Annotated in this window: 59 protein-coding genes and 1 pseudogene (1 of these 60 only partly in view); 33 read left to right on the forward strand and 27 right to left on the reverse strand. The window is 63.6% G+C overall.

What is annotated here, in order from left to right; translation table 11 throughout:
- The 5 genes from mtaB to X728_RS150390 all read left to right on the forward strand — a co-directional run.
- Positions 1–132: the 3' end of a tRNA (N(6)-L-threonylcarbamoyladenosine(37)-C(2))-methylthiotransferase MtaB gene (mtaB, locus tag X728_RS150410; protein WP_031195600.1), read on the forward strand. Its footprint begins 1,197 nt before the window's first position; only the last 132 of its 1,329 coding nucleotides appear in the window; the start codon falls outside the window, past its left edge; the stop codon is at positions 130–132.
- Positions 133–135: 3 nt separating this feature from the next.
- Positions 136–2,127, forward strand: a complete 1,992-nt coding sequence (ftsY, locus tag X728_RS150405; protein WP_023831871.1) for a signal recognition particle-docking protein FtsY — start codon at positions 136–138, stop codon at positions 2,125–2,127.
- Positions 2,128–2,188: 61 nt separating this feature from the next.
- A complete protein-coding gene (locus tag X728_RS150400) occupies positions 2,189–2,860 on the forward strand; it encodes a septation protein A (protein WP_023687683.1) in 672 nt (223 codons plus the stop codon).
- A gap of 67 nt (positions 2,861–2,927) precedes the next feature.
- Positions 2,928–3,548, forward strand: coding sequence for a pyridoxamine 5'-phosphate oxidase family protein (locus X728_RS150395; RefSeq protein WP_023831872.1), 621 nt, complete (start codon positions 2,928–2,930; stop codon positions 3,546–3,548).
- A gap of 36 nt (positions 3,549–3,584) precedes the next feature.
- Complete coding sequence (locus X728_RS150390; RefSeq protein WP_023821954.1) at positions 3,585–4,133, forward strand: NADPH-dependent FMN reductase; 549 nt, start codon at positions 3,585–3,587, stop codon at positions 4,131–4,133.
- Positions 4,134–4,217: 84 nt separating this feature from the next.
- On the opposite strand, the gene X728_RS1000000172270 is transcribed toward X728_RS150390, so the two are convergent.
- Together X728_RS1000000172270 and X728_RS150380 are read right to left on the reverse strand one after the other, a co-directional pair.
- A complete protein-coding gene (locus X728_RS1000000172270; RefSeq protein ID WP_023683852.1) occupies positions 4,218–4,424 on the reverse strand; it encodes a 4-oxalocrotonate tautomerase family protein in 207 nt (68 codons plus the stop codon).
- A 160-nt stretch (positions 4,425–4,584) separates the two neighbouring features.
- A complete protein-coding gene (locus tag X728_RS150380; protein WP_023671738.1) occupies positions 4,585–5,505 on the reverse strand; it encodes an SMP-30/gluconolactonase/LRE family protein in 921 nt (306 codons plus the stop codon).
- A gap of 286 nt (positions 5,506–5,791) precedes the next feature.
- On the opposite strand from X728_RS150380, the gene X728_RS1000000171035 reads away from it, so the two are divergent.
- A complete protein-coding gene (locus X728_RS1000000171035; RefSeq protein ID WP_023671737.1) occupies positions 5,792–5,959 on the forward strand; it encodes a hypothetical protein in 168 nt (55 codons plus the stop codon).
- A 184-nt stretch (positions 5,960–6,143) separates the two neighbouring features.
- On the opposite strand, the gene X728_RS150375 is transcribed toward X728_RS1000000171035, so the two are convergent.
- The 4 genes and pseudogenes from X728_RS150375 to ccmA all read right to left on the reverse strand — a co-directional run bounded on the left by X728_RS150375 (position 6,144) and on the right by ccmA (position 8,615).
- Positions 6,144–6,725 carry a DsbE family thiol:disulfide interchange protein gene (locus tag X728_RS150375; RefSeq protein ID WP_023726030.1) on the reverse strand — a complete coding sequence of 194 codons (582 nt, stop codon included), beginning with the start codon at positions 6,723–6,725 and terminating at the stop codon, positions 6,144–6,146.
- A complete protein-coding gene (gene ccmD / locus X728_RS150370; RefSeq protein WP_023831873.1) occupies positions 6,722–6,913 on the reverse strand; it encodes a heme exporter protein CcmD in 192 nt (63 codons plus the stop codon). The genes X728_RS150375 and ccmD overlap by 4 nt, the downstream gene beginning before the upstream one ends.
- Positions 6,914–7,035: 122 nt before the next feature.
- Positions 7,036–7,777 (reverse strand): annotated as a pseudogene (gene ccmB / locus X728_RS01000000166815) (heme exporter protein CcmB).
- Positions 7,778–8,006: 229 nt separating this feature from the next.
- Positions 8,007–8,615, reverse strand: a complete 609-nt coding sequence (ccmA, locus tag X728_RS150365; protein ID WP_023683847.1) for a heme ABC exporter ATP-binding protein CcmA — start codon at positions 8,613–8,615, stop codon at positions 8,007–8,009.
- 285 nt (positions 8,616–8,900) lie between these two features.
- Between ccmA and acnA the strand changes: the two genes are divergently transcribed.
- The 3 genes from acnA to X728_RS150350 all read left to right on the forward strand — a co-directional run bounded on the left by acnA (position 8,901) and on the right by X728_RS150350 (position 13,691).
- Positions 8,901–11,591 carry an aconitate hydratase AcnA gene (acnA, locus tag X728_RS150360; RefSeq protein ID WP_023687676.1) on the forward strand — a complete coding sequence of 897 codons (2,691 nt, stop codon included), beginning with the start codon at positions 8,901–8,903 and terminating at the stop codon, positions 11,589–11,591.
- A 350-nt stretch (positions 11,592–11,941) separates the two neighbouring features.
- The gene (locus X728_RS150355; RefSeq protein ID WP_023831874.1) at positions 11,942–12,721 is read left to right on the forward strand and encodes a thioredoxin family protein; all 780 of its coding nucleotides are present in this window, start codon (positions 11,942–11,944) and stop codon (positions 12,719–12,721) included.
- 583 nt (positions 12,722–13,304) lie between these two features.
- Positions 13,305–13,691: a DUF2794 domain-containing protein gene (locus tag X728_RS150350; RefSeq protein WP_023683844.1), complete on the forward strand. Its 387-nt coding sequence runs from the start codon at positions 13,305–13,307 to the stop codon at positions 13,689–13,691.
- 116 nt (positions 13,692–13,807) lie between these two features.
- Here the strand turns inward: X728_RS150350 and X728_RS150345 are convergent, their stop codons facing one another.
- The 4 genes from X728_RS150345 to X728_RS150330 form a co-directional block, all read right to left on the reverse strand.
- Positions 13,808–14,389, reverse strand: a complete 582-nt coding sequence (locus X728_RS150345) for a GNAT family N-acetyltransferase (RefSeq protein WP_023831875.1) — start codon at positions 14,387–14,389, stop codon at positions 13,808–13,810.
- Between the two features lie 117 nt (positions 14,390–14,506).
- Positions 14,507–15,247: a Bax inhibitor-1/YccA family protein gene (locus tag X728_RS150340; protein ID WP_023671726.1), complete on the reverse strand. Its 741-nt coding sequence runs from the start codon at positions 15,245–15,247 to the stop codon at positions 14,507–14,509.
- Between the two features lie 238 nt (positions 15,248–15,485).
- Positions 15,486–18,035, reverse strand: a complete 2,550-nt coding sequence (locus X728_RS150335) for an ABC transporter permease (RefSeq protein ID WP_023831876.1) — start codon at positions 18,033–18,035, stop codon at positions 15,486–15,488.
- Positions 18,035–18,736, reverse strand: a complete 702-nt coding sequence (locus tag X728_RS150330; protein ID WP_023831877.1) for an ABC transporter ATP-binding protein — start codon at positions 18,734–18,736, stop codon at positions 18,035–18,037. The genes X728_RS150335 and X728_RS150330 overlap by 1 nt, the downstream gene beginning before the upstream one ends.
- Positions 18,737–18,840: 104 nt before the next feature.
- Here X728_RS150330 and X728_RS150325 point away from each other — a divergent pair, with 104 nt between their 5' ends.
- Positions 18,841–19,485, forward strand: a complete 645-nt coding sequence (locus X728_RS150325) for an arylesterase (protein ID WP_023671723.1) — start codon at positions 18,841–18,843, stop codon at positions 19,483–19,485.
- A gap of 274 nt (positions 19,486–19,759) precedes the next feature.
- Positions 19,760–20,356, forward strand: coding sequence for an RNA 2',3'-cyclic phosphodiesterase (gene thpR, locus X728_RS150320; protein ID WP_023831878.1), 597 nt, complete (start codon positions 19,760–19,762; stop codon positions 20,354–20,356).
- Here thpR and X728_RS1000000169035 read toward each other — a convergent pair.
- A complete protein-coding gene (locus X728_RS1000000169035) occupies positions 20,260–20,787 on the reverse strand; it encodes a low molecular weight protein-tyrosine-phosphatase (RefSeq protein WP_023671721.1) in 528 nt (175 codons plus the stop codon). The two genes, thpR and X728_RS1000000169035, sit on opposite strands and share 97 nt — an antisense overlap.
- A gap of 104 nt (positions 20,788–20,891) precedes the next feature.
- Between X728_RS1000000169035 and X728_RS150315 the strand changes: the two genes are divergently transcribed.
- The 5 genes from X728_RS150315 to X728_RS150295 all read left to right on the forward strand — a co-directional run bounded on the left by X728_RS150315 (position 20,892) and on the right by X728_RS150295 (position 24,295).
- Positions 20,892–21,188, forward strand: coding sequence for a 4a-hydroxytetrahydrobiopterin dehydratase (locus tag X728_RS150315; protein WP_023706758.1), 297 nt, complete (start codon positions 20,892–20,894; stop codon positions 21,186–21,188).
- A 119-nt stretch (positions 21,189–21,307) separates the two neighbouring features.
- On the forward strand, positions 21,308–21,670 hold the full coding sequence (locus X728_RS150310) for a YkvA family protein (protein WP_023687669.1): 363 nt from the start codon (positions 21,308–21,310) through the stop codon (positions 21,668–21,670).
- Positions 21,671–21,984: 314 nt separating this feature from the next.
- Positions 21,985–22,488, forward strand: a complete 504-nt coding sequence (locus X728_RS150305) for an invasion associated locus B family protein (protein ID WP_023671718.1) — start codon at positions 21,985–21,987, stop codon at positions 22,486–22,488.
- Positions 22,489–22,598: 110 nt separating this feature from the next.
- Positions 22,599–23,831 carry a 23S rRNA (adenine(2503)-C(2))-methyltransferase RlmN gene (rlmN, locus tag X728_RS150300; protein WP_023831880.1) on the forward strand — a complete coding sequence of 411 codons (1,233 nt, stop codon included), beginning with the start codon at positions 22,599–22,601 and terminating at the stop codon, positions 23,829–23,831.
- A complete protein-coding gene (locus tag X728_RS150295; RefSeq protein ID WP_023831881.1) occupies positions 23,828–24,295 on the forward strand; it encodes a hypothetical protein in 468 nt (155 codons plus the stop codon). Before rlmN ends, X728_RS150295 begins: the two co-directional genes overlap by 4 nt.
- Here X728_RS150295 and X728_RS150290 read toward each other — a convergent pair.
- Complete coding sequence (locus X728_RS150290; protein ID WP_023831882.1) at positions 24,267–24,908, reverse strand: LysE family translocator; 642 nt, start codon at positions 24,906–24,908, stop codon at positions 24,267–24,269. The genes X728_RS150295 and X728_RS150290 overlap by 29 nt on opposite strands.
- A gap of 189 nt (positions 24,909–25,097) precedes the next feature.
- On the opposite strand from X728_RS150290, the gene X728_RS150285 reads away from it, so the two are divergent.
- From X728_RS150285 to X728_RS150275, 3 genes are all read left to right on the forward strand, one after another.
- Complete coding sequence (locus tag X728_RS150285; protein WP_023831883.1) at positions 25,098–26,330, forward strand: argininosuccinate synthase; 1,233 nt, start codon at positions 25,098–25,100, stop codon at positions 26,328–26,330.
- 139 nt (positions 26,331–26,469) lie between these two features.
- Entirely contained in the window at positions 26,470–26,892 is a 423-nt protein-coding gene (locus X728_RS150280) for a hypothetical protein (protein ID WP_023834707.1), read from the forward strand.
- Between the two features lie 215 nt (positions 26,893–27,107).
- Positions 27,108–27,386: a hypothetical protein gene (locus X728_RS150275; RefSeq protein ID WP_023671712.1), complete on the forward strand. Its 279-nt coding sequence runs from the start codon at positions 27,108–27,110 to the stop codon at positions 27,384–27,386.
- A gap of 100 nt (positions 27,387–27,486) precedes the next feature.
- On the opposite strand, the gene X728_RS150270 is transcribed toward X728_RS150275, so the two are convergent.
- Complete coding sequence (locus tag X728_RS150270) at positions 27,487–28,284, reverse strand: lytic transglycosylase domain-containing protein (protein WP_023694544.1); 798 nt, start codon at positions 28,282–28,284, stop codon at positions 27,487–27,489.
- 293 nt (positions 28,285–28,577) lie between these two features.
- On the opposite strand from X728_RS150270, the gene X728_RS150265 reads away from it, so the two are divergent.
- The 7 genes from X728_RS150265 to X728_RS150240 all read left to right on the forward strand — a co-directional run bounded on the left by X728_RS150265 (position 28,578) and on the right by X728_RS150240 (position 35,252).
- Complete coding sequence (locus X728_RS150265; RefSeq protein ID WP_023671710.1) at positions 28,578–29,675, forward strand: putative zinc-binding metallopeptidase; 1,098 nt, start codon at positions 28,578–28,580, stop codon at positions 29,673–29,675.
- Positions 29,676–29,781: 106 nt separating this feature from the next.
- Positions 29,782–30,336, forward strand: coding sequence for a DUF1236 domain-containing protein (locus X728_RS01000000166820; protein ID WP_050589916.1), 555 nt, complete (start codon positions 29,782–29,784; stop codon positions 30,334–30,336).
- Between the two features lie 147 nt (positions 30,337–30,483).
- Entirely contained in the window at positions 30,484–31,509 is a 1,026-nt protein-coding gene (locus tag X728_RS150260; RefSeq protein WP_023831884.1) for a type II CAAX endopeptidase family protein, read from the forward strand.
- A 382-nt stretch (positions 31,510–31,891) separates the two neighbouring features.
- Complete coding sequence (gene ffh, locus X728_RS150255; RefSeq protein ID WP_023831885.1) at positions 31,892–33,478, forward strand: signal recognition particle protein; 1,587 nt, start codon at positions 31,892–31,894, stop codon at positions 33,476–33,478.
- 7 nt (positions 33,479–33,485) lie between these two features.
- Positions 33,486–33,812, forward strand: coding sequence for a chorismate mutase (locus X728_RS150250; protein ID WP_023671706.1), 327 nt, complete (start codon positions 33,486–33,488; stop codon positions 33,810–33,812).
- Positions 33,813–33,917: 105 nt separating this feature from the next.
- The gene (gene rpsP / locus X728_RS150245) at positions 33,918–34,319 is read left to right on the forward strand and encodes a 30S ribosomal protein S16 (protein WP_023671705.1); all 402 of its coding nucleotides are present in this window, start codon (positions 33,918–33,920) and stop codon (positions 34,317–34,319) included.
- 87 nt (positions 34,320–34,406) lie between these two features.
- Positions 34,407–35,252: an acyl-CoA thioester hydrolase/BAAT C-terminal domain-containing protein gene (locus tag X728_RS150240; RefSeq protein WP_023831886.1), complete on the forward strand. Its 846-nt coding sequence runs from the start codon at positions 34,407–34,409 to the stop codon at positions 35,250–35,252.
- Positions 35,253–35,339: 87 nt separating this feature from the next.
- Here the strand turns inward: X728_RS150240 and X728_RS150235 are convergent, their stop codons facing one another.
- The 3 genes from X728_RS150235 to X728_RS150225 form a co-directional block, all read right to left on the reverse strand.
- Positions 35,340–35,603: a YMGG-like glycine zipper-containing protein gene (locus tag X728_RS150235; protein ID WP_023687657.1), complete on the reverse strand. Its 264-nt coding sequence runs from the start codon at positions 35,601–35,603 to the stop codon at positions 35,340–35,342.
- A 153-nt stretch (positions 35,604–35,756) separates the two neighbouring features.
- Positions 35,757–36,284: an SRPBCC family protein gene (locus tag X728_RS150230; RefSeq protein WP_023831887.1), complete on the reverse strand. Its 528-nt coding sequence runs from the start codon at positions 36,282–36,284 to the stop codon at positions 35,757–35,759.
- A 14-nt stretch (positions 36,285–36,298) separates the two neighbouring features.
- Positions 36,299–36,709, reverse strand: coding sequence for a DoxX family protein (locus X728_RS150225; protein ID WP_023687655.1), 411 nt, complete (start codon positions 36,707–36,709; stop codon positions 36,299–36,301).
- A 357-nt stretch (positions 36,710–37,066) separates the two neighbouring features.
- On the opposite strand from X728_RS150225, the gene X728_RS150220 reads away from it, so the two are divergent.
- Positions 37,067–37,474: an ACT domain-containing protein gene (locus tag X728_RS150220; protein WP_023671700.1), complete on the forward strand. Its 408-nt coding sequence runs from the start codon at positions 37,067–37,069 to the stop codon at positions 37,472–37,474.
- 3 nt (positions 37,475–37,477) lie between these two features.
- Here X728_RS150220 and X728_RS150215 read toward each other — a convergent pair whose 3' ends face one another.
- Positions 37,478–37,930, reverse strand: a complete 453-nt coding sequence (locus X728_RS150215) for a GNAT family N-acetyltransferase (RefSeq protein WP_023671699.1) — start codon at positions 37,928–37,930, stop codon at positions 37,478–37,480.
- A 225-nt stretch (positions 37,931–38,155) separates the two neighbouring features.
- Complete coding sequence (locus X728_RS150210) at positions 38,156–39,190, reverse strand: aspartate-semialdehyde dehydrogenase (protein ID WP_023671698.1); 1,035 nt, start codon at positions 39,188–39,190, stop codon at positions 38,156–38,158.
- A gap of 423 nt (positions 39,191–39,613) precedes the next feature.
- Between X728_RS150210 and X728_RS150205 the strand changes: the two genes are divergently transcribed.
- From X728_RS150205 to X728_RS150190, 4 genes are all read left to right on the forward strand, one after another.
- Positions 39,614–41,455, forward strand: a complete 1,842-nt coding sequence (locus X728_RS150205) for a DEAD/DEAH box helicase (protein WP_023831888.1) — start codon at positions 39,614–39,616, stop codon at positions 41,453–41,455.
- Positions 41,456–41,779: 324 nt separating this feature from the next.
- Positions 41,780–42,502, forward strand: a complete 723-nt coding sequence (locus X728_RS150200; protein WP_023683826.1) for a DUF805 domain-containing protein — start codon at positions 41,780–41,782, stop codon at positions 42,500–42,502.
- Between the two features lie 191 nt (positions 42,503–42,693).
- A complete protein-coding gene (locus X728_RS150195; RefSeq protein WP_023671694.1) occupies positions 42,694–43,122 on the forward strand; it encodes a polyketide cyclase in 429 nt (142 codons plus the stop codon).
- A gap of 70 nt (positions 43,123–43,192) precedes the next feature.
- Positions 43,193–43,570 (forward strand): MarR family winged helix-turn-helix transcriptional regulator, encoded by a 378-nt coding sequence (locus X728_RS150190; protein ID WP_023671693.1) that lies wholly within the window; start codon positions 43,193–43,195, stop codon positions 43,568–43,570.
- Positions 43,571–43,578: 8 nt separating this feature from the next.
- Here the strand turns inward: X728_RS150190 and leuB are convergent, their stop codons facing one another.
- The 5 genes from leuB to leuD all read right to left on the reverse strand — a co-directional run bounded on the left by leuB (position 43,579) and on the right by leuD (position 47,477).
- The gene (leuB, locus tag X728_RS150185) at positions 43,579–44,682 is read right to left on the reverse strand and encodes a 3-isopropylmalate dehydrogenase (RefSeq protein ID WP_023831889.1); all 1,104 of its coding nucleotides are present in this window, start codon (positions 44,680–44,682) and stop codon (positions 43,579–43,581) included.
- A 149-nt stretch (positions 44,683–44,831) separates the two neighbouring features.
- A complete protein-coding gene (locus X728_RS150180) occupies positions 44,832–45,182 on the reverse strand; it encodes a VOC family protein (RefSeq protein WP_023702581.1) in 351 nt (116 codons plus the stop codon).
- A gap of 12 nt (positions 45,183–45,194) precedes the next feature.
- On the reverse strand, positions 45,195–45,578 hold the full coding sequence (locus X728_RS150175) for a RidA family protein (protein WP_023702580.1): 384 nt from the start codon (positions 45,576–45,578) through the stop codon (positions 45,195–45,197).
- A gap of 305 nt (positions 45,579–45,883) precedes the next feature.
- Positions 45,884–46,807, reverse strand: coding sequence for a hypothetical protein (locus X728_RS150170; RefSeq protein ID WP_023715741.1), 924 nt, complete (start codon positions 46,805–46,807; stop codon positions 45,884–45,886).
- Positions 46,808–46,871: 64 nt separating this feature from the next.
- Complete coding sequence (leuD, locus tag X728_RS150165; protein ID WP_023715740.1) at positions 46,872–47,477, reverse strand: 3-isopropylmalate dehydratase small subunit; 606 nt, start codon at positions 47,475–47,477, stop codon at positions 46,872–46,874.
- Positions 47,478–47,639: 162 nt separating this feature from the next.
- On the opposite strand from leuD, the gene X728_RS150160 reads away from it, so the two are divergent.
- Positions 47,640–48,065 (forward strand): GNAT family N-acetyltransferase, encoded by a 426-nt coding sequence (locus tag X728_RS150160; RefSeq protein WP_023831890.1) that lies wholly within the window; start codon positions 47,640–47,642, stop codon positions 48,063–48,065.
- A gap of 143 nt (positions 48,066–48,208) precedes the next feature.
- Complete coding sequence (locus X728_RS150155; protein WP_023831891.1) at positions 48,209–48,940, forward strand: DUF72 domain-containing protein; 732 nt, start codon at positions 48,209–48,211, stop codon at positions 48,938–48,940.
- Between the two features lie 204 nt (positions 48,941–49,144).
- Here the strand turns inward: X728_RS150155 and X728_RS150150 are convergent, their stop codons facing one another.
- From X728_RS150150 to X728_RS150135, 4 genes are read right to left on the reverse strand one after another with little or no spacing between them, the layout of a single operon-like run.
- Positions 49,145–50,311: an FAD-binding oxidoreductase gene (locus tag X728_RS150150; protein WP_023831892.1), complete on the reverse strand. Its 1,167-nt coding sequence runs from the start codon at positions 50,309–50,311 to the stop codon at positions 49,145–49,147.
- Between the two features lie 30 nt (positions 50,312–50,341).
- Positions 50,342–51,937 (reverse strand): HAMP domain-containing sensor histidine kinase, encoded by a 1,596-nt coding sequence (locus X728_RS150145; RefSeq protein WP_023756207.1) that lies wholly within the window; start codon positions 51,935–51,937, stop codon positions 50,342–50,344.
- Positions 51,925–52,620 carry a response regulator transcription factor gene (locus X728_RS150140; RefSeq protein ID WP_023756206.1) on the reverse strand — a complete coding sequence of 232 codons (696 nt, stop codon included), beginning with the start codon at positions 52,618–52,620 and terminating at the stop codon, positions 51,925–51,927. Before X728_RS150140 ends, X728_RS150145 begins: the two co-directional genes overlap by 13 nt.
- A gap of 4 nt (positions 52,621–52,624) precedes the next feature.
- Positions 52,625–54,151 carry a DUF4173 domain-containing protein gene (locus tag X728_RS150135; RefSeq protein WP_023831893.1) on the reverse strand — a complete coding sequence of 509 codons (1,527 nt, stop codon included), beginning with the start codon at positions 54,149–54,151 and terminating at the stop codon, positions 52,625–52,627.
- Positions 54,152–54,216: the final 65 nt, after the last annotated feature.

Consider the following 54,216-nt stretch of genomic DNA (forward strand, 5'->3'; position numbering starts at 1 on the left):
ACCGAAGGGTTCACGCTTGCCGGGCTCGGCACAGGCGCGCCGGGCGAGATCGTCGAGGCAGACATCACCGGCCATGACGGCGTGCGCCTGATAGCGGCCCCGCTCACTGCCCGCGCCGCCTGCGACGATTGAAGCATGGCCGGTTTTTTCAAGAACATATTTTCGTTCGGCAAGAAGGAAGTCGTCGAGGAGCGCATCGACGAAACCGCTCCCCTGCCGCCGATCAAATGGGATGCGCTTGAGGCGCTGAAGCCGGCGGCCGAGCAGGTCGTTCCGGAGTTCTTGAAGCGCGAGGAGCCCGAGCCGCCGACGCCCCACCCTCCCCTCGATGGGGAGGGTCGCCACGAAGTGGCGGGGAGGGGTGAGAGCGCCGACGCCGACGCCACTCACCCCCACCCCCAAGCTTCGCTTGGGGCCTCCCCCATCGAGGGGGAGGTAAAGCCTGCGCCGCAGTCGGCGCCAGAAGAACCGAAGCCCGAACCCACGCCGACCATCCCGCCCGCGCCGGAACCGGTCGTCCCATCCGAGCCGGAACCGTTGCCGGAGCCCGCGCCGGTAGAAGAACCGCAGCCTGAGCCGGAGATACCCGAGCCGCCTGCACCGGAAGAAGTTCCTGCGCCGCCAGCCGTTCCGGAGCCGGCTCCCGAGCCGCAGCCCCAAGAAGTGCCGCCGGCGCCGGCCGAGCCGGAGATCGAACCATCGCGTCCGGAACCGCAGCTGGAGCCCGCTCCCGTCGAAGTGCCGACGCCTGCCGAGACTCCCGCAGAACCGGCCGCCCCGATCGAAGTGCCGCAACCGTCCGCGCCTCCCGCACAGCCTACCTCAGAGGTCAGCGCCGCCCCTCATCCGCCTGCCGGCACCTTCTCCCCGTATAGCCACGGGGAGAAGGACGAGGCGACCCACCCTCCCCTCGATGGGGAGGGTCGACGCGAAGCGGCGCGGTGGGGTGACAGCGCTGACGCCAGCGCAAATCACCCCCACCCCCAAGCTTCGCTTGGGACCTCCCCCATCGAGGGGGAGGTAAAGCGCACTCCGGTCGAAGCCACACCCGCGCCGGTCGAAGTCCGGGCTGCCACGGCGGGGGTTGCGCCCATGCCTGAACCGGGTTTTCCGCCGACACCACAGCCGACACCGTCAGTCGGCAAAGTCACCGTCACCAAAAAGGTCGAGCAGAAAGCCGAGCCGCAAAAGGCGCCCGAACCGGCGCCGCGACGCTCCTGGTTCCAGCGCATGCGCGACGGGCTTGCCCGCTCCTCGAAAGAACTCACCGGCAACATCGCCGGCGTCTTCACCAAGCGCAAGCTCGACGAGGAGACGCTGCAGGATCTGGAGGACGTGCTGATCCGTGCCGATCTGGGCATGGAAACAGCCTTGCGCGTCACCGATGCCCTCGCTGCCAGCCGCTACGGCAAGGATGTCTCCGACGCGGATGTCCGCACCATCATGGCGGCCGAGGTGGAGAAGGTGCTGGCCCATGTCGCCATGCCGCTGGAGCTCGACCTGTCGCACAAGCCGCATGTCATTCTGGTGGTCGGCGTCAACGGCACCGGCAAGACCACGACCATCGGCAAGCTCGCCGCCAAACTGACCGATGGTGGCCTGTCGGTGATGCTGGCCGCCGGCGATACCTTTCGCGCTGCAGCCATCGAGCAGCTGAAGATCTGGGGCGAGAGGACGAAGTCTCCGGTCATCGCCTCGAAGATCGGCGCGGATGCCGCCGGCCTTGCCTACGACGCTTTCGAACGCGCCAAGGAGGCCGGCTCCGACGTACTGATCATCGACACCGCCGGCCGGCTGCAAAACAAGACCGAACTGATGGCGGAGCTGGAAAAGATCGTGCGCGTGCTGGGCAAGCTCGATCCGGAAGCGCCGCATACCGTGCTGCAGACGGTCGACGCCACCACCGGCCAGAATGCGCTCAATCAGGTCGAGATCTTCCGCAATGTCGCCGGCGTCAACGGCCTGGTGATGACCAAGCTGGACGGCACGGCGCGCGGCGGTATTCTGGTCGCGATCGCGGCAAAGCACAAACTGCCGGTCTATTTCATCGGCGTCGGCGAACAGGTCGACGACCTCGAACCATTCTCGGCCGGCGAATTCGCCAGGGCGATCGCCGGCGTAGCGTAACAGGCAATGATCCCGAAGAGCTGACGGCTTTTTGGACAAGATCATGCGTCAGAAGGAAGTCATGAACCCACCCATCCTCGAACGCGACCCGTCCGACCCGCGAAAGAAGAAAGAAAGCGTCAATCCGCTGCTCAAGCTGGTGCTGGAACTCGGGCCGCTGATGGTGTTCTTCTTCGCCAATGCACGCGGCGCCTGGCTGGTGCAGAAATTTCCTGTCCTGGCCGAATTCGGCGGGCCGATCTTCGTCGCCACCGGCCTGTTCATGGCGGCGACCGCGATCGCGCTGATCGCCTCCTGGCTGCTGCTGCGCACCTTGCCGATCATGCCGATGGTCTCGGGCGTCGTCGTCTTCATCTTCGGCGCGCTGACGCTCTATCTGCAGGACGACGTGTTCATCAAGATGAAGCCGACCATCGTCAACACCCTGTTCGGCGGCGTGCTGCTCGGCGGTCTGTATTTCGGCCGATCGCTGCTCGGCTATGTCTTCGATTCGGCCTTTCGCCTCGATGCCGAAGGCTGGCGCAAGCTGACTTTCCGCTGGGGCCTGTTCTTCCTGTTCCTGGCTCTTGCCAATGAAGTGGTGTGGCGGAATTTTTCCACCGACTTCTGGGTTACCTTCAAGGTCTGGGGCATCATGCCGATCACCCTGTTGTTCACCTTCAGCCAGATGCCGCTGATCCTGCACCATTCGATCGAGGATAAGGCCGAGAAGGTGGAAGAAGCCGGCAAGTAGAGCAATTCCAGGAAAAGTGTGAAGCGGTTTTCCGTCCGGAATTGCGTCCGAATAAACGGAGACGGCCATGGAATTCGTCACCACGCGCGACGAACTGAGGACGATCTACAAGACCCCGCGGCCGACCGACGCCTCAATGCGCAAGGAACTCCGGGCGCTCGACGGCCACTGCCGCTCCTTCATCGGCAAGAGCCCCTTCGTGCTGATTGGTTCTTCCGACGGCGCCGGAAATTCCGACGTGACGCCGAAAGGCGACAGGCCGGGCTTCGCCCTTGTCCTAGACGACACGACCATCGCCATTCCCGACCGGCCCGGCAACAACCGGCTGGACACGCTGGAAAACATCCTGCTCAACCCTTCGGTCGGGCTGCTTTTTCTCATCCCCGGCATGAACGAGACGCTGCGCATCAATGGCGACGCCCGCATAACCGTCGATGCCGGTTTGCGCGAGCGCCTCACCGTCGACGGCAAGCAACCGCAAAGCGTCGTCGTGGTGAGCGTCAAGGCCGCTTACATGCACTGCGCCAAGGCCTTCATGCGCTCCGAATTGTGGAAGCCGGACAGCTGGCACGACCGCGCGACATTGCCGACGCTCGGTCAGATCCTGTCCGATCAGATGGCGCATGCCGAAACTGCCGACGATTTCGACCGCTCGCTGGACGAAGCCTACAGCAAGACCCTGTGGTAGATTTCGGGTACGATTCGCCATTGCGGTCCTTTGCCCGTGATCGAACTCCTCGCCATCTCCGGCAGCCTGCGCGCCGCCTCGACCAATTCGGCGCTGCTGGCGGCGCTGTCCGCGAACGCGCCTTCGGATTGCCGCGTAACTGTCTATGACGGGCTCGGCCTGCTGCCGATCTTCAACCCGGATGACGAAGGCGAGCGCACACCGGCCGAGGCCATGCGGCTGATCGAGGCCGTCACCAGCGCCGACGGCATCATCGTCTCCTGCCCCGAATATGCCCATGGCGTGCCCGGCGGCATGAAAAACGCGCTCGACTGGCTGGTCTCGCGCGACGCCGCAGTCGGCAAGCCCGCCATGCTGGCCCACGCCTCCGCGCGCTCGCTCTACGCCCGCGCAGCGCTTGCGGAGATCATGCGGACGATGTCGTTTGCGCTTTGTGAGGACGCGGTTCTGGAGATTGCCTTGCTCGGCAAGAAACCGCCGGAGATGGAAGCGATCCTGGGAGAGAACGAGAACCTGCGGGCCATGCGCGAAGCGGTGCAGGTTTTCGCGAGTTTTATACGCGCAGACGTTGCCTCGTCATCCTAGGGCGGAGCAAGGAGCGAAGCGACGCGGCGCAGACCCTAGGATGACGAACGAAAGGGTGCGGCCGCACCCCAACGTGCCGCTGTGCTACCCCTTCCGCAACGTCTCGACATCGGTCACACCGACATACCAGTCGCGCGCGTTGACCTCTTCGAACACCACCCAGACGTCGTCATTGCTAAGCCCGGTGGCGTCCATGATGGCCGCCGTGACCTTTTTGGCAATGTCGGCCTTCTTGCCAGCGGGATCAGCGGCGATCACTTCCTTGACGATGCGGATGTTGACGAATGGCATGATGTCCTCCCTTGAATTGTGTCTGATACCGCCGCGCCGCGGCTCCGAAATCCGCTCCGGCGAACCGCTTGGCGGTGGTTCCGGCGGCCGCAGCGCAACAGGCGCCGCCGGCAGGCGCAGAAACGCCATCAAGGCCGCCAGAGAAGCGTTTGCAGCAGCCTCAATACGTCTTCGCCCCGTTCACCATCAGCCGCACCATGTAGAGCGACGTGGTGCCGGCGATGTAGAGGCAGTTCAGCTTGTTGCCGCCGAACACGCAATTGGCGGTCACTTCCGGCACCTTGACCTTGCCGATCAGCGTGCCGTCGGGATCGTAGCAATGGATGCCGTCGGCGGCACTGGTCCAGATGCGGCCGGCCTCGTCGAGCCGGAAGCCGTCGAATAGGCCGGCCGTGCAGTCAGCGAACACCTTCCCGCCCGAGACCTTCTTGCCGTGCTTGCCGACGTTGAAGACCCGCATATGCGCGGGGTTCTGCGCGCCATGGGTGCGGCCGGTGTCGACGACATAGAGCTGGCTTTCATCCAGTGAAAAGGCAAGCCCGTTCGGCCGGACCATGTCGGTGATGACGGCCTCGACCTCGCCCGTATCCGGATCGACCCGGTAGACATTGCAAGCGCCGATCTCGCTTTCGGCCTTGTCGCCCTCATAGTCGGTGTCGATGCCGTAGCTCGGATCGGTGAACCAGATCGAGCCGTCGGATTTCACGACCGCGTCATTGGGCGAATTCAGCCGCTTGCCTTTCCATTCGGCCGCGATGGTGGTGACGGAACCGTCATGCTCGGTGCGGCTGACGCGGCGGCCGGAATGCTCGCACGTCACCAGTCGGCCCTGGCGGTCGACGGTGTTGCCGTTGGAATTGCCGGAGGGCTGACGGAAGACGCTGACATTGCCGTCGGTCTCGTCATAGCGCAGCATGCGGTTGTTGGGGATGTCGGACCAGACGACATAGCGGCCGGCGGCGAACCAGGCCGGCCCTTCCGCCCACTGACATCCGGTAAACAGCTTTTCCACCTGGGCGTTGCCGTTGAACAGCCGCGCGAAACGTGGATCGAGAATTTCGTAATAGTCTGCGGTCGCCATGCATTTCCTCCGGGCATCACGTGACCCGCGGATCAAGCCAGCCTGCGGGCGCGATGGCAAGGTGGCGCAGGCGCAATTGTAAGACAAAAGGTGCCCGGCCGGCATGGCCCGCCAGCCTGCCCGGCCGTTTATGGTGCTGTTAGCGCTGTATTAACCTGCTATGCGCCCTGCGCAATGGTGCATTGCAACATCTTCTTTTTGCATCGCACCATTCCTATGTCATGTTGCGAACGACCAAGGGAGGAACAAATTCACCGCTGATATGCGGTACGAAAGGACCCTTGCTATGGCTTTTGACAACCTCTTCTCCCGCGCGCGCACCTCGATGGCCAAGCGCCGCCACTACAACCGCCTCGTCGCGGAAATCGAAAACCTGACGAGCCGCGATCTGGCCGACCTGCGCGCCGACCGCTCGGAAATGCTCTACCAGGTCCACAGGCAGATCTACGGCTGAGCATTTCAGACGTCAGCAGGGCACCGCCCCTCACCCGGATTGCCAAACCGAATTGCATGAGCAATTCGGGCAATCCGACCTCTCCCCTCGGGGAGAGGAGCTAGCCTGTAACGATGCTTCCCTCTTCTCCCTCACGGGGAGGAGGGGGCGCGTAGCGGCCCGATGAGGGGGCATGGCGCCAACGTCAGCCCGGTGCCGCGAGCGCCTTTTCAATCTGCGGCAACAGAACATCCCTCGCCGACTCCCCTGTCAGCGGCCCGACATGCTTGTAGGCAATCTTGCCGTCCTTGCCGATGACGAAGGTTTCCGGCACGCCGTAGACGCCCCAGTCGATGGCCGTGCGGCCGGCCTCGTCGACACCTATCGCCTGGAACGGATTGCCGAGATCACCAAGGAACCGGCGCGCGTTTTGCGCTTGGTCCTTGTAGTTTAGCGCGGCCATGACGAAGCGCTTGTCCTGCGACAGCGCCAGGAGCACCGGATGCTCTTCCCGGCACGGCGCGCACCACGATGCAAAGACGTTGACCAGCGTTACCTTGCCGGCGAAGGCTTTTGAATCCAGCCCGGGCAGGTTTGATCCTTCCAGCGCCGGCAGGTTGGTCTGCGGCGCCGGCAGGCCGATCAGCGCCGACGGCACTGCCGCCTCGTCGCGTCCCGACAAAAGCTGCGACAGGAACAATCCGGCGAGGCCGAGAAAAACCAGCAGCGGCAACAGCACGATCAGGCGGCGGCGCGGCGACGCCGGCGTTTCGCTTTCCGTGCTCATGGCTTGCTGGCCCCAGTGCTGGCCCCAGTACCGGCTTTGTCCGAGCGACGCCGCACGCCGGCCGCTTCAAGTTCCGCCAGTTCGCGCTTGCGGGTCCGCTGGTCGAGCAGGATCCAGCCGATCAGCCCGGCCAGCACGATCACCGTGATGCCATAGGCGGCCGCGACATAGAGTGCGTGTGCACTCATGCGCTTCGCTCCCCTTCCACCGTCACTTCGTCGTGCTCGATCATGGCCTTCCCATAGCTTTGCGGCTTTCTTAGCTTTGCGGCTGGGGCTTCGCAATTGATCGTCGCGCCGCAGCGGTCATATCAATCCGTTCCATGCCGCAGCGCCAGTGCTGCCGCCACCGGACCCAGCACGGCAAGAAACAGCGTCAGCGCGGCAAGAATGAGGAAGGGCTGCAGGAACGGATCAGGATCGGCCACCGCGCCGTAGCTCGCCGACACCCCGAAGATCAGCACCGGGATCGTCAGCGGCAGCACCAGCACCGAGATCAGCAGCCCGCCACGCGGCAGCGCCACCGCCACCGCCGCCCCGACCGCGCCGATGAAAGTGATCGCCGGCGTGCCGGCCAGCAGCGTGAGCGCGGTGGCGCCGATGCTGAGCNGCCCCGACCGCGCCGATGAAAGTGATCGCCGGCGTGCCGGCCAGCAGCGTGAGCGCGGTGGCGCCGATGCTGAGCGGCTCCATGTTCATGAACAGGCTCAGCAGAGGTGCCGCAACAACCAGCGGCAGAACGCTGCCCGCCCAATGCGCCAGGCACTTCACCAGCACCGTCAACGCCAGCATGTGGCGGTCATTGCCCAGCACCAGAAGATCGAGCGACCCGTCTTCGCGATCGGCCTGAAACAGCCGGTCGAGGCCGAGCAGGCAGGCGAGCAGAGCGCCGATCCAAAGGATCGCCGGACCGATGCGGGCGAGCAGCTTCAGGTCCGGTCCGACACCGAAGGGGATGGTGGCGATGACGGCGAGGAAGAAGATGACGCCGGTGAGCGCTCCGCCGCCGGCGCGGATTGAGAGACGGACGTCGCGCAGGAAGAGGGCTAGCATTGCCAAGCCGCGCCTGCGGTTTGATCGCCATCTTGCCGAAGGTGGCGTTCCTTCACACCCCCCTCTGTCCTCCCGGACATCTCCCCCGCAAGGGGGGAGATTGGCAGCTCCACTGCTGACGCCTCTTTTTCAATGCCGGTGATTGGCGAAAGCCGGCATGACATCTGATCTCCCCCCCTGCGGGGGAGATGCCCGGCAGGGCAGAGGGGGGTGGGCGGGAATGCCGGCATCACCCTGTTGCTCCCATCCTCAATGCCTGTGCTCCATCCAATCCCAGCGGCAGGTGCGTCGCCGCGACAATAATCCCGCCCTCCGCGCAATGCCTCGTCATCAGCCCCGCAAACCGCGCATCCGAAGCCTTGTCCAGCCCGGCCGTCGGCTCATCCAGCAGCCACAGCGGCTTATGACTGACCAGCAATTTCGCAATTGCCGCGCGCCGCCTTTGCCCGGTCGACAGATAGCCGAAAGGCAGGTGGCCGATGCCGCCGAGACCAACCGTCTCCAGCGCCTCTTCGACACCCGACTGCCCATCGCCGTTGAAATCGCGCCAGAAGCGCAGATTCTCCGCCACGCTGAGCGCCGTCTTCATTGCATTGAGGTGGCCGAGATAGTGGACCGCCGAAGCGATCGTCGGAAACGTCTCGCCGCCGCCCTCGATGCGCACGTCGCCTTGCGCCTTCGGCAGCAGCCCGGCGATGACCCTGAGCAGCGTCGATTTGCCCGAACCGTTCGGCCCGGTGACGACCAGCACCTGGCCCTTGTCGAGCGCAAAACCGATGCCGGAAAAGACCGTCTCGCCGCCGCGTTCGCCGCCCAGATTTTCGGCAATCAGCCGCATGCCTGCCCGTCCCGAAAACTTTACCGCGCGATAGCTGCCGCATCGCACAAATTTGCTCCGCAACTGTCTAGAACTATTCCAGAAAATTCTCTATATGCGGGACATCCGTGCCAGCGGTCGGCACGGGAACAGAATTTGCGCCGAACCAGCGCACGCGCCGCCTTGAACGGCTCGGGTTGGCTGGGAACGGACAGCGGAAATGGCCGTACCCGCACCTTTGCGCGTGATTGCATGCCCATCGGCGTCCGTTCCCTTTCAGGCTGAACAGACAAGGACGGACCGCACGTGTCAAAATCCCTCGACAGTTTCAATTGCCGCCGCACCCTCACCGTGGGTGGCGCGGACTATGTCTATTACAATCTGGTCGAGGCCGAGAGGAACGGCCTCACCGGCATTGCCCATCTGCCTTATTCGATGAAGGTGCTGCTGGAAAACCTTTTGCGCAATGAAGACGGCCGCTCCGTCACCAAGGACTCTATCCAGGCTGTGGCTGGCTGGCTGACGGACAAGGGCACCGCCGGCGTCGAGATCGCCTATCGCCCGGCGCGTGTCCTGATGCAGGATTTCACCGGCGTCCCGGCGGTGGTCGACCTTGCCGCCATGCGCGACGGCCTCAAGGCGCTCGGCGGGGATCCGCAGAAGATCAATCCGCTGGTGCCGGTCGACCTCGTCATCGACCACTCCGTCATCGTCGACGAATTCGGCACGCCACTGGCCTTTGCCAGGAATGTCGAGCTCGAATATGAGCGCAACGAAGAGCGCTATAAATTCCTGAAATGGGGCCAGCAGGCGTTCCGCAATTTTCGCGTCGTGCCGCCCGGCACCGGCATCTGCCATCAGGTCAACCTCGAATATCTCGGTCAGGTCGTCTGGACCAACACGGAAGACGGCGAAACGACCGCCTATCCCGACACTTGCGTCGGCACCGATTCGCACACCACCATGATCAATGGCCTTGGCGTGCTCGGCTGGGGCGTCGGCGGTATCGAGGCCGAGGCGGCGATGCTCGGCCAGCCGGTTTCCATGCTGTTGCCCGAAGTCATCGGCTTCCGCCTTACCGGCAAACTCAGGGAAGGCATCACCGCCACTGACCTGGTGCTGACCGTCACCCAGATGCTGCGCAAGAAGGGCGTCGTCGGCAAGTTCGTCGAGTTCTTCGGCCCGGGCCTGTCCAACATGACGCTGGCCGACCGCGCCACCATCGGCAACATGGCGCCCGAATATGGCGCCACCTGCGGCTTCTTCCCGGTCGACGGCGAGACCATCCGCTACCTCACAATGTCGGGCCGCGAGGAAAGCCGCATCGCCCTGGTCGAGGCCTATTCCAAGGCGCAAGGCATGTGGCGTGACGCCGGCTCGGCCGACCCTGTCTTCACTGACCTGCTCGAACTCGAGCTCGACAGCGTCGTGCCGTCGATGGCAGGTCCCAAGCGCCCCGAAGGCCGCGTTCCGCTCGAAGGCATTCCGGCCGGCTTCGCAAAGGCGATGGAAACCGAGTACAAGAAGGCTGCCGAAATCCACAAGCGCTATGCCGTCGAAGGCACCGACCATGATCTCGGTCATGGCGATGTCGTCATTGCCGCCATCACGTCCTGCACCAACACCTCCAACCCGAGCGTGCTGATCGGCGCCGGCCTCTTGGCGCGCAACGCCAACCGGCTCGGCCTCAAGCAGAAGCCGTGGGTGAAGACCTCGCTGGCGCCGGGCAGCCAGGTGGTCGCCGAATATCTGGAAAAGTCCGGCCTGCAGAAGGAGCTCGACCAGATCGGCTTCAACCTGGTTGGTTTCGGCTGCACCACCTGCATCGGCAATTCGGGCCCGTTGCCAGCGCCGATCTCCAAGACCATCAACGATAAGGGCCTGATCGCCGCCGCGGTGCTCTCCGGCAACCGCAATTTCGAAGGCCGCGTTTCGCCTGACGTGCAGGCGAACTATCTGGCGTCGCCGCCGCTGGTGGTAGCCCATGCTTTGGCCGGCACCGTCACCAAGGACCTGACCACCGAGCCACTCGGCGAAGGCCGTGACGGCAAGCCGGTCTATCTCAGGGATATCTGGCCGAGTTCGGCCGAGATCCAGGAGTTCATCGAGAAGAACGTCACACGTGAGCTGTTCGCCCGCAAATATGCCGACGTCTTCAAGGGCGACGAATACTGGCAGAACGTCAAGGCGCCGGAAGGCCAGACCTATGCCTGGGACGACAACTCGACCTATGTGCAGAACCCGCCCTATTTCGCCGGCATGACCTCCGGTTTCGGCAAGATCGGCGACATCAAGGGCGCGCGCGTGCTCGGCCTGTTCGGCGACAAGATCACCACCGATCACATCTCACCGGCGGGTTCGATCAAGGCCGCTTCCCCGGCCGGCAAATACCTCACCGACCATGGCGTCGGCGTTGCCGACTTCAACCAGTACGGCACAAGGCGCGGCAACCATGAGGTGATGATGCGCGGCACCTTCGCCAACATCCGCATCCGCAACCATATGCTGGGCGAGAACGGCCGCGAGGGCGGCTACACCATCCACTACCCGTCGAAGGAAGAGGAATCGATCTACGACGCGGCGATGAGGTACAAAAAGGAAGGCGTGCCGCTGGTCATCTTCGCCGGCGTCGAATACGGCAACGGCTCCTCCCGCGACTGGGCAGCTAAAGGAACGAATCTCCTCGGTGTCCGTGCCGTCATCGCCCAGTCCTTCGAGCGCATCCATCGCTCCAACCTGGTCGGCATGGGCGTCATCCCCTTCGTCTTCGAGGAAGGCACCTCATGGGCCTCGCTCAACCTCAAGGGTGACGAGCTGGTCGAGATCGACGGCATAAGCACCATCAAGCCACGCCAGACGATGATCGCCAAGGTGACCTATGGCGACGGCACCGTGAAGAACGTGCCGATCATCTGCCGCATCGATACGCTGGACGAACTCGACTACTTCAAGAATGGCGGCATTTTGCAATACGTGCTGCGCGATCTGGCCGCGTAGCGGCCAGGGCTTAGGCAGTAGGGATTGGGCGGTAGCGGGGAAGGACATCCCCCACTCCCTACTCCCTACTCCCTACTCCCAGTCTTTCCAAAGCATTGCCCGACCCGATCGAAGCCCCGCCCTGTACGACAGGAGTAAAAACCGGCTGGGCTCAGCAAGATCTGCCCCACGCTCCTGATGCCATGCTCCCGATCGAACCGGGCGGTGAAGTGCTCCCCCTGTGATGGCCATACCCATGGTTGCGGCAGCAAAAATTTCACCGCAACGTGACTTCCCGTTGACTGTCGCTTCTGCCACAAATCTGGGCAACCAGAACAAGGCCGGCGTCACCGGCGGGAATCGGAACGATCATGGCACCTCGACACCCTCTGCGGCTTGCGGCTTTTGCGCTGGCCTTCTCGGCGCTTGCCGGGACCGGGTTCGCCGAGGAATCGGGAACGACCCAGACCGACAAACCGCAGATTGACAGGCCCTTGGGCGTGGTCGAGCTGTTCACCAGCCAGGGCTGCAATTCCTGCCCGCCGGCGGACGCGTTCTTTGCCGAGCTGGCGGCCAAGGACAACGTCGTCGCGCTCGCCTACCACGTCAATTACTGGGACTATCTCGGCTGGCAGGACACGCTGAGCAGCAAGGACAATACTGACCGGCAATATGACTATATGCGCGCCTTCGGCACCCGCTCCGTCTACACGCCGCAAGCCGTCATCAATGGTCGCAGCGATGTCAACGGCGCCAGCCGCAAGGAGGTCGACGGCGCGCTTGCCCGCATGGAGAAATCCGGTGAAGGCATGCGGGTCAGCGTCAAGGTCAGCCGCACCAGCGATCGCGTCATGATCGATGCCGGCGACGCCGGTAGCGGCCCCAGCGACGCCCATGTCGTCATCGTCTATTTCGAACCACCGCAGACGGTGACCATCGCCAAGGGCGAGAACACCGGCCGCAGCATGACCTACTGGAACGCCGTCACCGGCATCCAGACCGCCGGCATGTGGCACGGCAAGGCGCAGCGCTACGAATTGCCGATGACGGAGATCGCCAAGAAAGGCGGCTGCGCCGTGCTGCTGCAGTCGGTCGGCAAGGACGGCCTGCCGGGCCCTATTCTGGGCGCTGCGTTTATTCACAAGCCTTAAGAGGCCCCCTCATCCGGCCGCTCTCGGCCACCTTCTCCCCGAGGGGAGAAGGGGCTGAATCAGCGCTGGCGCGAACTCCTCTCCGCTCGGGGGAGGTCGGATTGGCCCGAATTGCTGTTGCAATTCGGCTGGCAATCCGGGTGAGGGGATGCGCCCGCAAACTGGGCACCGCAGCCTCCGGCAAATTCTTCAAGCAGCCAAAAACAAAAAAACCGACGTCAGCTTGCTTCTGACGTCGGTCATTTAGGTTTTGGGATCGTCGCACCCGGTCTCTCCCTGAGGAAAGTCCGAGGTTGGTTCGATCCGACGCAGACCCGTGGGCGGGGGGCTTGGGGTTTACGAGCCGGTGCCGGACCGAACCGTCTCAGGCAACGCCGGTAAATTCGTCGGACATTGGGGCATGAGCGCGGATAAAAAAAGGCGGAAATGTGGCGAGGCATCACCAATTCAAACACCGCGTTTTATAAAAGTGACTGGACGTTGCGAAAACAGCGCAGTCCCGGGATGGTTAGCCGGGCCTTGCAATTCCACGGCGAACACGCCAACTTCTGCAAGCGAGATTCATTTTCAAAGGGATCGCGGGATGACCGATCGCAGCGGTGGGACGGAGGATGGGGACGCATCCGCAATATTGATCCCGCTGCACGAGGCGCGACGCGAACGCCTCGACCAGCCGGTCCGTTTCGACCGGCGTGAACTCGACGAGATCCTGAGGCTGTACGGACGCATGGTCGCCGCCAACGAATGGCGCGACTATGCCATCGATCATCTGTCTGATCGGGCTGTGTTTTCAGTCTTCCGCCGGGCCAGCGAAGTGCCGCTGTTCCAGATCGTCAAGGATCCGAAACTGGCGCGCCGGCAAGGCGCCTTCGCCGTCATCGCCGCCGGCGGCCGAATCCTCAAGCGCGGCCAGGAACTCGGTCGCGTGCTCAACGTCTTCGATGCTAAGCTGAAGATTGTCCAGGCCTAATTGAGAATTGGGGAATTGAAGAACTGAAGAATTGAAAAAAGAGGATGTAACGGTCGAAATACCGCCGGGTTTGTTCTCAGCTATTCAAATCCTCAATTCTTCAGTTCTTCAACTCCTCAATTCCCCCTCCTCAGGCTCTCACGAAACTTCCGCTCCGGCAGCGAATGCGGATCGGGCGGAACCGTTACGCCGCCATTCAGCGACAGCTGCATGAACACCGTGTCAAGCCAGCGCCCATGCTTGTAGCCGGAGCCTTCCAGGCGACCGGAATGGCGAAAGCCGAGCTTTTCATGCAGCCGCACCGAGGCGCTGTCTGCATGGCCGTCGCCGATCACCGCGACGATCTGGCGAAAGCCCGCCATACGGCAGGCTTCAATCAGCGCCTGCATCAGCAGCAGCCCGACGCCCTGGCCCTTCGCATCAGGCGCGACATAGACGGAATCCTCTACGATGAAGCGGTAGGCCGGGCGCGGCCGGAACGCGCCGGCATAGGCGTAGCCGAGCAGCGCGCCACCTCGTTCCGCCACCAGATAGGGAAAGCCCCCCACCGTCAGGCTGTCGAAGCGCGTACCCATCTCAGTGCGGCTGGGCGGCTCCAGCTCATAGCTCGCGGTGCCATGCGTCACGGCATCGCCGTAGATCTCGGTAATTCGGCCGAGGTCGCCTTCCAAGGCCGCGCGGATGGAAATAGTGCTCATGATTTATGCAGACGATTCATCTGCCTCCATGACAGCAAAGGCCGGCACAAAAGAAAAGGGCGGCCGTTGGCCGCCCTCTTGATATCAGCTGGTCCAGTTGCCTGATGGGAAGACCGCCTAGCGGCGATCGCCCATGAACTGCAGCAGGAACATGAACAGGTTGATGAAGTCGAGATATAGCCTCAACGCGCCCATGATCGCCTTGCGGCCGGCAACGTCGGCCTGATCGCCTTCGTAGTACATTTCCTTGATGGTCTGCGTGTCATAGGCGGTGAGCCCGGCGAAGATCAGCACGCCGATCGCCGAGATGGCGAAGCCGAGCGCCGACGACTGCAGGAAAATGTTGATCAGCATGGCGATCACCAGGCCGACCACGCCCATGACCAGGAACGAGCCGAAGGCCGAAAGGTCGCGCTTGGTCGTGTAGCCGTAGAGCGACAGCGCGCCGAAGGCGGCCGCCGTGGCGAAGAACGTCTGGGTGATCGACGCGCCGGTGTAGACCAGGAAGATGGTCGACAGCGACAGGCCGACCAGGCCCGAATAGACCCAGAAGGTGGTTTGCGCCGCGGCCACGCTCATCGACTGGATCCTGAACGACAGGAAGAAGACGGCGGCGAGTGGAGCCAGGATGACCACCCAGCGGAAGGCGCTGGCATAGATCAGCGTGCCGAAAGCGGTCAGCTGTCCGTCGCCGGTGACGGCGAGCTGGAAAGCGCCCCAGGCGGCGACGCCGGTGATGAGGAGGCCAAGCCCCATCAAATTGTAGACCTTGAGCATGTAAGTGCGCAGGCCTTGGTCAATGTCGGCGCGCGCGCCCGGCACGGCCGAAGTCTGGTAGTTGCGAATGGGCTCAGCCATTGGAATCCTCTGTTGCTTCTGCCCCGTACGGTGTCAGGCCCTTTCGGACCTGGGCGCCGCTGGCGGGGCTCCAGCATGCCTGTGGCGAAATATGATGGTTCTTGACGTCAAGAACAAGACCGTAACAGGCTGCAAGCTTGGTGAATCGCAGGAAGCCGGTTTTCTTGGGCTTCCATGACTGCACATTACCAAGATTTAATCGGAAACGGCAGATTCGGCCAACCTTGCCGCTTGGGGCCTAGAGGTTGCGCAGCACCGGCGCCGCCCTGTGGCCGAGCACCCGCCAGGTGCCGGCAAGGCCGATGCCGACCGTGATCACCAGCGCAAACACCAAGGTCGCCACTGCCACCTCCGGCATGAAATGCGACGGCAGTGTCATGATGCGGGCAACGATGTACCAGGCGGAGACGCCGCCGGCAGCCAACGCGAACACCGCGGTGGCCAGGCCGATCAGCATGTATTCCAGCGAAAACGCCGCGATAAGCGTGCGCCTCGTGGCGCCCAGCGTCTTCAGCACCACGGCATCGTGGATGCGGGCGCGATTTCCCGCGGCGAGCGCGCCGGCAAGCACCAGCACCGAAGCGATCAAGGCAACGCCGGCCGCGGCCCGGATCGCCGTGCCGAGCTGGCCGACCAGCCGGTTGACGACATCGAGCGCGTCCTTGACCCGAACTGTCGTCACCGCCGGGAAGGCGCGGGTGACGGCGTTCAGCAGGCGGGCATCCTCTGCTGCCGTGGCATCCTTTTCGGTCAGCGTCGCCAGCCAGCCATGCGGGGCGCCGGCAAAAGTGTTGGGCGAGAACACCATGACGAAGTTGATGCCCATCGTCTCCCATTGCACCTCGCGGAAATTGGCGATCCTGGCCGTCACATTGCGTCCGAGCACATTGACGGTGACGGTATCGCCAAGCTTCAGGCCGAGCGCCTTGCCTTCATCGTTGGAGAACGAAACCAGCGGTTCGCCGCTGTAATTCTCCGGCCACCAGCTGCCCTCGGTCAGTGTCGCATTGGCCGGCTGTTTGGCGTCGTAGGTCAGGCCGCGATCGCCGCGCAGCACCCAGGCGCCTTCCGATGGCACATTGGCCTTGTCGACACTAACGCCGTTCAGCGCCATCACCCGGCCGCGCAGCATCGGCACCTTGACCAGCGTTCCCTTCGGCGCCTCTTTGCCGATCAATGTCGAGAAGGCATCGACCTCGCTATTCTGGATGTCGACGAAGAAGAAATTCGGCGCCCGTTCCGGCAGACTGCCGGAGATCTGCTGCCTGAGATTGCCGTCGATCAGCGCCAGCGTCACCAAAAGCGTCAGGCCGAGGCCCAGCGACAGCACGACGGACGGCGTCAGCGCGCCGGGCCGGTGGATGTTGCCGATGGCGAGCCGAAGCGCGACCGAGCGCGCATGCGGGCTTTTGCGCGCCACCCACTGCACCACCGCACCGACCAGGCGCAACACCAGAAAAGCAAAGACCGTCGCGCCGACGAAGATCGTGGCGATGCGCCGGTCGCCGGAAAACAGGATGGCCAAAGCCGCCAAAGCGAGCGCGATGCCGACCGCCGTGGCAAGATAGGGCAGGCGTGGAAAGCCGCGGCCCTCAAAACCCATTTCGCGAAACAGCGCGGTCGCCGGCACATCGCGGGCGCGGCCGAGCGGCAACAGCGCGAAGGCAAGCGTCACCAGCAGCCCGAACAGCGCGGCAAGAGCCAGCGCAACGGGATAGAAGCCGCCTTTAGCCGGCACCGGAATGACCGACTGGAGCGCAGCGCTGGCAGCAAACGGCATGGCGGCGCCGAGGATGAGGCCAAGCGCGATGCCGAGGCCGGCGATCATCAGGATCTGCACGAGATAGACGGTGAAGACGAAGCCGCCCGAGGCGCCAAGGCTCTTGAAGGTGGCGATGACGCCGCGCTTGCCGTCGAGATAGGCGCGCACCGCATTGGCAACGCCGACGCCGCCGACGACCAGCGCCGTCAGCCCGACCAGCGTCAGAAATTGCGAGAAGCGCTCGATGTTGGAGGACAGCGCCGGCGCGGCGTTCGAGCGGGTGCGGATCGACCAGCCGGCTTCGGGGAAATCGCTCGCCGCCCGATCCTGGATGGCCTTGAGATCGGCCTCGCTGGCGCCGGCCGGCAGCCGAACCTTGTAGGCATTCTCGACCAGGCTGCCTGGCTGGATCAGCCCAGAGGCGGCAAGCCCCGCGGTCGAGACCATCAGCCGCGGCGCGAAGCCGAAACCGTCCGACACCGCATCCGGTTCGCTCACCAGCCTGGCCCGCAATTCGAATGTCGCGCTGCCGACCTTCAGCCGGTCACCGATCTCCACATTCAGCCGGTCGAACAACAGGTCGGGCGCGGCGGCGCCAAAGACGCCTGATTTCTCGCCGAACAAATCCTTTCTGCCAAGCTGCGGCGCGGTCTCGATCGCGCCATAGAGCGGATAGGCGTCGTCGACGGCCTTGGCCTCGACCAGCGCCTGGTCGGAGCCTTCTTCCAGCCGCGCCATCGAGCGCATATTGGCGCTGTGCGACACAGTGCCGAGGCGGTCGAGGAAGGTGCTTTCGGCTGGCGTCGCATCGCGCTGGTTGAGCTGGAAGCGCAAGTCGCCGCCAAGCAGCGTCTGGCCCTGGTCTGCAACGCCTGCGGTGATCGCCTGCGCCACCGAATTGACCCCGCCGATTGCAGCGACGCCGAGCGCAATGCAGGCAAGGAAGATCAGGAAACCCGACAACCCGCCGCGCATCTCGCGCAGCGAGAAGCGGAACGCGAGCTTCAGCGTCTGCGACAGTGGCATCAGGCCGGCACCTTGACCTGCGCTACCGGCGCATCCTCGATGCGGCCCGAGCGCATCGAGACCTGGCGCGAGCAGCGCGCCGCAAGGGCCGGATCGTGCGTGACCAGCAACAAGGTCATGCCGCGCTCGGCCGCCTTGGCGAACAAAAGGTCGGCAACCTGCCGCCCCGTCGCCTGGTCGAGATTGCCGGTCGGCTCGTCGGCGATGAGAATGCGCGGCGACGGCGCCAGCGCGCGGGCGATCGCCACGCGCTGCTGTTCGCCGCCGGACAGCTCGCCCGGATAGTGGGTGACGCGGTCGCTCAAGCCCACCGCTGCCAGCTCGCGCGCGGCGACGCCGAACGGATCGGCATGGCCGGCCAGTTCCAGCGGCACCGCGACATTTTCGAGCGCCGTCATGTTGGGAATGAGATGGAACGACTGGAAGACGATGCCGATGTTTCGGCCCCGAAACGATGCGATCTGGTCCTCGCTTTTGCCGTTCAGCAATTCGCCGGCGATCCGCACCGTCCCCGAATCGACCTGCTCCAGCCCGGCAAGCACCATCAGCAAGGTCGACTTGCCGGAACCCGAAGGGCCGACAATGCCGGTCGCCTCGCCGCGCGTCACGTCAAGGCTGACGCCTTTCAGCACATGCACCGACGAAGCCCCTTGGCCCAGGGTCAGGGATATGTCTTTCAGCGCGATGACGGCTTCTGTCACAATTAAAGCGTCCTATATCAGGATGAAGGCTCTGCTTGCCGGAAGCCGACGCCGGAAGAATTCCTCGGGTATATGGGGCCTGCCACATGTCTTTCAAACGCAAGATATCTTTCAAACGCTTGAATGCCGCAGGGCTCGTCCTTTTCGTCACCCTTTGCGGCGCCATTTCGTCCGTGCGCGCCGAGACGTTCACCATCGTCGGCTTCGGCGACAGCCTGATGGCCGGTTTCGGCCTCGGGCCTGGCGATGGCTTTACCGACAAATTGCAAGCTGCGCTGCGCGCCAAAGGCCATGACGTCACCGTAGCCAACGCCGGCGTTTCAGGCGACACCTCGAGCGGCGGCTTGGCGCGGCTTGACTGGTCGGTGCCGGATGGGACAAGGCTGGTTATCCTCGAACTCGGCGCCAACGACATGCTGCGCGGCGTCTCGCCCAGCATCACGGAAAAGAACCTGGACGACATGCTGGCGAAGCTGAAAGCGCGCAAGATCGCGGTGCTTTTGGCCGGCATGCGCGCCGCTCCCAATCTCGGCGCCGACTACCAGAACGCCTTCGATGCGATCTATCCAAAGCTGGCCGCGAAATACGATGTGCCGCTCTATCCGTTTTTTCTCGATGGCGTCGCCGGGCAGTCCGGCCTGCAGTTGGAGGATGGCCTGCATCCCAATCCGAAGGGCGTCGCAGCGATGGTCGAGCGCATCATGCCCGCCGTGGAGAAGGCGATTGCGGCAGTTGAGGGTGGCGGTTGAACGCCGGCCTGACGAGAATAACGCGGCGTTCGCCTCGCGCGAACTTTGAAACAAAAGACCGGGCTGCCGATGACCCGAGTCATCCATGCTGCGCTCGAAGAGCATATGCAGCATCTGGGTAATGCAAGCGCCGAGGCGGCACGGCAATAGTGCTCATTCATCGCTTGGAGGCGCCTGTTCGTAAAAATGCCTGCAACCAACAAACCACTTGCCCCGTTTGACTATCGATGATTCGCTAGGGGGCACAGTTCGATTCGAGGAAGGGAGGCTCACCATGCCGCGTCTTTTCACCGCCCTCGAAATACCCCGTGACGCCGCTCTTTCGCTGTCCCTGCTCAGGGGCGGCCTGCCCGGAGCCCGCTGGATCGATGTCGAAAACTACCATCTGACGCTGCGCTTCATCGGCGACGTCGAAGGCCATATCGCCGACGAAATCGCCAACGCACTCGACCGGGTGCACCGCCCATCCTTCTCGCTCACCCTGTCCGGAGTTGGCGCTTTCGGCCAGAAGAAGCCGCACGCCGTCTGGGCCGGCGTCTTCGCCTCGCCCGACCTTTCGGCGCTGCAAGGCGAAATCGACCGCATCTGCCAGCGGCTCGGCCTGCCCGCCGACCCGCGCAAGTTCACCCCGCATGTTACGCTGGCACGCTTGCGCAATTCGAGCCCGCTCGACGTCGCCCAGTACCTGTCGGCGCGCGGCAATTTTGCGACGCTACCGTTTCGCGTCGGCCGCTTCGTGCTGATGTCGTCGCGCGATTCGGTCGGCGGCGGTCCCTACATTGTCGAGGAGGCGTGGCCGCTCTCCGGCGTCGACGCCCGCGCCACCAATCTCGTCGCCAGCGCCTCCGACGCTTCGCGGATCATGCGGTAGACCGAAGCGAACGCTTCGGCCCCGTCATAATAGGGATCCGGCACGTCGCGGGTTTTGCCCTGCGCAAACTCTGCCAAGAGATGAATACGTTCGCGCGCACCGGCCGGCGCCAACGCCTTGAGGTCGCGGACATTCTGCCGATCCATGCCGAGGATCAGGTCGAAGCGCGAAAAATCCCCCGGCCTGACCTTGCGTGCCCGCTGCCCTGATATGTCGATGCCGTGGCGGGCCGCAATCGCGATCGAGCGCGGGTCGGGCGCTTCGCCGAGGTTCCAGCCGCCGGTCGCCGCAGAGTCCAGCACGATATCGTCCAGCACCATGTCGCGGCCGCGCTCCGCCAGCACGGCGCGAAACACGCCTTCGGCCAGGGGTGAACGGCAGATGTTGCCGAGGCAGACGAAGAGTATGGAATTTATCGGCTTTACGCTCATTCGATATGCGCCGTTCGTGCATTTGGAAGCCCAAAACGCAAAGGACTTTTGGGCGACTTGCATTATGGTGAGGGTCGATATCTTTGATAGCATGGGAAATCATCATGAAGAGAGAGAAACTCAGCAAGGACGCCATCGCCGCCGCACTGGCCGAACTGCCTGGCTGGTCGCAGGCAGCCGATGGCGCCTCCATCAAGCGCAGCTTTGTCTTCAAGAATTTTTCCGAAGCCTTCGCCTTCATGACCCGCGTCGCGCTGGCCGCCGAGAAGATGGACCATCATCCCGACTGGTCGAACGTCTACAAGACTGTCGACGTGACGCTCAACACCCATGATGCCGGCGGTGTCACCGCGCTCGACATCGCGCTGGCCAAGAAGATGAATGGGTATGCAGGCGGCTGAACGCTGGGGCGGCAACGCCAAATCGGCGCCATCCTCTTGCAGTGGACCGGGACTTTCACCACATTTTCCGTGGCGGCCGCGCGAAACGCGTAGCGCGACGGCCGGCAAGGAGAGGATTGATGGCGCAGCAGCCCGGTTTTGATTTCTTCGGCTTCGGCAGCAAGCTCGGCGACGAGAGTGAAGTGCGCGCCAAATTCTGGCGCACGGCCAAGAAGGCCGCCCGGCAGATTCCGTTCATGGAAGAGGTCGTCGCCGGCTATTATTGCGCGCTCGACAGGAAGACGCCTTTGCGTGCCAAGGGCATATTGCTGGCAGCGCTTGGCTATTTCGTGCTGCCGGTCGATGTCATACCCGATTTCGTCTTCGGCCTCGGCTTCACCGACGACATTGCCGTGCTGACCGCCGCGATCTCAGCGGTAAGCGCCCATATCACCCCTGCGCACCGCAAGGCCGCCAAGGAGGCGATCGCCGACAAGAGCTGAATCGGCGTCGCGTTGGCAACTGGGTTCAGAAGAAATCCTCCGCTCAAACAGGACGATAGCGGCTTGGCTTCGGGTTCCGCTGCGGCCGTTCGAAAAGTCAAACTCTTGCCGCTTTCGTGGCCTCCAAGTCGCCGCAGGGACATTGCGAAAGCCGTTTTTTCAAGAAGCGGCGCGGAAATGGCGGTGGTTTCCATGGGTGAATGTCCTTTTCCAAGGGAAATTCACCGTTTGGTAACCCAGATTAAATCAAAATGAAGCGACGGGCAGGACGCCAAGCCGGCCTGCCCCGCACCATTTGGAATACGGGAAAAGCGATGCGCGGATTGATTGCACTAGTCTCGAGCCTGGTCCTGGTGGCCTTTGCCGCGCCGGCGCTGGCGCAGCAGGCGACCAAGATCGGCCAGCACAATGCCTGGGGCACCTACAGCTACCAGGCGCAGGGCGGCAAGGTCTGCTATGTGCTCACCGTGCCGACCGACAAGCAGCCGCCGACGCTCGATCACGGCGACATGTTCTTCTTCGTCAGCCAGCGGCCGGGCCAGCAAGTGTCCTACGAGCCGCAATTCATCGCCGGCTACACATTCCAGGAAGGCTCCAAGGCCACCGTCACCATCGACAAGAAGACGTTCTCGATGTTCACCCGCGGCAAGTCGGCCTGGGTCGAGAACGCCGCCGAAGAGCCGGTGCTGATCGCCGCCATGAAAACCGGCACCGACATGAAGGTCTCGGCGAAGTCTGGCCGCGGCAATCCGACGACCTATGTGTTTTCGCTGAAAGGCATCTCGGCCGCGCTGACGTCGATCGCCAAGTGCAAGTAGGCTAGCGCGGTTCCCGCCGCATGACTCTCGCCGCAACCTGTGCTATGCGCCGCGCTTCTTTTCGGCACGATGGATGAAATCGGCCGCAATTCGCTTATATTGGCGCTGATATGACCCTTTCCTTCGATCTCACCACTGAGGGCGCACGCGATGCGTTGCGCGCCCGCGCCACGCCCGAGAAGCCGTCGCTGATCGGCCTGACGCGGGCCGAGCTCGGTGACGCCCTCATCAGTGCCGGCATCGTGCCCGAGCGCCAGGCGAAAATGCGCGCCCAACAGCTCTGGCACTGGATGTATGTGCGCGGCGTCTCCGACTTTGCCGGCATGTTCAACATCTCCAAAGATCTGCGCGCCGAACTGGACAAGCATTTCACCATCGCCAGGCCCGAAATCGTCGAGGAGCAGATTTCCTCCGACGGCACGCGCAAGTGGCTGTTCCGCTTTCCGCCGCGCGGCGCCGGCCGTCCCGTCGAGATCGAGACCGTCTACATCCCCGAAGAAGGCCGCGGCACGCTATGCATCTCATCGCAGGTCGGCTGCACGCTGACCTGCTCGTTCTGCCACACCGGCACACAGAAGCTGGTGCGCAATTTGACGGCGGAAGAGATCCTGGCGCAATTGCTCACCGCCCGCGACCGGCTCGGCGATTTCCCCGACCGCGACACACCCGACGGCGCCATCGTCCCTGCCGAGGGCAGAAAAGTCTCCAACGTCGTCATGATGGGCATGGGCGAGCCGCTCTACAATTTCGAGGCGGTGAAGAAGGCGCTGCTGATTGCCTCCGACGGCGACGGACTGTCGCTGTCGAAGCGCCGCATTACGCTCTCGACCTCCGGCGTGGTGCCCGAGATCTTCCGCACCGGCGAGGAGATCGGGGTCATGCTGGCGATCTCGCTGCACGCCACCAATGACGATTTGCGCGACCTGCTTGTGCCGATCAACAAGAAGTATCCGCTGAAGGAACTGATCGAGGCCTGCCGCGCCTATCCCGGCCTGTCCAACGCCAAGCGCATCACCTTCGAATATGTGATGCTGAAGGACGTCAACGATTCCATCGAGGACGCCAAGGGGCTGATCAAGCTGCTCAAAGGCATTCCAGCCAAGATCAATCTGATCCCGTTCAACCCGTGGCCGGGCACCAACTATCAGTGCTCGGACTGGGAGACGATCGAGAAGTTTGCCGACTACATCAACAATGCCGGCTATGCCTCGCCGATCCGCACGCCGCGCGGCCGCGACATCCTGGCCGCCTGCGGGCAGCTCAAATCCGACTCCGAACGCATGCGCAAGGTCGACCGCCTGGCGCTGGAAGCCATGATGATTGCGGGGCATGGCGAGGCGTGAGCCGCCTCTTCGCCTATATCCTCCGTTTCGCTGTCATCCTGTTCGGCTATGTCGTCGCCTCATTGGCGGCGAGCGCCTTTCTCAACGTGCTGTTCCTGGCTTCCGTCGGTTATATGCCGGACGATGCGCACCCAGCGGCGGCCGCGGCGCTGTATTTTTCGATCCCGTTCGTGGCGCTGTTTGTCGCCTATTTCGCTTTCATACCGGCGGTGGTCGCAATCCTGATCTCCGAGGTCCTCAGCCGCCGCGACTGGCTGTTCTATGCACTCGCGGGCGGCTTCGTGGCCGCGGCCTTCCTCGGCTTCGTCCATCAGAACGTGGATTTCGACGTCACCGAACCGCGCGCCATCGCCGCGGTGATCGGCTGCGGCATGGTCGGCGGCATCTTCTACTGGCTAAGCGCCGGCCGCTGGGCCGGAAGCTGGTGGCAGGCCGCTACTTCGCCTGAGCGGTCAGGATCTTGAGCGCGAAGGCCGAAAACACACCGGCAAAGAGATAGTCGACGACCCGCGTTACGCGCGGGCTGGCCTTCATCGCCGCCGAAAACCTTTCCGCGGCAAACACCATCGGCGCTGTCATCGGGATCGACAGCACGATGAACATGAGGCCGAGGAAGAACAGTTTTCCCGGCGCGTTCGGATCGTGAGCGGAGACGAACTGCGGCAGAAACGTCATGAAGAACAGGATGATCTTCGGGTTGAGCAGATTGACGCCAAGCCCGGCGGCCCAGCTGCGGAACAGCGAAATTTGCGGCCCGTTCTTCTTCTGCGGTGAAAACGCCGAGCCCTTGGTGATCGCCTGCCAGGCCAGGAACACCAGATAGGCGGCGCCGAAAATTTTCAGCACGAGGAAGGCCATTGGCGAGGCGACGATCAGCGCCGAGATGCCGACCGCCACCAAAGTTGTGTGGATCAGCGTTCCGAACAGAGCACCCGCCAGCGAGGCAAAGCCGGCGGCGCGGCCCTGGCTCAGTGTCCGCGAGACGAACAGCGTCATATCCGGCCCCGGCGTGATCGCCAGGATCATGGTGGCGATGGCGAACTGGATCAGCGTGGTGGTGTCGGGAATGAAGGACATCGGTGGGCCCTGGCGAATGATCGTCGGTCTATAACGCAGCCTCCCCGCTCACGCCAGCAACTGACTGGCGTGGCATCTGGTCCAGCGGCTGCGGCGGCCGGCGCCCGTTCATCCCTTGCGCTGGCCGGAAATGCCGTGATACCTCGCCCGCGAAACTCATCGCGCGGAACCGCCAAAATGTCCTCAGCAATGCCCAAGACAAAAGACGTCAAGAAGGTCGTGCTCGCCTATTCCGGCGGTCTCGACACCTCCATCATCCTGAAATGGCTGCAGACCGAGCTCGGCGCCGAAGTCGTCACCTTCACCGCCGATCTCGGCCAGGGCGGCGAGCTGGAGCCGGCGCGCAAGAAGGCCGAGATGATGGGCATCAAGGATATCCGCGTCGTCGATGTGCGCGAGGAATTCGTCGCCGACTTCGTCTTCCCGATGTTTCGCGCCAATGCCGTCTATGAAGGCACCTACCTGCTCGGCACCTCGATCGCCCGGCCGCTGATCTCCAAACACCTGGTCGAGATCGCCAGGGAGACCGGGGCCGATGCCATTGCGCACGGCGCCACCGGCAAGGGCAACGACCAGGTGCGTTTCGAGCTGTCGGCCTATGCGCTGAATCCCGACATCAAGGTCATCGCGCCGTGGCGCGACTGGTCGTTCAAGTCGCGCACCGACCTGATCAACTTCGCCGAGCAGCACCAGATCCCGGTGGCCAAGGACAAGCGGGGGGAGGCGCCGTTCTCGGTCGACGCCAACCTTCTGCACTCCTCTTCCGAGGGCAAGGTGCTGGAAGACCCGTGGAGCGAGCCGCCGGAATTCGTCCATCAGCGCACCGTCTCGCCGATGGAGGCGCCGGACAAGGTCACCGAGATCGAGATCGAATTTTTGAAGGGCGATCCGATTGCACTGAACGGCAAGAAGCTGTCGCCGGCCGCCATTCTGACGGCGCTTAACGATCTTGGCCGCGACAATGGCATCGGCCGGCTCGATCTGGTCGAGAACCGCTTCGTCGGCATGAAATCGCGCGGCGTCTACGAGACCCCCGGCGGCACCATCCTGATCGTCGCCCACCGCGCCATCGAATCGATCACGCTCGACCGCGGCGCCGGCCACCTCAAGGACGAGTTCATGCCGCGCTACGCCGAGCTGATCTACAACGGCTTCTGGTTCTCGCCCGAGCGGCTGATGCTCCAGGCGATGATCGACAAGAGCCAGGAAGACGTCGAAGGCACGGTGCGCCTGAAACTCTACAAGGGCAATGTCATGGTCACCGGCCGCAAATCCAAGAAGACGCTCTATTCCGACGCGCTGGTCACCTTCGAGGATGACCGCGGCGCCTACGACCAGAAGGACGCCGCCGGCTTCATCCGCCTCAATGCGCTGCGGCTGAGGACGCTGGCGGCAAGGAGCCGCAAGGGTGAACCAAACTAGTGTTCCAGGAAAACCCGGCGGTCACGCAGGGTTTTTATTTGGTACCTCTAATATAAGAGGCCAAGCTGGCTGACATGGTTTCCGTTTGACCTTTTAAAAGCCTCATCTAAATTCCTTCGCGGGGCGAGGGATTCTGATCGTGAAAAACGCCATTTTTCTCATGCTTGCGGCGGCCATCGTCTTTACCGGATGCCAGTCCTCGCAGGCGGCCGCGAAACGCGAGCAGGACGGGTGCATCTCCGCAGTCCATTTGTGGAGCATCACGTTCAAGCACGAAATCGCCTCTTTCATGGGCGTCTCGCAGGAGCGCATGCCGGCCCTGTTCTGCCAGCGTATCACCGAAGGCGTACGCAGCGGGGGGATCAGCTACTCCGATTTGAACAGAGTGCAGCTAGACCTGCCGACCGAGATATGGCTGGTCATCAAGGGCAAGTCAAAGGCGGCTGCCAGGGCCGCGCCGGTGCTGCGCAACTCCAAATTCCGGAGCTGCAAAGGTACTGAAGGCGCCTTCGAGGTTCCTATTTCCCAGAAGTGCCCGTTGAGCGGCTACGCACATTATTGAGAGCCCAGTCGCTCAGCCGGCATTTGCGCCAACGATCGAGCAATTCGAGAAAGAGCATGCCCGACTTCGTCCGTAACTGCGTAAAAACAAAGAAATAGAGCGGCGGCAAAGAACTCAGTGCTTTTCCTGCTTGATCTTTTCGGGCCCTTATCTAGCCTCCTCACAATCGATGGGGGCAGCTGACAATGAAGCCGTGGTTTGTGGCCCTGCCTGCAATGGTCGTCATGCTGGCCGGTTGCCAGACTGGGCAGGAGCAAGTGAGACAGGATCCCGAGGCGGCATTCGATCGCTGCGTCAGCAAGGTGGCCATATCGAATATATCGGCCAAACACGAGATCGCCGCTTTTATGGGCGTTTCCCTGGAGCGCATGCCGCCACTGCTGTGCCGCCGCCTTGTCGATGCCATGAAGACCGGCCGGCTGACCTTCTCCGACATAAACCGCCTCCAGTTCGACCAGTCCACGGACATCTGGAAGGTCATAAAAGGCGGGTAGCCGCTCGGCTGCTGAACGGTTTGAACGCCAAAAGCTCCAGTCCTTGCAGAAAAGCCCGGCGCATGGCCGGGCTTTCCGTTCTTCGATCTGGATATTTCTATCAGCTGCCGTCGATCGCGTCGGCGATCTGGGCGATGGCCTGCTGGTAGACGCTGGCGGAATTCCAGCCGGCGATGGCGCCCATATTCGCACTCGCGCTCGCACCCGCCCGCCAGCCATGAGCCTTGAGGAAGTTGGCCGTCGAAGCCAAGGCCGTTGCCTTGTCGCGCAGATTTCCGTTGCCGACGCCATACTTCAGGACATTGCCGGGCAGGAACTGCGTATGGCCGATCTCGCCATGCGCAGCCCCAACCGACGAGGCGCTGAGCGCGCCGCGATCGACCAGCTTCAGCGCCGCAATGGCATGCGGGTAAAAGAACCCCGGGCGACGGCAATCATAGGCAAGCGTCAGAATGGCGGAGACCGTGTTCTGGTTGCCAAGGGAGGCTCCGAAGCCGGTTTCCATGCCCCAGATGGCCAGCAACACGCCCGGCGACACCCCGTAATTGCTCTCGATCCTGTCGAACATCGCCGCATTCGACTTCTTCAGCGCACGGCCCCTGGAAATGATCGCAGCTCCGCCACGGCGCTTCATGAAGGCGTCCACCGAACCGCTGAACGCCTTGTGGATGGCGCGGTCGACGGAGATTGTCTTTGTCGCGTAGCTGGCACCGGCCAGAGCAGCCAGACCCTTCCCACCAACACCTTCGGACCTGGCCTGCGCGGCAAAGTCCTGCTTCCACGCTTCGAAGCCCGCGCCGGTCTTGCCGCAGCTGGCCGCCGCCTGCGCGCCCGTCGCCAGCGCGAGTACCGCGACCACCGCGGCAGCAATAATCTTTCCCTTGGCAAGCAATGCCATGCTTTCTCTCCTGATTGCCTGAATCACGTCCCGGTTGCGAACTTGCCAGCGAAACGCGCCATTGTCACCGTACCCCCGGCGCTACCCTGGCCAATGCAGCGGAATTTGCTTACGATCAAGTGCTTATTGTGGCCGAAACGCCCGGTGCCGGGCAGGCGAATTCGCTGCTCGGGTAAAAAGAGGTGACGGGCGCATGGAACGGCGGCCCGTGGCGGGCGTTTGGGCGAGGCGCCGCTCCGCACCATATTCCTCCTCTGACGCCATACGCCAACGCCTGACGCATCGAGATCGACATGAAACTGTTCGACTGCCCGCATTGCGGCCATCGCCTCTACTTCGAGAATGCGCAGTGCCTGAATTGCGGGAGTCTCGTGCTTTACGATCCCGAGCATGCGCGCTTTGCCTTGTCTGACGTCGACGGCATCTTCCACTGCACCAATGCGGATGAATGCGCCTGCAACTGGATGGCCGAACCGGGTCATACCTACTGCCGCGCCTGCGTGCTGAACCAGCTGATCCCCGACCTCTCCGTCGACGGCAACCGCCGCCGCTGGATTCGCGTCGAGGCGGCCAAGAAGCGCGCCGTCTATTCGCTGCTCGCCTTCGGCCTTCCGGTCGTGCCCAAGCACAAGCACGGCGACGAAATCGGCCTCGCCTTCGACTTCATTGCCGATCCGATCGGCGGCGGTCCCGGCGGCGAACGCATCCTTACCGGCCATGACAACGGCCTGATCACGCTCAACGTCGCCGAGGCGGACTCGGCCGAGCGCGAGCGGCGTCGCGTCGAGATGGGCGAAAATTACCGCACGCTGCTCGGTCATTTCCGTCATGAGCTTGGCCATTACTACTGGGACCGGCTGATCCGCGACGAGCCGCAACGGCTCGATGCCTTCCGGGCGCTGTTCGGCGACGAACGCCCCGACTACGAGCAGGCGCTGAAGGCCTATTACGCCAATGGCGCTGCGCCCGACTGGCAGCAGAACCACATCTCCGCCTATGCGACGTCGCATCCATGGGAAGACTGGGCCGAGACCTGGGCGCACCATCTCCACATCACCGACACGCTGGAGATGGTGCACGCGCTGAATTTTCCACTCGGCCAGCTTGAGACGATGGAGACCAATGTGCTGCCGCAAGGCGACACCGGCGGCCGGTTGCAGGCGGCGCCCGCGGAACCTGACGCCGTGCCCGAGCCGTTCGAAAAGATTCTCGCCCGCTGGCTGGTACTCTCGGAAGCCTCCAACTCGATCAACCGCTGCATGGGCCTGCCCGACCTTTATCCCTTCGTCATTTCGGACGTGACGGCGCAGAAACTCAGCTTCGTGCATGAGCTTTTGACCGGTTTGCCGAAAGAAACCGGAACAAATCGTGAGCTGGCGTCGGTATTTTAGCCGGAACGCATGCGTTCTGGTTTCGTTTGGTGTCGCGAGGGACCATGAAAGGGAGAGAAACCATGAGACGCATATTGTTTCCGGCCGTCGCCGGGCGCTTGTCGCGATGTCGGGTGCGGCACTCGCCGATACCGCCGTCTCGGCCGTCACCGATCTTAATGTGCGCGCCGGCCCCGGCCCGCAATATCCTGTGATCGGCGTGCTCGCCGCCGGCCAGTCGGCGACGCTCAATGGCTGCATCGAAAACAGCAAATGGTGCACCATTGCCGAAGCCGGAGGCCAGGGCTGGGTCTATTCCGACTATGTCACGGCCGATTTCGGCGGCAACCGGGTCGTTCTGACACGCCGCCCCGCCAACGCCGCCATCACCGTGGTTACACCGCCGCAGGATGATTATCCCGATACCTATACCGGTGCGATTCTGTCCGACGACGGCCCCGTCGACGCCATCGACAGGCCACCGGCGGAAGTCGGCACCTATGTCAGCACGCACCGGCTCGATCCTGTCTATCTCGAGGGCGAGGTGGTGACCGGTGCCACCTTGCCCGACACGGTCGAACTGCGCGAAATCCCCGACTACCGCTACCGCTACGTCTATGTGAATGGCCAGCAGGCGCTGGTCGACCCGCAGACACGGCGCATCATGTACGTCGTGCGCTGATTTTGCCTGGAAAGAATGACAAGTGAACTCGTGCCGCCCTCCTGCCGAGGCTGAGGGCGGCAAAAGGGTCGCTGAACAGCAGCAATTGCGCGAGAGCCGACGATCCCCTAGATCATGCGACCCGATGCGTTCGGCAGAGGAATTCGCGTGATATCAGATCCAGCCGCCTTCGAGCGCTATAGCAACACGGCCACCGAAAAGACGAACCTGCCGCGGCTGATAATTGGAACGGCAGTCGTCGTCCTGTTCTGGGTGGCGATCACCCTGGTTGTGGTGCTTGGCGGCACCTATGTCGCGATCGTCTGGCATGTATTGCCGGACGATCCGCGCGGGCCGCTTCAGGGCTTTCTGGCCTCGCCCATCGGCATACTCACCGCACTCACTTCGTTTACCGGCATCTGGCTCGGCCTCTGGCTTGCCATGCGTTTCGTCCATGGCGAGCCGCTCTCGGCGCTTTTCGGCGCCAGCCGCCGCGTGTCCTTGTCGGGCTTCCTCAAGGGCCTGGTCGCGGTGCTGATCACATCGGCGCTTTCCGAAATCCTGCTCTACTGGCTACAGCCCGAAATCGCCCGCGGCACGATCAACCTGTCGACCTGGCTGCTGTTCCTGCTCCCGATCGTGGCGCTGACCCTGCTGCAGACCTCGTCCGAGGAGATGCTGTTTCGCGGCTATCTGCTGCGCGGCCTGGCCAGGCGCTTCGAGAGCCCTTACGTGTGGGCGCTATTGCCCGCTTTGCTGTTCACCTCCTTGCATTGGAGCCCGGGCTCGACCCCCGCCATCAACGCCTGCGTGCTGGCCTCGATCGCCGCCTTCGCCTTGCTGTTGACGCTGGTGGTTTATGTCACCGGCAATCTCGGCGCCGCCTTCGGCGCCCATCTCGGCAACAATCTCACCGGCTTCCTGCTGATCTCGCATCAGGAGAACTACAATTCCTTCGCCCTGTTCAACGCCAAGCCGCTGGAAGGTCCGGACTGGACGACGACGGATGCCGTCATCATCGCCGCCATCGGTATCGTCTGCACCTTGCTGACGATCCTGCTGCTTCTGCACCCGCGCTCGCCGCTGANCATCATCGCCGCCATCGGTATCGTCTGCACCTTGCTGACGATCCTGCTGCTTCTGCACCCGCGCTCGCCGCTGAAGGTTACGGCCGACCCTCGGGATGCAAGGTGAACTAAACAGGGACCGATCCAGAGACCGGGAAGCCGCCCTTGTCTTGACTCTTCGGCCGATTTCCTGTCTACAGCCCCGAAATCCGCGACGAGTATCCCTCCGAGCAAGCCGACCAGGACGCCAAAACCTTTTGAGGTGGGTGCTGTAAACAGATCCTGGAGGCCAACACCCGGCAGCGCTGAGCGCCCCCGGGTGCTTTTTGGTTTTGAGCTTTGCTTGGATGAGCGGCGCGAACGCACTACCTCTCGGGCACCATCGGGGTGCCTGAGAAAAGGAAACGGAATGTTTGAATCGCTGCAGGAGCGCACAAGAGGCGTGGAGGGCCATCGGCCCGACAGGGATCACCATGAATCCAAGGCGCTCTCGCGCGGCGGGTTGACCAATGTTTGAATCACTTCAGGAGCGCCTTGGCTCCATCCTGAACGGCCTGACAGGCCGCGGCGCGCTGTCGGAGGCTGATGTCTCGGCGGCGTTGCGCGAGGTGCGCCGTGCGCTGCTCGAAGCCGACGTTGCGCTGGAAGTGGTGCGTTCCTTCACCGACAAGGTGCGCGAGAAGGCCGTCGGCGCCGCCGTCGTCAAGTCGATCAAGCCCGGACAGATGGTCGTCAAGATCGTCCATGACGAGTTGGTCGACATGCTCGGCGCCGAGGGCGTCGCCATCGACCTCAATGCGCCGGCGCCGGTCGTCATCATGATGGTCGGCCTGCAGGGCTCCGGCAAGACGACGACCTCCGCCAAGATCGCCAAGCGCCTGACCGAGCGCCAGAACAAGAAGGTTCTGATGGCCTCGCTCGACACGCGGCGGCCCGCGGCGCAAGAGCAGCTGCGCCAGCTCGGCGAGCAGGTCAAAGTCGCGACCCTGCCTGTCATTGCGGGCCAGAACCCGGTCGACATCGCCAGGCGCGCCGTCCAGGCAGCCAAGCTCGGCGGTCATGACGTCGTCATCCTCGACACCGCCGGCCGCACCCATATCGATGAGCCGCTGATGGTGGAGATGGCCGACATCAAGAAGATGTCGAGCCCGCACGAAATCCTGCTGGTCGCGGATTCGCTGACCGGCCAGGACGCCGTCAACCTTGCCAAAAGCTTCGACGAGCGCGTCGGCATCACCGGCCTGGTGCTGACCCGCATGGACGGCGATGGCCGTGGCGGTGCCGCGCTTTCGATGCGAGCCGTCACCGGCAAGCCGATCAAGCTGATCGGCACCGGCGAAAAGATGGACGGGCTGGAGGAATTCCACCCCAAGCGTATTGCAGACCGCATCCTCGGCATGGGCGACATCGTCTCGCTGGTCGAAAAGGCCGCCGAAAACATCGACGCCGAGCAGGCGGCGGCGATGGCCAAAAAGATGCAGTCGGGCAAGTTCGACCTGAACGACCTTGCCGGCCAGCTTCAGCAGATGTCGAAAATGGGCGGCATGGGCGGCATCATGGGCATGATGCCCGGCATGGGCAAAATGAAGGACCAGATGGCGGCCGCCGGCCTCGACGACAAGATGTTCGGCCGCCAACTCGCCATCATCTCGTCGATGACCAAGGCCGAGCGCGCCAATCCGGACATGCTGAAACATTCGCGCAAGAAGCGCATCGCCGCCGGCTCAGGCACGGATGCGGCCGAGATCAACAAGCTCTTGAAAATGCATCGCGGCATGGCCGACATGATGAAGGCGATGGGCGGCAAGGGCAAAGGCGGCGGCCTGATGCGCGGCATGATGGGCGGCCTTGCCTCCAAGATGGGCCTCGGCGGCATGATGCCGGGTGGCCCCGGCGGCATGATGGGTGGCGGCATGCCCGACCTCTCCAAGATGGATCCCAAGCAGCTCGAAGCCTTGCAGAAGCAGATGCCCGGTCTTGGCGGCATGAAGGGCCGGCCCGCCCCGAGCGGCGGTGGCCTGCCCGGTCTGCCCGGCGGCATGAAGCTTCCCGGCCTTGGCGGCGGTGGTCTGCCCGGCCTCGGAAAGAAGAAGTGAGGACGCTATGAACGAAGAAAAAGACATGGCCGACGCACGCACCATCCTGGCCGGCTATCGCGCCTCGATCGACAACATCGACGCCGCCCTCATTCATATGCTGGCCGAGCGCTTCCGCTGCACCAAGGCGGTCGGCGTGCTCAAGGCCGAGCATGGCCTGCCGCCCGCCGACCCGGCGCGCGAGCAGGAGCAGATCACCCGCCTTCGCCAGTTGGCGAAGGACGCCCATCTCGACCCCGATTTCGCGGAAAAATTCCTCAACTTCGTCGTCCGCGAAGTGATCCGCCATCACGAGCAGATCGCCGCGTCCAACGGCGCAAGCAAAACCGGCTAACAAAGTGCATGTCGCCCAAAAGTGCGCAGCGGTTTTGGGACAACGACCTGCACCAGACAAAGCCATTAACCCAACACTGAGATCAGAAATTTTAGGAGAAATGAAATGCCCTTGAAGATCAGACTGGCCCGTGCGGGCTCGAAGAAGCGCCCTTACTACCACGTCGTCATCGCCGACGCCCGTTCGCCGCGCGACGGCCGGTTCATCGAGTCGATCGGCTCGTGGAACCCGCTGCTGCCCAAGGACGGCGAGCGCGTCAAGGTCGACGCCGACCGCGTCAAGCATTGGCTGTCGCACGGCGCCCAGCCGACCGACCGCGTGCTGCGCTTCCTCGATGAGGCCGGCCTCCTCAAGCGCGAAGCCCGCTCCAACCCGAAGAAGGCCGAGCCCGGCAAGAAGGCGCAGGAACGCGCCTCTCTGCTGAAGAAGGCCCAGGAAGACGCTGCCGCCGCCGTTGCCGCCGCTGCTGCAGCCCCGGCCGAAGCGGAAGCCGCCACCGCAGAATAAGCATCGCGTCATCGCATCGACAAAACGGCGGGCCTGTGCCCGCCGTTTTGCTAATGTGCGGCGATGTCATATGCGTTCGAACGAAAGATGACTGAGCGGACCGTCACGGAAGAGACCCTTTTCGGCGGCGTAGCCGGAACGCTGTTGCGATGCGCCGGCGCCACGACAGGCGTCGTCGTGCTCAGCGGATCGAGCGGCCGCATCGACGTCACCCGCGCCCGGCTCTTTGCCAAGGAACGAGCATCCGCTCTCGCGCTGCAATGGTTTGGCGGCGAAGGTCAGGTGCCCGGCATTTGCGAGATCCCGCTCGAAACGTTTTTCGCGGCGACCGACTATCTTGTCCAGATGGGATGCCGGCGCATCGTCTATGTCGGGACCTCGAAAGGCGCCGAGGCCTCCCTGCTTGCGGCGGCTCACGATCCACGCATCGGCCTCGTGGTTGCGATCAGCCCGACATCGGTGGTCTGGGGCAATATCGGGCCGGGCCGCGACGGCGTCAGCTGGCCGGAACGATCGTCGTGGACGCTCGAGGGGATTCCTTTGCCGTTTGTCCCAAGCAGTCCCGCTTGGAACGCTGAGTATGTCGATGGTCTGGTGTCCTACCGGGGGCTCTTCCTACGTGCCTTGCAAACCTTCAAGGACGCAGCGGCCAAGGCTGCCATTCCCGCCGAAGCTATTTCAGCCGACATTGTTCTGGTTGCGGGCGGCGACGACGCGCTATGGCCATCGCTGGATTTTGCCCAGTCGATCGTTCGGCGTCGCCAGGACACAGCAATGACCACCTGCCTCGTCTCAGTGCCCGACGCCGGCCACCGCATTCTGCTGCCGGGCGAAAACACGCCGCGCTCGGGGCTGCACGCCCATGGCGGCAATGACGACGCCGACACACGCCTGGGCCGCCTGGCTTGGGAGCATATCCGGGGATTGCTGTAGCGCAGGCAGCCATGGTCCAGCTGCCTTGGGCAACAGCGAAACCGGCGATCTATAGCCGCCGGTTTCCGATGTTGGACCTGGCTGTGTTCAATAACCGTCGGGGCAGCTGGCGATGTAGGTGCGCCCGTTGCGGCCGCGGTAGCGACATTGACCGCTTTCGCTGGCACGGCCGATCAGCGCGCCGGCCACGGCGCCGACGGCGCCGCCGACGACGGCGCCCTGAACCGGATCATTTGCCACAGCTGCGCCAACCGCCGCGCCGCCGAGGCCGCCGACCGCGGCACCCTTTTCGGTTTGCGAGCACGCACCCAGTGCGGTCGCCAGTACCAGAATGATCATCGCTCTTTTCATTATCGTTCCTCTCTCACGCGGATCGCCGTCCTCGCCGCCACGGCTCTAACTCCCAGACGGCTGATTTGATCCCGATGACGTGAGAGATCGCGGTGTCCGCGCCGGTCACATTCGTGCCGACCGCCGCCGAGCTTGTTGAAAATCCAGGCTTTTCTACCTTTCGGCTGCCTTTTTCAGATTGGCGAGGCCAGCCTCGAAATCCTTGCCGATCAGCGTATCGAAACTCATGAACAGGCCCATCAGCTTGGCAATGAAGGGCCGGCTGCCGCGCATTGCCCAGGTGACTGCGGTGGTGTCGCCCGAGGGCTTCAGGGTGAAGTCGACGCTGTTGCTGGCCCGGAACGGCTTCTCGAAGTCGAGCTTCAGCGACACCAGCGAGGATGGCACGGAATTGACGATCTCCATGCGTCCCTTGCCGGCCTTGGCATTGCCTTCCCAGGCGTAGGCGGCGCCCTTGCCGGCATCAGCGCCCGACAGCGTGCGCTTCATCAGCGGGTCGAGCTTTTCGTAGGGTGACCATTCCGGCCAGTGCTTGAAATTGTTGATCAGCGGAAAGATCGCTTCCGGCGCGGCCTTGATGCTGGCGGTGCGGGCGGTGACGAAATCATTCGACCTCGTCGCCGCATAGATGAGCACGGCGGCGATGATGACGACCAGGAGGATGAGAATGGTGCTGAGCATGTTTTTCTCCTCGCTTAACGGCTGAACGGGATCAGGGCGCGCACGCTTGGGTCGCGCAGATAGAGACCGCCCCACAGGATGATGCCGAGATAGACGCTAAACAGCGTGTGCGAAAACAACGGGCTGCCGACGCGCATATTTGTGGCGATGGCGCCGCCGAGATAGCCGGTGAGCAGGATGGCGCCGAGCACCGAGGTGCGGGGCAGCGCATAGAGCGCGGTCGAGATCAGCCCGATAATGCCGAGCGTGCGCGCGACATTGACATCGGCCGGCCAGCCGAGCGGCACCATGGTCTGGGTGACGACATCGAGCGGCGGCAGCTTGATGACGCCGTCGAAGATCATAAACAGGATGATGAGGCCGCTGAGCACGCGGCCGGTCCACAGGGCGCCCGATGAGACGGGCATGGTTTGAGAAATACTCACGGGTGTTCCCTCCTAAGCGGTTCGAGCCGTTTGCTGGCTTCGGACCAAGGACGAGCGATGGGGCGGCGATCCTACAGGGTGCGGATTCTTTTTGGGTAGCAGCAAGCAAAAGCCGCTGCGTGGCGATCCTTCACACCCCCCTCTGGCCTGCCGGCCATCTCCCCCGCAAGGGGGGAGATTACACGCTCGACCGCTTCGGCAATGTTCCATGAATGAGCGGAGCATCGAAACCGCCGATCTCCCTGGTTGCGGGGGAGATGCCCGGCAGGGCAGAGGGGGGCGCTGTCCCTCCACCTTGACGGACTATCGACATCCACCAGTCACGGCTATTGATAGGGCTGGGCGAGAGACGAGCGAATGGCCGGCGAGACTGATCTGAAAAAGCTGCTGGCGGCGATGACGCCGGAACTGCTGCCGGACGTCTACGTGTTCGCTACGCTCACACCTGGAATCAGCCGGCAGGCAGGCCTCGATCCCGTGATGGTCTTTCGCGAGCGCGAGGGTGTGACACTGATCGTGACCGAGGACGCGGCACGGGCGGCCGGGCTGACCGCTTCGTTCCGCTGCCGCATGATCACCCTGAACGTCCACTCCTCGCTGGAAGCCGTCGGCTTCCTCGCCGCCATCACCGCCCGGCTTGCCGCCGCCGGCATGGGCGTCAATCCGGTCTCTGCTTTCTATCATGACCATCTGTTCGTGCCCGCTGAGCGGGCCGAGGAAGCGATGGAGTTATTGCGCCAACTGGCCAAGGATAACGCCGGCTGAATATCAAGCTCGACGCACGTAGAGAATATCCGGCAGGCCTTCTTCGTTGGTGGTGCCCGCGCCGAACGCCTCGGGGCGAAAGCCATGGCGCTCGTAGAAGCGACGCGCGCCGGTGTTGGCCTGGAAGCAATGCAGTTTAACGATCCGTAGCGCGGCGGTCGCTTGCACCAGCAGCCGGCTGCCGATGCCTTGCCCCGTCCAGGCGGGGTCGAGATAGAGCTGTTCCACCCAATCGCCGCTCAGGGCAATGAAGCCGACAATGCCGGTGCCGGCCTCGGCGACCGTCACCTGCTGCCGGGACAGCACGATCTCGCGGATGAAGGCAAGATCCTCATCCGGCGTGTGGATGACCGGCATCCAGGAGAACGAGCCAAGTGCGGCCCGCATGACAATGGCGATGGTCGCGGCATCCAAAGCCGTGGCGGGGCGCAGCACGATTTTGGTGGGATCGTTCAAAGGCGTTTCTCAACAGAGGTCAGCGCTGCCCTCATCCCCCTGCCGGGACCTTCTCCCCGTGAACGGGGAGAAGGAAGGCTTCGGCCGAAGGCCGAGCCCGCGACTACGGGCCGCCGGCTTTCCGGCGCCCCGCGGAGGGCCAGCCGCGGCAGCGGCGATACGGCCCGTGAGCGATAAACGGAATCGGCCGAAGGCCGAACCCCGTGAGCGAAAACAAACCAGCCGTCAGGCCGCCTTCTTCTTCGGCTGGATCAGGCCGCGCTCGACCAGAAGCTCGGCGATCTGCACCGCGTTGAGCGCCGCGCCCTTGCGCAGATTGTCGGAGACGATCCACATCGACAGGCCGTTGTCGATGGTCGAATCCTCGCGGATGCGCGAGATGAAGGTGGCGTCCTCGCCGGCCGATTCCAGCGGCGTGATGTAGCCGCCATCCTCGCGCTTGTCCAAGACCTGGCAGCCCGGCGCTTCGCGCAGGATATCGCGCGCCTCGTCGGCGGTGATCGGCTTTTCGAACTCGATGTTGACGGCTTCGGAATGGCCGATGAACACCGGCACGCGCACACAGGTCGCCGTCAGCTTGATCTTGGGGTCGAGCATCTTCTTGGTCTCGGCGACCATCTTCCACTCTTCCTTGGTCGAGCCGTCGTCGAGGAAGACGTCGATGTGCGGAATGACGTTGAAGGCGATGCGCTTGGTGAACTTCTTGACCTCGACGCCATCGGCGACGAACACCGCGCGGGTCTGTGTAAAGAGTTCGTCCATGCCTTCCTTGCCAGCGCCCGATACCGATTGATAGGTGGCGACGACGACGCGCTTGATGGTGGCGACATCGTGCAGCGGCTTCAGCGCCACGACCAGCTGCGCCGTCGAGCAGTTCGGATTGGCGATGATGTTCTTGCGGGTGAACAGCGAGATCGCATCCGGGTTCACTTCCGGCACGATCAGCGGCACGTCCTGGTCGTAGCGGAAGGCCGACGAGTTATCGATGACGACGCAGCCCTGCTTGCCGATCTTCGGCGACCACTCCTTGGAGACGTTGCCGCCGGCCGACATGATGCAGATGTCGGTGTCGGAAAAATCATACTGGTCGAGCGTCTTGACCTTCAGCGAACGGTCGCCGAACGACACTTCGGTGCCCTGGCTGCGCCGCGAGGCCAGCGCCACGACTTCGCTTACCGGAAAGCCGCGCTCTTCCAGTATGTTGAGCATTTCGCGCCCCACATTGCCCGTGGCGCCGACTACCGCAACTTTGAAACTCATCAGAAATCTCCTGTCCCTCTCCGCTTGGTTTTTGGAGAAAACCCGCCGGCCAATGCGGGTTTTGTCCCCCGGGCCGGACCCGGGAGAGGGTGGTTAGGCCAAGGGAATCACACCGTTTTGGTGGTGGTTTTGGCCATAGTTTTGCTGGAACGGTAAGACGCGCCAACGCGCCCGGCCCCATGATTGTGGCCGGGGAAGTCGAATGCAAGAAGAGCCATCAGAAGGCCGCGCATCGAAAATGATCCCGTTCGATGCCGGCTTTTACGCGGTTTGCGTCAGGAGTCAATTGCGGCCAGGCACACGCCTGCCCTGTACAATAGCGGCCGCAAGAAGTACGAACGCCCAAATAGTGTTTGGCTGGCGTGCGTCAGCCCCGGCATGTGCTCCATGATGAGCCCAGACCCTGAATTCCGAAAGAGTGAGATGTCCAATTTCGAAGCTATTGTTCCTGCGCTGGCAGAAGCGCTGGAAAAACGCGGCTATACCGAGCTGACGCCAGTGCAGAAGGCCGTGCTGGAGCTCGGCGAGTCCGACGCTCTGGTGTCGGCGCAGACCGGCTCAGGCAAGACCGTCGCCTTCGGCCTCGCTTTGGCACCGACCCTTCTTGGAAGTGCCGAACGTTTTGACCAGGCTGGCGCACCGCTGGCGCTGGCCGTGGCGCCGACGCGCGAGCTCGCTCTGCAGGTGATGCGCGAATTGCAATGGCTCTACGCGCCGACCGGCGCCACCGTCGCGTCCTGCGTCGGCGGCATGGACATGCGCTCCGAACGGCGCGTGCTGGAGCGCGGCGCCCACATCGTCGTCGGCACGCCCGGCCGCCTGCGCGACCACATCACCCGCAACTCCCTCGACATGTCGGCGCTGAAAGCCGTGGTGCTGGACGAGGCCGACGAGATGCTCGACCTCGGCTTTCGCGAGGACCTCGAATTCATCCTCGATGCCGCACCGGCTCAGCGCCGCACGCTGATGTTTTCGGCCACCGTGCCGCGCTCGATCGCCACGCTGGCGCAAGGCTATCAGCGCGACGCCTTACGCATCTCGGCCGGCGGCGAGGAAAAGCAGCATCTCGATATCGAATACCGGGCGCTGAATGTCGCCTATCCCGACCGCGAGAACGCCATCATCAACGTGCTGCGCTTTTACGAGGCGAAGAACGCGCTGGTGTTCTGCAACACCCGCGCCGCCGTCAATCATCTGACGGCACGCTTCAACAACCGCAATTTTTCCGTCGTCGCACTGTCGGGCGAGCTCAGCCAGAACGAACGCACCCACGCGCTGCAGGCGATGCGCGACGGACGCGCCAAGGTCTGCATCGCCACGGATGTCGCCGCGCGCGGCATCGACCTGCCCAATCTCGAACTGGTCATCCATGCCGATCTGCCGACCAATCCCGAAACGCTGCTGCATCGCAGCGGCCGTACCGGCCGCGCCGGCCGCAAGGGTGTCAGCGCGCTGATCGTGCCCAACGGCGCCCGCAAGCGCACCGAGCGCCTGCTGCAGAATGCAGGGCTGAAGGCGACATGGGCGAGCCCGCCCTCGGCCGACGACGTGATCAAGCGCGACGACGAGCGCATCCTTGCCGATCCAGCCTTCGACGAGCCGGTGGCCGAGGACGAGCGCGGCTTCATCGACGCGCTTCTGGCCAGGCATGGCGCCGAACAGATTGCGGCCGCCTTCGTGCGCCAATGCCGCGCCAGCCGCTCGGCGCCCGAGGAACTGACGGAGGTCGCGGCCTTCACGCCGTCGCGAGACAGACCGGCGGGCGAAAAATTCGAACGCCGCGATGAAGCGCCAAGCCGGCGCGACGACTTCGGCGACAGTGTCTGGTTCTCGCTGTCGATCGGGCGCAAGCAGAATGCCGAGCCGCGCTGGCTGATCCCGATGCTGTGCCGCACCGGCAACATCTCCAAGCGCGAGATCGGCTCCATCAAGATGCAGCTGGATGAGACCTACGTGCAGATCGCGGCCGACTGGGCCGATCGCTTCCTCGCTGCCATCGGCCCCGACAAGAAGCTGCAGGGCAACATTGCGGTGAAGCGCCTGGACGGCACGCCCGACCTGTCGCGGGCCGGCTACCAGGCGCCGAAGCCCGACAAGAAGCCGCATCGCGGCAAGCGCCCGTTCGAGGCGCCGCAAAGCGCACACAAGCCGAAATTCGAGAAGCGGGAACGGCCCGCCGGCGATGCAAAGCCTTGGGCCGGGAAACCGAAATTCGACAAGGTGGGACCGCCGAAGAACAAGAAGCCGAAGAAGCGGCCGGTTTGAGGCTCTTATCGGCCAATTACAAATGCAGGCGCTGCCCCTCATTGCCCTGCCGGGCATTTCTCCCCGTATAGTGACGGGAGAAAGGGCGGACCGCAGCCTTGGCGCTCTTCTTGCAGCGTTGGCGATTGGCGGAATCGTCGGCAACAGCGACCCCTCTCCCCGTCACTATACGGGGAGGGGATGCCGGCAGCCAGGTGAGGGGCAGCGCCAACGCACCGGAAAATAAAGCAACTCATGCCTGAACCGTTTGCCCTCCATTTCGTCCACCCGCTTGCAGTCCGCCGCAACTTTGAACAGTCTGTGCCTGCACGGGGGCGAGGCTAAATGCGCGGCGAAGTTCTTCACTATGACGAGGCCCAGGGTTTCGGCTTCATCACCGGGGCGGACGGCAACCGCTACACCTTCGCGCGCGAGGATCTGCGCCGTGATACCGTGATCGCGAACGGCGCCGTGGTCGAGTTTCTGCCGGCAAGCGGTCAGGCGCGCGACGTTTTTTCAATCCGCGCCCAGCCCGCCAGTCCCGCCACCGCTGCGCCAGCGGCAAGCGCCGCGCCGCCCAAGGCGGCTGCCGCTTCAGCCGCGCCACAGCATTTCGGCCGCCTGGCGGAAGACGGCGCGGTTCGCGATAGCGGACTGCCGGGTTATTTCTGGCGAGGCGTGACGCGCAACTACATCAACTTCGCCGAACGCGCCCGCCGCAAGGAATTCTGGGGCTACTGCCTGTTCTGGACCGTCAGCTTCATCCTGGTCGGAATTGCCGGCGCCCTCGCCGACCAGGCCGTCGGCAATTTCGATGCCGGCAACTGGCCGATTGTGATGATCGGCGTCTGGGGGCTGTTTTGGCTGGCGACGTTCCTGCCCTGGGTCGGGCTCGTCGTGCGCCGCTTGCACGACATCGGCCTGACCGGCTGGCTGGCAATACCTTACTTCGCAATCACCTTCATGTTCGCTCCGGCTACGCTGATCCTCGCGCTGATACTCGGATTGATCCCGACCCAGGCCCACGAAAACCAGTGGGGGCCGGTGCCTGGAGGAGGCGGAGCCTAGACCGCACCAGAAATGAGCTGCCGGCTATTTGCGGACAGCCGTGCTTTAACAATGGCTTAGGTCGCAGCCAGGAAGGCAGCTGCTGTTTTGACCGGACGAACAAAATATTTCTCTTGCCATTTTGTCTGCGCACAGATAATCTGTGCACTCATTAAATCGACGATCGAAAACGGATGATGGAGCCAAGACCAATGTGGACCAACGAGTACACCGCAATTTCCCCCCTTTCGGCGCAGGCCATCTGGAACGCGCTCAAGGCGCTGCACGAAGGCCGCCTCACCTACGAAGGGTCCGATACGTTCGTGCTGCACGGCCCGTTCGCCAAGGGCACCCGCCTCTCTGTAACGCCCGTCGGGCAGGACACCTTCGAATCGACGATCGTCGATCTTGTCGACACTGTGACGTATGCCGACGAGACCTCGTTCGGCGACACGAAACTGCTGTTCAGGCATACGCTGACGCCGGTCGAGGGTGGCACTCAAGTGACGCATCGCCTCGAGATTTCCGGCCCATCGGCCGCCGAGGTCGGACCAGAGCTCGGGCCGCAGATCAGCGGCGATTTCGACACTTCGATGGCCAAACTGTTCGAGCAGGCAAGGGAGTTGGCGAACGGTGGCTGATCGGGGGGATCTGCAAACGCGCTTCAGCGGACCATCCGAGAGCCCCGGTTTGTTGCTCTGGCGAACCACCATGCGCTGGCAGCGCGTCATGACGGCGGCGCTGGCCCCGCTTGACCTTACGCATGTCCAGTTCGTGCTGCTGGCTTCGGCGATGTGGCTCGGCCGCTATGGCGAGCCGCCTAACCAGGTGCAGCTCGCCGCCCAGGCGGGCACCGAGGTGAAGATGACATCGGACGTCGTCGCCCGGCTCGAGGCAAAGGGACTGATTGTGCGGGACACCAACCCGCGGGATTCCCGCGCCAAGGTGATCCGCGTCTCCACGACGGGGACGGCCGCAGTCCAGCGCGCTATCGTCGCCGTCGAAGCCGCCGACGCTGCTTTTTTCTCAGCCGTGGATGAGGCGCAACTCGTCGGCCTGCTGAAACGGCTGGCCGGCGAGATCCGCTGAGTCGGCCGCTAAGCCAGGAACTTGGCGATGATGGCATCGCCCATTGCGACAGTGCCGACTTCGGTCATGCCCTCGGACAAAATATCCTTCGTCCGCAGCCCGTCGTCGAGCACGGCGGCTATGGCGCCTTCGAGCTTGTCGGCCTCATCGACCATGCCGAAGGAGTAGCGCAGGCACATGGCAAACGACGCGATCATGGCGATCGGGTTGGCGATGCCCTGTCCCGCAATGTCGGGCGCCGAGCCATGCACCGGCTCGTACAGCGCCTTGCGCTTCCTGGTCTTCACATCGGGCGCGCCGAGCGAGGCCGACGGCAGCATGCCGATCGATCCGGTCAGCATGGCGGCGATGTCGGACAGCATGTCGCCGAACAGATTGTCGGTGACGATGACGTCGAACTGCTTTGGCCAGCGCACCAGCTGCATGCCGCCGGCATCGGCCAGCATGTGGTCGAGCTTGACGTCAGCATAGCAAGTCTTCTGGGTCTGGGTGACGACCTCGTTCCACAGCACCCCGGATTTCATGACGTTGCGCTTTTCCATCGATGTCACGTGGTTCTTGCGCGTGCGCGCCAGCTCGAAGGCGACGCCTGAAATCCGCTCGATCTCGAACGTGTCGTAGACCTGCGTGTCGATGCCGCGCTTCTGGCCGTTGCCGAGATCGATGATCTGCTTCGGCTCGCCGAAATAGACGCCGCCGGTAAGCTCGCGCACGATCAATATGTCGAGGCCCTCGACGACTTCCTGCTTCAGCGAGGACGACGCGGCCAGCGCCGGATAGCAGATGGCGGGGCGCAGATTGGCAAACAGCTCCATGTCCTTGCGCAGCCGTAGCAACCCGGCCTCGGGACGCACCTCGTAAGGCACCTTGTCCCATTTCGGCCCGCCAACGGCGCCGAACAGAACCGCATCCGCAGCCATCGCCTTTGCCATGTCGGCATCCGAAATCGCCGCGCCATGCGCATCGTAGGCGCAGCCGCCGACCAGACCCTCATCGGTGACGAAATCACTGCCGAGCTTGACGTTCATGGCCGCGATCAGCTTCTTCACCTCGGCCATCGCCTCGGGGCCGATGCCATCGCCGGCGAGCAGGAGAAGATTTTTCGAAGCCATGGAGAACCGTCCCAACACTGTTTGGAGAAACCGCGGCCTTGCTAAACGCCAAGAGCTTGCGGCGCAAGGGGATGAAGAACGCTACGACGGCGCCCGCCTCTCAGAACCTGGGTTCCTCGCCCTCGACAGAGGCGGGGGAGAGGAACAAATCACTTATGGGACAAAATATTCACCAACCGGCCGAACGGATCGCGCACATAAAACCGCCCTACGCCCCACGGCTCGTCGGCCGGACCGTATTCGACGGCAAAGCCGGCGGCCTTCATGCCTTGCAGCGCCGCATCGACATCGTCGACCTCGATGGAGAGGTCCGGCACCGGCGTGCCGGAGCCGCCCTGGGCCATGAAGCTGATCTGCACCTGCATCCGTGCGTCGGAGCCTAAGGTGACGATCCAGCCCTGATCCATCAGCACATCGAGGCCAAGCACGTCCTGATAGAAGCGTTTCGCCGCTGCCGCGTCTGGTGTCCCGATATTGGCCACGATGCGCCGGACCGTCATGGCTTTGCCTCCTCAAGCCGTGCGCCGCAGCGCCGTGACTTCGATCTCGATCTTCATTTCCGGCTTGTTGAGCTGGCACACGATCATCGTCGCCGCCGGCCTGATCTCGCCGAAAGCCTCGCCGAGGATGGGGAAGACCACGTCCACGAAGGCCTGGTCGGTGATGTAGTAATGCGCCCGCACCACATCGGCCATGTCGAAGCCGCCATCCCTCAGCGCCTCGGCGATGGTCGCCAGACAATTGCGCGTCTGCGCCTCCACCGTTTCCGGCATGGCCATCGTCGCATAGTCATAGCCGGTGGTTCCCGAGACGAAGCACCAGTCGCCCTGCACCACCGCGCGCGAATAGCCGGCGGTTTTTTCGAAGGGCGAACCGGTGGAGATGAGTGTGCGCATGGAGCCTCGCTGTGGTTTCGGACGCTTTGCAGGAAAGGGCCGGCCAGGCCATGGGCCAAGTCAGGTGCAAATCTTGGCCGTCGGCGGGACAGCACCCCCCTCTGGCCTGCCGGCCATCTCCCGCTCAAGGGGGGAGATTAGCAGTTCGGACGCCTTTCTCGCTTTCCACATTTGCGATTGGCGAAAGCCAGAGTGACGTCTGATCTCCCCCCTTGAGCGGGAGATGCCCGGCAGGGCAGAGGGGGTGTGACGGAGCGCGACGGAACAAGCATGAACACCGAGTGTTCGCCGCGCTGCCGCGAACTCTAGTTCCCCGACTCCTGCGCCTTGTCCATTGCTTCCTTCACATCCGCAGGCCAGGTCTTCACGTCAGGCCACGCCTGCGGCTCGCCATTGTCGCCGCGCCGGGCGAAGTAGAGCGTGTGCTTGGCCGGGTCGACCGCCATGAAACCGTCATTGCTGCCGCATGCGTGCGGCACGCAGCCGGTGGCGTAGAAGGCGCCCGACGCCGTCTTTTCGGTGCCGCCGCCGACCAGCAGGCTGGTCGCCATGTCGGGCATGGTGTCGCCGAGTAGCGTCTGCGCCGCCTTGTAGACGGCCTCATTGTGGAAGGCGTCGATGATGTTCTGGTATTTGGCCGGATCGACGTCCTTCCAGTCCGTACCCGGCTCCGGCGCGTAGGTCAGGTCGCCCGAGATCGTCAGCCCGTCGCTGGGCGACCATTGCAGCGCTTGCTTCGTATCGCCCGGCAACAGATACGGCACGAAATAGATGGCGTTGTCGGCCACCGCCGCCGGCGGCGCGCCGCATTCGTCCTGTTCGACCTTGAGGCTTTCTATCTCGCCGCCTTCCGGCTTCCAGACGATGACCTTGGCCGGGCCGCACTGGTTGCCGCCGTCGCCGACATCGACCAGCGCCACGTCGACGCCGCCGACCTTGACTGTTCTGTCGAAGAACACGTCGTAATTGCTGGCCAGCTGCTTGCCGTCATAGGCCAGCACCTTTTCGCCATCCTGCTCCGGCTGGGTGATGGTCAGCTGCCCGCCCTCGAACGGGACCGGCCCCTGGCTGTCATCGTCCGCCAGGGCCGCATTGCTCGACGCGCCCGGATCGGCGGCGGACGGATCTTCTGCCGGCACGAGGACCGTGTCGGTCTGTGCTTGCGCGCCGGCCACCGGCATCAGCATCCACGCCAGCGCGCAGGCGCCGGCAAGAAGAAAACGTGTCATGACTGTCCCCTCCGTTCAGCCGCCACGAACCCGGCTTTGTGGCGGCCGGGCCATCTCGTACCACTCAGGCCCAAGGACGCTCGGCAGCGTTCTTCTTCTCGAACGAGGCGATGGCGCCGGCCTTCTCCATGGTCAGGCCGATATCGTCGAGACCGTTCAGCAGGCATTGGCGCTTGAAGTCGTCGAGGTCGAAGGTGACCACGCCGCCGTCGGGGCCGCGGATTTCCTTGGCCTCGAGGTCGACCGAAACCGTCGCATTGGAGCCGCGCGAGGCGTCGTCCATCAGCTTCTCCAGATCTTCCGGACTGACGGTGATCGGCAGGATGCCGTTCTTGAAGCAGTTGTTGTAGAAAATGTCGGCGAACGACGTCGAGATGACACAGCGAATGCCGAAATCGAGCAGCGCCCACGGCGCGTGTTCGCGGCTCGAACCGCAGCCGAAATTGTCGCCGGCGACCAGGATCTGCGCCTTGCGGTAGGCTGGCTTGTTGAGCACGAAGTCGGGGTTTTCCGAGCCATCGTCCTTGTAGCGCATTTCGGCGAACAGGCCGCTGCCGAGCCCGGTGCGCTTGATCGTCTTGAGATAATCCTTGGGGATGATCATGTCGGTGTCGACATTGACGATCGGCATCGGTGCGGCGACGCCGGTGAGCTTGGTGAATTTTTCCATGGCTTTTGCCCGTTCTTGATCGAATTCGTTGCGTCAGGGTTTGCTGCGCCCGGTTTACACAAAGCCGCCGGCAAATAAAAGGCAACTGTTGGTGCGCGGCCCGATCGAAAGATCGGCGGCAAACGTCTTTAAAACCGGCCGCCGCTGGTGCACCTTGCGCCCATGACCACACAATCGAATATTATCTATGCCAGTGAGCCTGAGCTCGACGTCGCTGAATTCCGCCGCGTGCTGGTCGAATCCACGCTCGGCGAAACACGCCCCGTCGATGACGACGCCCGGCTGCAGGCGATGCTTTCGGGCGCGAACCTGGTGCTGACGGCGCGGCTCGACATCGAAGGCAGGCCGCTGATAGGCGTTATCAGGGCCATCACCGACTTTTCCTGGGTGTGTTATGTCTCAGAGCTCGCCGTATCCCAATCTGCGCAAGGCCTCGGTATCGGCAAGGGCCTGATGGACGCGGCCCGCCGGCAGCTTGGGCCTTCGGTCGCCATCAGCCTGATCTCGATGCCCGACGCAGTCGGCTTCTATGAGCGTATCGGCATGACGCGAATGGCCGACGCGTTCTGGTTCTCTCGCGAGGGCTGACGAGCGTCGAGCGCAATTGCCGATCGGGTTGGGCAGTCAAGGCGGGCAAGGTTCTCGGCAATGCGGAACGGTGTTCAGGACCCCGCGGAGCAACGCCTCCTTGTCGCCCTTGATCCGCGCTTCATCCGGTCCACATCCCCAGCATGGGAAATCGCCGATCTCTCATAGGCACCGCCGGCTGGGGAATTCCGTCTCGATACAAGGCTGACTTTCCGCAGCCCGGGTCGCATCTCGAACGTTACGGAAAACGCTTTCCGGTCGTCGAGATCGACACCTCGTTCTACAAGCCGCACCGCCGCGAGACCTATGAGCGCTGGACGCACGCCGTGCCGGAGCACTTCCGCTTCGCGGTCAAGGCGCCGAAGAGCATGACCCATGAGCATCGCCTCGCCGATTGCGAGGGGCTGACAGAGGACTTTCTCGGGCAGGTCGAAGGTCTCGGCGAAAAGCTGAGCGTGCTTCTGGTGCAGCTGCCGCCAAGCCTGCCCTTCGAGCCGGAGGTCGCCGGCGGCTTCTTCAACATGTTGGGCAGGCGTAGCCTGGCAAGGCTGGCATGCGAGCCGCGTCATCCCAGCTGGTTCGGCGCCGAGGCCGACGCACTCCTTGTTGACAACCGGATCACGCGCGTTGCCGTTGACCCGACCCCGGTTGCGGAGGCAGCAGGGCCGGGTGGCTCGCCCGGCCTTGCCTATTTCCGCTGGCACGGCGCGCCGCGCATCTACCATTCGGGTTACGATGCCGAAACGCTCGACCGGTTTGCGCGGCAAGTGGAAGCAGCGGCCGCTTCCGGTGCCGAGGTCTGGGGCATTTTCGACAACACGGCTGCCGGGCATGCACTGGGCAACGCGATGGCTGTCAGTGCGATGGTTGCTTAGACTCTCGCGGGACAGCACCCCCCTCTGGCCTGCCGGCCATCTCCCCCGCAAGGGGGGAGATCAGATGCCGCGACCGCTTTCGCCAATCGCCGACGTTGCAAGAATGGCGCCTTCGCCGAAGCTGCCAATCTCCCCCCTTGCGGGGGAGATGCCCGGCAGGGCAGAGGGGGGTAGGCAGGAACTCGACAGTGAGCTTTTGCCGCCTCAAATCACATTCAATTCCCGGAACGCCCTTCCCTCAGCCACTCTGGCGTACCCAAACGCCGAGCAATCCACCGTCCGATACCCGCCATGCACCAACAACTCCGCCAGCGCCTTGCCGACGGCCGGCGCCTGCTGCAGGCCGTGGCCTGAAAATCCGTTGGCGAAGATGAAATTGCCGACCTCGGGATGCGGGCCGATCACCGCATTCTGGTCGAGCGTGTTGTAGTCGTAGTGGCCGGCCCAGGCGCGTGTCGGCTTGATCGCCTCGAAGGCAGGGATACGGGTTGCCAGCACGGGCCAGATCACCTCTTCGAACAGCGGCCAGTCGACGTCGAAATCCCTGGGGTCGGCGGGGCCATCGCCCTCCTCCGGTTCGGCGCCGCCGGTGAGATAGACCGAGCCTTCAGGCCGGACATAGATGCCGGATGGGTCGACCAGCAGCGGCATGTCGACGTATTTTTCCCGCGCCTCGAAGACGAAAACGTTGCGCTTGCGCGGCTCGACGGGCAGCACGAGTCCCGCCATGCCGGCCACCTTGCCGGCATTCGGCCCGGCGGCGTTGACGACGATGCCGGCTTGCAGTCTTTCGCCATTGTCGAGGTCCACTCCGGTGGCGCGGTTGCCCTGCCTCTCAATGCCGGTGACATCGGCGGCGATGAAATCTATTTGTCTGTCACGCAATGCCTTGCGAAACAGCGTCAGCATCGCATGAGCGTCGAACCAGCCCTCGCCGGTACGGCCGAAGGCGCCGGCGCTGATGCCTTCGGTCGACAGCCAGGCAAAGCGCTTTGCCAGCTGGTCGGCATCCTCGAGCAGAATGTCGGCGCCCTCGGCGACCTGTGCTTGGTGGTTGGCTTTCAGGATCGGCAACCCGGCCTCGCCGGCCAGGATGAGATAGCCGCCTTCGCGAAAACCGATATCGGCGTCGGTGCCGAAGGTCTCCTTCAGCCGCCGGAACAGGTTTAGCGTGAACTGCGACAGCCGGATATTTTCCGGAATCGAGAATTGCTGACGGATCGAGGCCATGGACAGCGTCGTTGCCGCATGGGCGAATTGCGGGTCGCGCTCGATCAGCGCGATGGAGCCGGAAAAGCCTTCCTCGCGAAGGTAGTAGGCGACCGAGGAGCCGACGATGGCTCCGCCGATGATGACGATGTCGTAGCGCACGTTTTTCTCCGATCCGGCCGCCGGCATCCTTCATGCCCCCGGCACAATGATCTCGAAGCGCGTGCCGCGCCCGGAGTCAACCAGCGCGATCGTGCCATCATGCGCTTTCAGGAGGGCCAGCACTATGCCGAGGCCCATGCCGGTCCCGCCGGATTCGCGCCGCGTGGTGAAGAACGGCTCGAAAATGCGTGCCCTGTTGCTCGGCGAGATGCCGGTGCCGTCGTCGCTGACCGCAATGGTCACCTTGCCTTCGGCGCTGGCAGCCGCCAGCAAAACCTGGGTCGCGCCGTGCCTGGCGGAATTGTCGATCAGATTGGCAAGCACGATCGCCGCATTCTCGGCCGAGATGCGCAGACCGGTTTCGCCGCCCGCCTCGACGCGAACCGCCAGTCTGCCGTCCACCGGCAGCAATGCCAGCGCCGCATCGAGCGATGTGCTTTCGCCGCTCGGCGCCAGGTTTTCCGCGCGCGCCAGATCGAGCAGGCGCCGCACCAGCAGATTGAGCCTTCCGGCATCGTTGACGATGTTGCCGGAAAACCGCTTGCGCTCTGCCGCGTCCATCGCCTCGCCGGAATCGCGCAAGAGTTCGGCCGCGCCCTGGATCGCCGTCAGCGGCGATTTGAGCTCGTGCGAGACATGGGTGGCAAAGGTCTGGATCGAGTCGGAGCGCGCCTGCAGCTTTTCGGCCATGTCGAGAAAGGCCGCGGACAGCTCGGCCATTTCGCGCGTGCCGTGATGGTCGAGCGGCCGGATGGCGTCGCGGTCGCCGGCGGCGATGCGCCTCGTGCGCTCCATCAGCGCGTAGATCGGCCGGCTGACGGTGCGCAGGAACACCAGCGCGATCAGCAGCGTGCCGAACAGCATGGCGATGGCCGCCAGCGTCACCTTGCCGCGTTCGCCATAGAGATGCTTGACGATGTTGTTCGGCGTCCGGGAGAGATAGATCACGCCGGCGACATGGCCGTCGACCGCGATCGGCATGGCGACAAAGACGCGAACTTTCGTGCCGCGGCTGACCGAATAGAGGGGCGGTGGCGGCTGGTCGGGAATTCTTTGTCTCAACACGCTGGCGTAGTGGCCGGCAAGGGCGGTGCGCACCTCTTCGACATTGGCCAGCGATAGTCCGACCTCGTCGCGCCCTGCAATGACAACGCCGCGCGGATCGAGCAGCCGGAAGCCGGCCAGCGTGGTTTTTTGCGTCGTGTCGAGAATGCCGGACAGGCTGGCGCCGATGGCCGCGAAGGCTGGATCGATGGCCGCGGCGATGCCGGCGGGTCGGGTCGGCAGCAGGTAGTCGGAAGCGAGATCGAGGCTCGGCTCGATCGGCTGGTAAGGCGAGTCGTCGCCACGGCTGGCATCGCCGCTCTCCGCGTTCATCGGCGCACCGAGCCTGTCCGGGGAAATGCCGGCGTCGCTGATATCCTGCGCATAGATCGCCGCGATGACGGCGCCTTGCGCGATCAGCTCGCCCTCGGTCTGGCGGATCAGCTGGTTTTCATAAAGCCGGAAGAAGAACAGGCCGACCAGCGGCAGCGCCAGCACCATGATGAGGATGGCGAGAACCACCGTGGCCAGCCTTGGCCGCCATTTGGTGCCGATCCATTTGGCGTCGCTCAGGCGCCGCATCGGCCGAGCCGGAAACCAACGCCATGCACGGTTTCGATGGCGTCGAGACAGCCCGCCGCCCCCAGCTTGGCGCGGATGTTGCGGATGTGGCTGTCGACGGTACGGTCGGCGACATGGATGTTGGCGGCATAGGCGCTGGCGACCACCAGGTCGCGCCCCAGCACATGCGCCGGCCGCGCCAGAAATCCCTTCAGGATCGAGAATTCGATCGCCGTCAGCGCCAGCGCCTTGCCGTCGAAACTGGCGCCGTGGCTGGCCGGCACCAGGCTGAGCTTGCCATGCGCAAAGGCCCTGTCATCGGCCGGATCCGGCGCCAGCGGGCGGGCGCGACGCAGGATGACATTGACGCGCGCCACCAGTTCACGCGGGCTGAACGGTTTCGTCACATAGTCGTCGCCGCCCATCTCCAGTCCAAGGATACGGTCGATTTCTTCGTCACGCGCCGACAGGAACAACACCGGCACATCGGAGCGTTGTCTGAGCCGCCGGCAGACCTCCAGCCCGTCCATCTCCGGCATGCCTATGTCGAGCACGACGAGGTCGGGCTCGCGGCGCTCGATCGCCTGCAAGGCGGCCGCGCCGTCGGCCACCGCTTGCGTCTTCATCCCGGCCTTTTCCAGCGCAAAGCAGATGACCTCGCGTATGTGCGGATCGTCGTCGGCGACCAGGATCTGATGCGGCATGGATCTAACGGTCCGGCACTGAAGGTTGCGAGGGCTGGGTAGGGGGAGGAAGCACGAGCGGACCTCTCTTGTCGAGAACCTGCACGAGCCTCCAGCCGCGAAAGCTCCAGGCGCGCCACTGCTTCTGCTCGGCGATAGTGTCGTCGATCATCATTTGCTCGGCCAGATAGGTGGTTTGGTTTCCGAATTGGTGCATGTAGAGGCGGTCCAGCGCCGGCATGGCGGCAGCGCCGAGCGAGCGCAGATATTCGGTATCGATAGGCGTGCCGTCGCCGGTCATTTCAAGGGAATGGTCGACATTGAAGTTGGCGATCGTTGCGGCGAAGTTGATGAAGCAGCAGGCATAAAGCGTCGCCGATAGCGTCGCAAGATTGGCGGAGAGCAGCCATTCGTTGGATTTTCCAAGCGCGATGCGGGCAATGATCAGTGCAAGCCCTGACGCCACCAACCCCATCCAGACGAAGGCGGCGATGCGCCAGTAGGTCAGTGCATAGACGCCGATATAGAGATCGAGCCTGAGAATCGACGAGATGACCAGCACGATGTTCTGCGCCACCCAGGCATAGACCAGCCGGCGGATCAGCGGATCGCCTGAGGTTTCGCTGCCCGGCCGCAGCGCCGCCAGCACGAAGCCGGCGGCCAGCAGCGCGGTGGCGATCAGTGGATAGGCGCCGCGATGCGCATAGGCGGCATAGCTCAACCCGTCCGGCAGGGCGACCCCACCCCAGAGATAGGCTGCGTCGAGCCCGGTCTGCAGCGCAAACAAGGCGTTGAAGACGATCAGCGCGCGCAGGATCGCGGCCTTGCCGAAGACGACGGCCTCGATCGTTGTCGCTGGTTTAGTCGCGGCCGGTGCGGCCACGGCTGCAGGCGGCGTCAAAGGTGGAAGGCGGCGCGGGAAACGCGGCAGGCGAGGCCGCAGGAAAGCCCAGACGCCGGCGATCACGAACAGCCAGAAGACGATCCGCGCCAGTTGGATGAGATCGAGCAGCTTCATCAGGTCGATCAGCGACAGCCAATATTCGATGACCGGATTGGCGGCGCCGAACAAGAACAGGAACACCGCGCCCAGCGTCACCGGCATGACCCAGACGATGATGGACGCCAGGCGGATGCGGCGGCCGCCAAGCCGGCGCACCGTGCGGCGCCATTGGAAAAAGTCACGGATAAGGCGCAGCGGCGCCGCCAGCAGGAACAGCGCCACCTGGCCGGCAATGCGGGCGATGCCGTGCCGTAGCCGCCCGGACAGGGACAGCGCAAACACCACCAGCGCCACGACAGCTATCGCCACCGACAGCGGGCTGACGTTCTCGGCCAGCGGCAGCAGCGCGACGAACAAAGCGGCCGGCTTGAGCCAGGGTCGGGTGGATTTCAGCGCGGCAGGATGCACAGCGACCACCGCGCCGGCGATCAGGATGGCAAACAGCAGCACCGTGATCCCGGCGGGCTGGCCGTAAAAGAAAAAATCCGCCAGCGCCACGAGCAGGACGGCGATGCCGAAGCGGCTGGAAAAGCTTGCAAACGATGTCATGCGCGGATTTTCCTGATGGGCTGGGTCCGCTCGGCCGGTGGGCGGATAAAAGGGAGCAGGCTCGC

The sequence above is a fragment of the Mesorhizobium sp. L103C119B0 genome, from assembly GCF_000502235.1.
Taxonomy (GTDB): Bacteria; Pseudomonadota; Alphaproteobacteria; order Rhizobiales; family Rhizobiaceae; genus Mesorhizobium.

What these genes read in the sequence shown, in the direction of transcription:
- ftsY (WP_023831871.1), top strand. Translation starts at nt 136, where the DNA reads ATGGCCGGTTTTTTCAAGAACATATTTTCGTTCGGCAAGAAGGAAGTC.
- X728_RS150400 (WP_023687683.1), top strand. Translation starts at nt 2,189, where the DNA reads ATGAACCCACCCATCCTCGAACGCGACCCGTCCGACCCGCGAAAGAAG.
- X728_RS150395 (WP_023831872.1), top strand. Translation starts at nt 2,928, where the DNA reads ATGGAATTCGTCACCACGCGCGACGAACTGAGGACGATCTACAAGACC.
- X728_RS1000000172270 (WP_023683852.1), bottom strand. Translation starts at nt 4,424, where the DNA reads ATGCCATTCGTCAACATCCGCATCGTCAAGGAAGTGATCGCCGCTGAT.
- X728_RS150380 (WP_023671738.1), bottom strand. Translation starts at nt 5,505, where the DNA reads ATGGCGACCGCAGACTATTACGAAATTCTCGATCCACGTTTCGCGCGG.
- X728_RS1000000171035 (WP_023671737.1), top strand. Translation starts at nt 5,792, where the DNA reads ATGGCTTTTGACAACCTCTTCTCCCGCGCGCGCACCTCGATGGCCAAG.
- X728_RS150375 (WP_023726030.1), bottom strand. Translation starts at nt 6,725, where the DNA reads ATGAGCACGGAAAGCGAAACGCCGGCGTCGCCGCGCCGCCGCCTGATC.
- ccmD (WP_023831873.1), bottom strand. Translation starts at nt 6,913, where the DNA reads ATGAGTGCACACGCACTCTATGTCGCGGCCGCCTATGGCATCACGGTG.
- ccmA (WP_023683847.1), bottom strand. Translation starts at nt 8,615, where the DNA reads ATGCGGCTGATTGCCGAAAATCTGGGCGGCGAACGCGGCGGCGAGACG.
- X728_RS150355 (WP_023831874.1), top strand. Translation starts at nt 11,942, where the DNA reads ATGGCACCTCGACACCCTCTGCGGCTTGCGGCTTTTGCGCTGGCCTTC.
- X728_RS150350 (WP_023683844.1), top strand. Translation starts at nt 13,305, where the DNA reads ATGACCGATCGCAGCGGTGGGACGGAGGATGGGGACGCATCCGCAATA.
- X728_RS150345 (WP_023831875.1), bottom strand. Translation starts at nt 14,389, where the DNA reads ATGAGCACTATTTCCATCCGCGCGGCCTTGGAAGGCGACCTCGGCCGA.
- X728_RS150340 (WP_023671726.1), bottom strand. Translation starts at nt 15,247, where the DNA reads ATGGCTGAGCCCATTCGCAACTACCAGACTTCGGCCGTGCCGGGCGCG.
- X728_RS150335 (WP_023831876.1), bottom strand. Translation starts at nt 18,035, where the DNA reads ATGCCACTGTCGCAGACGCTGAAGCTCGCGTTCCGCTTCTCGCTGCGC.
- thpR (WP_023831878.1), top strand. Translation starts at nt 19,760, where the DNA reads ATGCCGCGTCTTTTCACCGCCCTCGAAATACCCCGTGACGCCGCTCTT.
- X728_RS1000000169035 (WP_023671721.1), bottom strand. Translation starts at nt 20,787, where the DNA reads ATGAGCGTAAAGCCGATAAATTCCATACTCTTCGTCTGCCTCGGCAAC.
- X728_RS150315 (WP_023706758.1), top strand. Translation starts at nt 20,892, where the DNA reads ATGAAGAGAGAGAAACTCAGCAAGGACGCCATCGCCGCCGCACTGGCC.
- X728_RS150310 (WP_023687669.1), top strand. Translation starts at nt 21,308, where the DNA reads ATGGCGCAGCAGCCCGGTTTTGATTTCTTCGGCTTCGGCAGCAAGCTC.
- X728_RS150305 (WP_023671718.1), top strand. Translation starts at nt 21,985, where the DNA reads ATGCGCGGATTGATTGCACTAGTCTCGAGCCTGGTCCTGGTGGCCTTT.
- rlmN (WP_023831880.1), top strand. Translation starts at nt 22,599, where the DNA reads ATGACCCTTTCCTTCGATCTCACCACTGAGGGCGCACGCGATGCGTTG.
- X728_RS150290 (WP_023831882.1), bottom strand. Translation starts at nt 24,908, where the DNA reads ATGTCCTTCATTCCCGACACCACCACGCTGATCCAGTTCGCCATCGCC.
- X728_RS150285 (WP_023831883.1), top strand. Translation starts at nt 25,098, where the DNA reads ATGCCCAAGACAAAAGACGTCAAGAAGGTCGTGCTCGCCTATTCCGGC.
- X728_RS150275 (WP_023671712.1), top strand. Translation starts at nt 27,108, where the DNA reads ATGGTCGTCATGCTGGCCGGTTGCCAGACTGGGCAGGAGCAAGTGAGA.
- X728_RS150270 (WP_023694544.1), bottom strand. Translation starts at nt 28,284, where the DNA reads ATGGCATTGCTTGCCAAGGGAAAGATTATTGCTGCCGCGGTGGTCGCG.
- X728_RS150265 (WP_023671710.1), top strand. Translation starts at nt 28,578, where the DNA reads ATGAAACTGTTCGACTGCCCGCATTGCGGCCATCGCCTCTACTTCGAG.
- X728_RS01000000166820 (WP_050589916.1), top strand. Translation starts at nt 29,782, where the DNA reads ATGTCGGGTGCGGCACTCGCCGATACCGCCGTCTCGGCCGTCACCGAT.
- ffh (WP_023831885.1), top strand. Translation starts at nt 31,892, where the DNA reads ATGTTTGAATCACTTCAGGAGCGCCTTGGCTCCATCCTGAACGGCCTG.
- X728_RS150250 (WP_023671706.1), top strand. Translation starts at nt 33,486, where the DNA reads ATGAACGAAGAAAAAGACATGGCCGACGCACGCACCATCCTGGCCGGC.
- rpsP (WP_023671705.1), top strand. Translation starts at nt 33,918, where the DNA reads ATGCCCTTGAAGATCAGACTGGCCCGTGCGGGCTCGAAGAAGCGCCCT.
- X728_RS150240 (WP_023831886.1), top strand. Translation starts at nt 34,407, where the DNA reads ATGACTGAGCGGACCGTCACGGAAGAGACCCTTTTCGGCGGCGTAGCC.
- X728_RS150235 (WP_023687657.1), bottom strand. Translation starts at nt 35,603, where the DNA reads ATGAAAAGAGCGATGATCATTCTGGTACTGGCGACCGCACTGGGTGCG.
- X728_RS150230 (WP_023831887.1), bottom strand. Translation starts at nt 36,284, where the DNA reads ATGCTCAGCACCATTCTCATCCTCCTGGTCGTCATCATCGCCGCCGTG.
- X728_RS150220 (WP_023671700.1), top strand. Translation starts at nt 37,067, where the DNA reads ATGGCCGGCGAGACTGATCTGAAAAAGCTGCTGGCGGCGATGACGCCG.
- X728_RS150210 (WP_023671698.1), bottom strand. Translation starts at nt 39,190, where the DNA reads ATGAGTTTCAAAGTTGCGGTAGTCGGCGCCACGGGCAATGTGGGGCGC.
- X728_RS150205 (WP_023831888.1), top strand. Translation starts at nt 39,614, where the DNA reads ATGTCCAATTTCGAAGCTATTGTTCCTGCGCTGGCAGAAGCGCTGGAA.
- X728_RS150200 (WP_023683826.1), top strand. Translation starts at nt 41,780, where the DNA reads ATGCGCGGCGAAGTTCTTCACTATGACGAGGCCCAGGGTTTCGGCTTC.
- X728_RS150195 (WP_023671694.1), top strand. Translation starts at nt 42,694, where the DNA reads ATGTGGACCAACGAGTACACCGCAATTTCCCCCCTTTCGGCGCAGGCC.
- X728_RS150190 (WP_023671693.1), top strand. Translation starts at nt 43,193, where the DNA reads ATGCGCTGGCAGCGCGTCATGACGGCGGCGCTGGCCCCGCTTGACCTT.
- leuB (WP_023831889.1), bottom strand. Translation starts at nt 44,682, where the DNA reads ATGGCTTCGAAAAATCTTCTCCTGCTCGCCGGCGATGGCATCGGCCCC.
- X728_RS150180 (WP_023702581.1), bottom strand. Translation starts at nt 45,182, where the DNA reads ATGACGGTCCGGCGCATCGTGGCCAATATCGGGACACCAGACGCGGCA.
- X728_RS150175 (WP_023702580.1), bottom strand. Translation starts at nt 45,578, where the DNA reads ATGCGCACACTCATCTCCACCGGTTCGCCCTTCGAAAAAACCGCCGGC.
- X728_RS150170 (WP_023715741.1), bottom strand. Translation starts at nt 46,807, where the DNA reads ATGACACGTTTTCTTCTTGCCGGCGCCTGCGCGCTGGCGTGGATGCTG.
- leuD (WP_023715740.1), bottom strand. Translation starts at nt 47,477, where the DNA reads ATGGAAAAATTCACCAAGCTCACCGGCGTCGCCGCACCGATGCCGATC.
- X728_RS150160 (WP_023831890.1), top strand. Translation starts at nt 47,640, where the DNA reads ATGACCACACAATCGAATATTATCTATGCCAGTGAGCCTGAGCTCGAC.
- X728_RS150155 (WP_023831891.1), top strand. Translation starts at nt 48,209, where the DNA reads ATGGGAAATCGCCGATCTCTCATAGGCACCGCCGGCTGGGGAATTCCG.
- X728_RS150145 (WP_023756207.1), bottom strand. Translation starts at nt 51,937, where the DNA reads ATGCGGCGCCTGAGCGACGCCAAATGGATCGGCACCAAATGGCGGCCA.
- X728_RS150140 (WP_023756206.1), bottom strand. Translation starts at nt 52,620, where the DNA reads ATGCCGCATCAGATCCTGGTCGCCGACGACGATCCGCACATACGCGAG.
- X728_RS150135 (WP_023831893.1), bottom strand. Translation starts at nt 54,151, where the DNA reads ATGACATCGTTTGCAAGCTTTTCCAGCCGCTTCGGCATCGCCGTCCTG.